We start from the raw sequence: 57,671 nt of genomic DNA on the forward strand, positions 1-57,671 counted from the left end.
AGGTCGTACCGGCCGTACGTGGCGCTGACCGTGCTGGTCGCGCCGCCCGAGGAGCGGTAGACGCTGCCCACTCGCACCGACATCGACCCACCGAGACAGTGCCGCGCGGTCAGCACCCACCGTGAGGCGATGATCGAGCCGGAACAGGCGAACGAGCCGTTCTGGAAGACGGCGGCCGCCCACGGTGCCGAGGAAACCGTGCCGCCGCCGATGATCTGTTGTGGTGCCGCAGCCGCGGCGGACGGGGCCACGAACGCGCCGACCAGTGCGGTCGCGGCGATGGCCAGGGTGAGTCGGATACGCAAGGCTGGCTCCTTAACCGAAGGGGTTGCCCCGGGGGATTCCGGGCCGGTGTCCCACGACGGGGTTCCGTCGGTGGACACCTGCTGTCCGGCGACGCCGGGCAGGCGCCGCACCGGCGACGCGAGTCGCGCATCGGTGATGCCAGAGATTAGGCTTCGACGGTTTCCACGACAAGACTCCGGACCGATTATTTCTGATAGCGTCCTACGGAGCGACCTGCCGTACGAAGATATGACGTACGCAATATGCATTGTCGTGTGTCATAGTCGGTACGGTGATCGGGTGGACGCTGGCCACCCGGGGTTGGCCTGGGTGGGCCGGCGGGCCTGGGTGGGCCGGCTCCCGCCGCAGGCGCCATCGGCGTCGGCCCTCCACGCGTGCGGTTGCCGACATCCGGGCCGACGAGTGCACTGTTCGCGCCGCTGTGACGCGCCACACCGTTCGCCGTAACGGGAATGGCAGGCGCGACGGCTAGCTTGTGAGATTGGCTGCGCGCCTGCACAGCGGCAGCACTGGCGTACCAGTCGGGTCGCGACGACCCGCGCCCTACCGCGCGCAGACGACGCGCCATCGCGGAAGAGGAACCATGACAGCGCTCGCCCAACGGCCCGGCGGGTCCGCAACAGTCCCCGTCGTGGAGCCGACTCCCGGTGAGTCGCTCAGCTCATGGCAGCGGATCCGGCTGATCCTGGTGCTCGGCACGCTCATCGCGGTCGGCCCGTTGACCATCGACATGTACCTGCCGGCACTACCGGCAATCAGCGACGACCTGCAGACCACCGCAGCCGGCGTCCAGTTGACGCTGACCGGCACACTCGCCGGGCTGGCCATCGGCCAGTTGATCATCGGGCCGCTGTCGGACGTGTGGGGTCGACGCCGACCGCTGCTGGTCGGCACCGGTCTGCACGTGCTCGCCTCGGTCCTGTGCGCCGTGGCACCGAATATCGCGGTGCTCGGCACGCTGCGGATCGTCCAGGGCTTCGGAGCCGCCGCGGCGGCGGTGATCGCGATGGCGGTCGTCCGGGACATGTTCAGCGGGATCGCCTTCGCCCGCGTACTGTCCCGGCTGCTGCTGGTCATGGGCGTCGCGCCGGTTCTCGCGCCGACCCTCGGTAGCGCGCTGCTCAACTGGACGCACTGGCGAGGGGTGTTCGCCGCGCTCGCGGTACTGGGGCTCGCCCTGATCGCGGTGACCGCCCTTGGGCTGCCCGAGACGCTGCCGCCGCACCGCCGCCGTCCGGCCCGGGTGCTGGACACCCTCCGGGTGTACGGAAGCCTGTTCCGGGACCGGATCTTCGTCGGCCTGGTGCTCGTCGCCGGGTTCTCGATGGCGTCGCTGTTCGCGTACGTCGCGGGCTCGTCGTTCGTCCTGCAGGACCAGTACGGGCTCGACGAGCAACAGTTCGGTATCGCGTTCGGGGCCGGGGCGGTCGGCATGATCACCGCCACCCAGCTCAACGTACGACTACTCCGCCGCTACTCACCGCAGCAGATCCTGCGGACCTCACTGATCGCCGGGCTGGTCTGCGGGCTGATCCTGCTCGGCTTCGCGGCAACGAACGTCGGCGGGCTACCCGGCGTCCTGATCCCGCTGTGGGCCGTTCTCGCCGCAGCCGGGTTCGCGCTACCGAACGCTCCGGCGCTGGCCCTGGCCGGCCACGGGGAAGCTGCCGGGACCGCGTCCGCGATGCTCGGGGCGGTGCAGTTCGGTGTCGGCGCACTCGCCGCGCCGGTCGTCGGGCTACTCGGCACCGGCAGCATCGCGATGGCGACGGTGATCACCGGAGGCGTACTGGCCGCGCTGATCGTGCTCCTGGTCGTCGTGCGTCCCGGCCGTCTGCCCGTTCCCGACCGGGCCGCGCCGACGCCGGTCGCGCCGCACTGACGTCGGCTGCGGCCCGGGGAGGTGCTTTGCCCCGGGCGCGGCGTGCCCTGTATCCTCGACCGGCGGTGGTCTGGAGCGGCCGCCGGGGAGACTTCGCCTAGTCTGGTCTATGGCGCCGCACTGCTAATGCGGTTGGGGTCTTAAAGCCCCTCCCGGGTTCGAATCCCGGAGTCTCCGCGCTTCGGCGAGGCGTGTATGCTTGCCAGGCACCTGCGCCCGTAGCTCAACGGATAGAGCATCTGACTACGGATCAGAAGGTTAGGGGTTCGAGTCCCTTCGGGCGCGCGAGATCAACAGGGGTCTGACCTGCCGAAACGGCAGTCAGGCCCTTTCGCTTTTCCGTCCCTTGTGGTCGGTTGGGTGCTCGGTGGGTGCTCGTGCGACGAGCATCCCTCACGTCCCGGCCAGTCCAGGGGTGACCCGTCCTGTCCCGATGGGTTTTGATCATGGTTACCCGCGTCGGATCGAAAGTCCAGACAGTGGGACGTGCTTCCGTGGTCGAGGTGCCGCTCTCCCCCGGCCGGGTTCGCGGTGCTGGAGGCGGGGCCGTGTCGCCCGGTTTGGTGTGCGGGGGCAGGCTGCCACTGTCGCCGGTATCCGTCAATGTCAACTTGCCGTTAGAGGAACGTAGCGAGCGGTGATCACTTTCCTCCGACGATCGCCCCAGCAGGTCCCTGCTGCCGCGAGTTTCTGCTCACCGGCCAGCGCCCCACCTGGTGCGGTGGCAGGACCGGCCCCGTGGTCATCGTTTGTGATCAGCCGTGCAGCAGTTCGGGTGGCACCTGCGCCGGCAGCGGCGGAAGCTGCCCCCGACCGGAGAGCAGCGCCCCGAGCTGGGGATAGAGGTGTAGAAGCTGGGTCAGGTCCCGTTCCTGTCCGAGGTTGCGTAGCGCGACGAGCGCGTCTGTCGCCAGCGCCAGCCCGCCGAGCGTCGCTGCGGTGCCTTCCGCCCCGGCCAGGACCGAGTTCATCGCCTCGGTCCACTCCGGTAACAGCAGCCACGAGGCGTGGAGCCGTTCGTCCAACGCCACGCCGGACGTGCCCGTAGCACCTCGTCAGGATCTGTCGGCAGCGCGACGGACACCGGGATGGAGTAGATGGGGTCTGTTGCCGCGAGCGCGAACAGCGTCGGATCCTGGACCAACGTCGGGTCGATGAGCTGGGCGAACGAGGCTGTCCAGACGACCATGTGGCCCGTCGTGGTGCCGTCCGGTCGAAGGACAGGTGGGCGTTTCCGCACGCCGACCTCGGACACTTCGGCGTCCGGGGCCGCGACACGCCGACGCCGGTACCACCAGCGCCGCCACCCACCCGCGACATCACCGGCTGGATCATGCGCCCGATCGACAAACTCACCGACGAACACCGGGCAGAACTCGAGCGGTTGTGTGGTCTGTGCCCGGACCTGGCGGCCATCCGAGACCTGGCCCGCGGGTTCACCGACCTGGTCCGGACCCGGGGCGGCGACCGCCTCACGACCTGGGTCGAACAGGCCGAGCACAGCACCATCGCGGAGATCCGATCGTTCGCCAAAGGCCTGCGCCCGGACTGGGACGCGGTCAGAGCCGGCCTGACCACGAGCTGGAACTCCGGTGCCGTCGAAGGCTCCGTAAACCGCATCAAAACACTCAAAAGACAGATGTACGCCGGGCCAACCCCGACCTGCTCCGCCGACCCGTCCTACTCGCCGATTAATCGACCGTCCGCGATCACCGAGACCGTGTCAGGGCCAGGTCAGGAAGACCGTTGACATTTCAGTTGCAATCCCTCGTAGGGCAGATGAGGACCCGCCGGCTCGCGGTCGCCCTGGCCGTCCAGCACCTGTTGCAATCCCTCGTGTCAACGCTCCGGCAATCTGAACCCTGCATGAGTCTGGGAATTTTGACCCATGGTTGGTTAGTCGCGGCTGGTGCGGTTTTCCTTGGCGAGGAGCTCACGGCGTTGGCGGGTGCGGTAGGAGTCGCCGGTGAGGGTGAGGACCTCGGCGTGGTGGACGAGGCGGTCGATCATCGCGGCGGCCACGACGTCGTCGGAGAACGTCTCGCCCCAGCGGCCGAAGGGCAGGTTCGAGGTGACCATGACCGAGCCGACCTCGTAGCGTGAGGCGATCAGCTGGAAGAACAGGTTCGCGGCGTCCTGGTCGAACGGGATGTACCCGACCTCGTCGATGATGATCAGCCGGTAGCGGCGGATCTTCTTCAGCTCGGCTTCCAGACGGTTCTGTTGGTGGGCGGCGCCGATGCGGGCGATCCAGTTGCTGGCGGTGTCGAACAGGACCGAGTAGCCGGCCTGGCAGGCTTTGACGCCGAGTCCGATCGCCAGGTGCGTCTTACCGAGTCCGGGTGGACCCAGCAGGATCACGTTCTCCGCCTTGGGAACGAACGTGCTGGTGGCCAGGTGGGCCAGGACGTCGCGGCGGAGCGACGGCAGGTGATCGAGGTTGAAGTCCTCCAGAGTTTTGACCTGCGGGAAATGGGCGGTGCGGACCCGCATCGTGGTCCCTTTGGACTCCCGGTCGGCGACCTGACGCTGCAGCAGGGCGGCCAGGTACTCCTCGTGGGACCAGTTCTGGTCACGGGCCTGTTCGGCCAGTTCTTCCCAGACAGCGCCGATGGTGGGCGTCTTCAACACCCTGGTCAGGTAGGAGATCATCGACGGCATCCCATCCCTGGGTGTGCTGGTCCGCGGTGGCGTGGTGGTGGTCACTGATCACTCGCTTTCGTCGTGAGGTTGGTGAAGTCGACGCCGAACAGGGCGTCGTAGTCCGGTAGCGCCCGCAGCGCGACGGTGTGACCGTCGCTGTGGTGGCGCACGGACACCTGGCGGCGGTGGCGTTCCTCGGTGAAGGCCTGACGCAGGCGTTGCGCGGTGTCCTTGTGGACCGGGTCGGTGACGAGGCCGTGTCTGGCCCAGGACCGGTCGTGGTGGGCGACGATCTGGCCGTCGCAGGACACCGTCACGGTGTCCAGCGAGGCGTTCACGTCGACGAGACGGCCGATCGAGCGCGGGTCGACGGAGTAGTCGACGGTGTCGACGCGGACGTAGTAGTCACGTCCGAGCCGGACGCGGTTGGTCAGCCCGGTCGGGGGTTGCACCGGCGGCAGCGGGATCATCGACAGGTAGTCGGTGGCCAGCAGGTCCACCGGGCGGCCCTGGACCGAGCGGACGGTGCGGGCGTTGGCCCCGGCCAGCCAGTCGTCGAGCTGGGTGTTGAAATCGGCGGGTGAGGTGAACAGCCGGCCGGGCATGAACGAGGTCTCCAGGAATCCGTTGGTGCGTTCGACCATGCCTTTGAACTCCGGATCGCGGCGGGGAGCCAGCCGGATGCGCGTGGCCAGGGTTCCGGCGAACGCCGCCGCCGGCACCGAGACCCGTCCGGTCCCGCCGATCGCGGATTCCCGGTCCCACACCAGGGTTTTCGGCACCCGCCGCAGCTGCGAGATCAGCCGCCACATCCCGGACAGGATGTCGCCGGCCTGCCGGGACGGGATCATCACGGCGGTCATGAACCGGGAGAACCCCAGGGTGATGACCAGCACCGGTAGCTTCGTGCGTGACTGGCCCGCCGCGACCGGGATCGCGGTGTCGGGAAACCACAGGTCGCACTGGGCGATCTCGCCCGGCTCGTAGACCGTCCGGTCGACCGGGTCCACACCGACGTACTCCGGCCGGATCACCGCCAGCCGTCTGCGTAACGGCGGCATCGAGTAGGGCCACTTGATCCGCTCGGCGATCACCGGCCCGGGCATCCGTGGCCACTCGGTCAGCAACGCCCTGATCCGTGGCTCGTAGGGGTCGACGACCGAGCCTCGTGGCTCACGTTCGTACTTCGGCGGCCGGTCGCTGGCCAACGCCGCCCGGACCGTGTTGCGGGCCACTCCCAGCCGGCGGGCGATCTCCCTGATGGGTACGCCCTCCGCACGATGCAACCGGCGTATTTCAGCCCAGTCCTCCACTTTCAGCACCCTCCTCACATACAGCAGGATGGGTCAGTTTTCGGAGACTCCTGGTGGGTCAGTTTTCAGGAAGCGGCGACACCTCGTAGGGCAGATGAGGACCGGACAACCACGGTGCCGACGCCGCGGCGATCGCAGGAGTTGCAATCCCTCGTAGGGCAGATGAGGACGTCGGCCCGGTGGGGTGAGACCGCCGGCCGGCTGTACGCGTTGCAATCCCTCGTAGGGCAGATGAGGACGCCTACGCCAACGCCGTCAGCAGCGACCTGCTCGTCATGTTGCAATCCCTCGTAGGGCAGATGAGGACATCCCCGAGGATCAGTGGCAGGCGATGGTCGACCGTTGCAATCCCTCGTAGGTGTCAGCTCCGCGTGAAAACTGACCACGTGGTTCCGGCTGAATCGGGACCACCTCCTGAAGCATCGGGAGGTGCTGAACGTGGAGGACTGGGCGGAGATCCGGCGGCTGCGGCGGTCGGAGGGTATGGCGATTCAGGCCATCGCACGGCGGTTGAGGATGTCTCGCAACACCGTGAAGAAGGCGTTGGCCAGTGATGAGCCGCCGCGGTACCGACGGGCGGCGAAGGGCTCGATCGTGGACGCGGTCGAGCCGCAGATCAGGGCGTTGTTGGCGGAGTTCCCGGACATGCCCTCGACGGTGATCATGGAACGGGTCGGGTGGACCCGTGGGAAGACGGTGTTCTGTGACCGGGTGCAGCGGCTGCGGCCGTTGTTCCGCCGGCCTGACCCGGCGCAGCGCACCGAGTACCTGCCGGGTGAGCTGGCGCAGTGTGATCTGTGGTTCCCGCCGGCGGACGTGCCCCTGGGGTTCGGTCAGGTCGGACGGCCGCCGGTGATGGTGATGGTGTCCGGGTACTCGCGGTGGCTGACGGCGGTGATGATCCCGTCCCGGCAGTCGGCGGATCTGCTGGTCGGACACTGGACGTTGATCTCCGGGTGGGGTCGGGTGCCCAGGACGTTGGTATGGGACAACGAGTCAGCGGTTGGCCAGTGGCGTGCCGGCAGGCCGCAGTTGACCGAGGCGATGAACGGCTTCCGTGGCACTCTCGGGATCCGCGTGCTCCAGTGCCGGCCGGCGGATCCGGAAGCCAAAGGCCTGGTGGAGCGGGCGAACGGCTATCTTGAGACGTCGTTCCTGCCCGGGCGCCGGTTCAGCTCGCCCCGGGACTTCAACGCCCAGCTTGCCGAATGGCTGGTACGGGCGAACCAGCGTCGGCACCGGGTGCTGGGCTGCCGGCCGGTGGACCGGTGGGAGGCCGACCGAGCGGCGATGTTGACGCTGCCGCCGGTCGCGCCGGTGGTCGGCTGGCGGCGGAGCACCCGTCTGCCCCGCGACCACTACGTCCGGCTGGACGGCAACGACTACTCGGTGCACCCGATGGTGGTGGGCCGCCGGGTCGACGTGGTCGCTGACGCCGACCGGGTGCAGGTGCTCTGCGAGGGCCGTCTCGTCGCCCGGCACGACCGGTGCTGGGCGCGGCATCAGAGCATCACCGACCCGGCTCACCGTCAGGCCGCCGCCGATCTGCGGACCGCCGCGCGGCAGGCGCCGGCACCGGCGGTCACGGCCGAGGTGGAGCACCGCAGGTTGGCCGACTACGACCGCATGTTCGGTGTCGATGCCGAGGCGGCCGCGTGATGGCCTCCAGAACGACCGGCAACCGCAACGTCTCCTCCGAGATCGCTTTCCTCACCCGTGCGTTGAAGGCGCCCTCGTTGGCGGCGTCGGTGGACCGGCTCGCGGAGCGGGCCCGGGCGGAGTCGTGGACGCACGAGGAGTTTCTCGCCGCCTGTCTGCAACGCGAAGTGGCGGCCCGGGAGGCCCACGGCGGTGAGGGGCGTATCCGGGCGGCGAGGTTCCCGGCACGCAAGAGCCTGGAGGAGTTCGACTTCGAACACCAGCGGTCGTTGAAGCGGGAGACGATCGCCCACCTGGGCACTCTGGACTTCGTGGCGTCGAAGGAGAACGTCGTGTTCCTGGGGCCGCCCGGCACCGGCAAGACCCACCTGTCCATCGGTCTCGGTATCCGGGCCTGCCAGGCCGGACACCGGGTCGCGTTCGCCACCGCCGCTCAGTGGGTGTCCCGTCTCGCTGACGCCCACCACGCCGGCCGGCTGCAGGACGAGCTCGTCAAACTCGGCCGGATCCCGCTGGTGATCGTTGACGAGGTCGGCTACATCCCCTTCGAAGCCGAAGCGGCGAACCTGTTCTTCCAGTTGGTTTCGAACCGCTACGAACGTGCCTCGCTGATCGTCACCAGTAACAAGCCCTTCGGCCGGTGGGGAGAGGTCTTCGGTGATGACGTCGTCGCCGCGGCCATGATCGACCGGCTTGTTCACCACGCCGAGGTCGTTTCGATGAAGGGCGACAGCTACCGGCTCAAGGACCGCGACCTCGGCCGCGTCCCGGCAGCGACCAAGACCAACGACTGAAGATCAACCAAACCGGGGTGGTCCAGTTTCAGCCGGACCACGGTGGTCACGATTGAGGCGGCGTTGACAGTAGGGCAGATGAGGACCGGGCTGGCTCCGTTTTCCCTGACCAGCCAGGGTGCCGAGTTGCAATCCCTCGTAGGGCAGATGAGGACGCGTACGCGCTGCCGGTCGCGCTCCGGGTCCTGGAGTTGCAATCCCTCGTAGGGCAGATGAGGACGTCCACGCCCAGGCGGGTCGCGGTCCGGTACACCTGTTGCAATCCCTCGTAGGGCAGATGAGGACCGGTACGGCGGACGCTCAGCCCGCACTGGCGGGACCTGATGTTGCAATCCCTCGTAGGGCAGATGAGGACATCAGGGCCGGCAGGAGCCGGAGCTGTTCACGCAGGCGTTGCAATCCCTCGTAGGGCAGATGAGGACCAACGTCGTAAGCCCGCGCAGCGTCCTCGATGTCATGTTGCAATCCCTCGTAGGGCAGATGAGGACCGGTGGGAAGAGATGGGCGGCCTCGACCGCGACCACGTGTTGCAATCCCTCGTAGGGCAGATGAGGACGCCCGGGCAGTGTCCACGGCGGCAGGGTCGCTGTCGTTGCAATCCCTCGTAGGGCAGATGAGGACATCGAGGACAGGGAACGCAGCCGGGTCACCTGGTTGCAATCCCTCGTAGGGCAGATGAGGACCCGGTACACCATCGTCGACCCCTACGCCGACGCCAAGTTGCAATCCCTCGTAGGGCAGATGAGGACCGGCAGGCCACCCCGTCGAGCTTGTTGTGCGGCCACGGCGTTGCAATCCCTCGTAGGGCAGATGAGGACTCCCGACGCACGCGATGATCTGGGAGCTGGTGGAGCGTTGCAATCCCTCGTAGGGCAGATGAGGACGTCGGCTACGCCGTCCGCGCCCACGGTCTCACCGTGGAGTTGCAATCCCTCGTAGGGCAGATGAGGACATCGCCTTCGAGGTCCGCCGGGTGTCGGACGAGATGTTGCAATCCCTCGTAGGGCAGATGAGGACCTGGTCCTCGGCACCGGCCCGGAGCTGGTGCTCGTGTTGCAATCCCTCGTAGGGCAGATGAGGACTCCGCCTGGTCGACGACACCACCGGCGCCACCATGTTGCAATCCCTCGTAGGGCAGATGAGGACCCGTACGCGCCCTGCTCTACGCCGGCCACGACGTCATCGCGTTGCAATCCCTCGTAGGGCAGATGAGGACGCGGCGATCGGGAACGTCCAGCCGTACAGGGTGCGTTGCAATCCCTCGTAGGGCAGATGAGGACCGTTACGGCGCGGGTCGTCGTAGCGGGCCAGTTCGGGTTGCAATCCCTCGTAGGGCAGATGAGGACCCGCGCCCGCCGGCAAACCGCAGCCGGCAACGAAACGTTGCAATCCCTCGTAGGGCAGATGAGGACGACCCCCGAAGACGTCGAGTTGGCCCGGTGGGTTGTGTTGCAATCCCTCGTAGGGCAGATGAGGACCCGAAGCTTAAGTCGCAGGTCAGAGGGCCTGTCGAGGTCGGTGTCGGGCTGAGTTTTGCAGTGAACCTCCGGTTGTGCAGCGGACCCCGGCGTGTCGCTGAAATCCGGGATGTTGATCTAGAGGATGTCGGACGGTGCGGGCTGGGCACGGCCCCACTCCTGTCGTTGGCCGCTGGTGCCGGGCGGGAAGGTGTAGACGAGGACGCTGTCGTAGCCGCCGTCGATCACCTCCTCGACAGCGGCCCGGAAGCGGCGCAGCTGCGCCTCGCTCAGGTCGCCTTCGAATACGCTGCGCTGCACGTGGTGCAGGTACTGCCGGCAGGTCCGCAGGATCAGCGGGTTGCGCTTCGCGGCGGTGTCGTAGACGACGATCACGTACACCGGGTCACCACCAGATCCGGAACGGCTTGTACGGCTCACCTTCCAGGCAGTGCCGGGCCAGTCGCAGCGCCTCCAGGTAGAGCAGTTCGTCGTAGGCGACCTTCCGGCCGAGGCTGCGGTGCTGCACAGTGGTGCCCAGCTCGTCACGGACGGTCTGCACGACGAAGCGCCGGCCGGTTTCGCTGAGCATCGCCTGGTTGACGTCGCTGTCGAAGTGTTCGGGTTTGAGCTGGTTGCGGCCGGCCAGGCGGAGCAGCAGCCGCTCGGCGAACAATGGCTTGAACACCTCGGCCAGGTCCAGCACGAGCGAATGCCGCTGCCGCTCCATTGTCGAATGCAGGAATGCCAGCCCGCTGTGCAGTGGCGTCAACCGGACGGCGGTCAGCACCCGGGCGTAGATGATGCCGTTGACGTAGCTGATGAAGGCGTTGCCGGCGTTGCTCGGCGGCCGTCGCGACCGGCCGCCGAGTTGCAGCCAGTCGGGCAGCCGGGTGTCGAGCATCTCCCACGCCGAGCGGCGGAAGGTGCCTTCGGCGCCCATTAGCTGGGCGGCGCTGGTCGCCTTCGCCGCCGATGCCTTCAGCGTCGCGTACGGTGCGGCCAGTAGATCGCGGTCGATCACGCGGCGGACGTTGAACGCGGTCGCCACCACCAGGTCCTGGGCGACTTTTAAGCTGGCCGCCGGGTCGGTGACCAGTCGGGCCTGCGCCAGCACCGTCTCGCCGGAGACGCTGGTCTCGCTGGTCAGCAGCGAGCCGACGTAGTCGCCGTAGTGGCCGAGCAGGTGCACGCTGACCCGGTGCCGGTTGAGTAGCGACGCGACCGCCGTGTTGATGTCCACCGGCTGCACGGCGACGATGTCCCGTACGTCCGTCACTGGCACGTGCACCTTGTCACCGGACTCACGTTCGATCACCAGCGACTGGTCCTGCCGGCGGATCCGGCACGGGGTGGTCAGCCAGTAGGTGCGGGTGGCGGCGGGCATCAGTCGCTCCAGCAGTAGTCGACGAAGCTGCAACCCCGGCAGCGGGTGCGGGCCAGGCGGGGCGGGGATTCGGGGGCGGCGGTCACCGCGAGCGCGTCGGCGATGTCGCGTTCGGCGCGGTCTGCTTCGGCGTCGTCGTACTCGATCTTCTTGGTCCTTCTGGTCTTCGGGTAGTGCAGCACCGCGCCGCGCGCGGGCACTCCGACCTGCCGCAGCCGGTAGCAGTAGTGCACTACCTGGGCCTCGTCGGCGGTCGTCGACCGCGACGACGACTTCACCTCGTGCACCCACTGCTCGCCGTCGACGAAGTCCAGCACGGCCGCGCCGAGATCCACTGGGGAGTTGCGTCGGTACGATACGTCGTGGACCGCCTCCCCTAGCTGCACCGCCGCGTTGAGCTGCTCCGGCCGCACCCCGCAGGCATACAGCCAGAGCTGCCGGCGGCAGTGGTGCAGGTACTTGATGTGTACGCCGCCGATGTCCTCGGGTCGCATCAGAACACCTCACCGAGCCGGTACCGTTCGCCTTCGACGGCGTTGACCTTCGTCAGGCCGTACTCGTCGTCGTAGACGCCGTCGACGACGCGGACCCCGAGCTTGCGGTCGAGCCGGGCCAGCCGCGCCGCGTACGCCGGCATCGGGATGAGGAAGTCGTCGGCGAGCAGCCGGCCCGCCGCTTTATGGTCGGCCAGCTGCAACGCGGACTCGTAGTCGCCGAGGTCCTCCTGCAGGATCGCCTCGGTGCCGTCGAACAGCTCGTCGAACCGGTCCGCCAGCGGCGACCGGTCCGCGTACGGCTCGGTGAACGACAGGAACTCGTCGTGGAAGCGTCGGCGTTCCCGTTCGACGTCGGCCCGCCACGCCTGGCCCCACGCGGTCGCGTACACCTCGTCCAGCCAGCCGCCGGCCTGGATCTCGTCGACCGGCTGCCCGTCGTGGTCGCACAGGATCCGCCAGCCCGCCTCGACCGGCTCGCGCGGGTAGACGCCGTCGGCGTAGTCGCGCCCGGACCGGTCCGCGCGACGCGGCCCGTACGCCGCCGGATGCACGATCGCATCGGCCGGCGGGCGGGCACCCAGCCGGTTGACCCGGCCGAAGCGTTGCAGCAGTGCTTCCAGCGGCGCGGCGGAGGTGAACAGCACATCGAAATCGACGTCGAGCGACACCTCGACGACCTGGGTAGCCACGACCAGCCCGCCCCGGCGTCGCCCGGCGGCCGTGGCGGCGCGGGTGCCGTACCGGTTGATGATCCGCCGTTCGATGCGGGATCGGTCGCCCCGTTTGAACCGTGAATGCAGCAGGATCGCCGCGTCGGCCACTCCGTCGCCCTCGTGACGGCGGTGGGCATCCGACGACAACTCGTCGTACAGCTGCTGGGCCTGGGCGACGTTGTTCGCCACCACCAGCACCGCCTCACCGGCGACGAGCCGGTCCCGCATCTCGTCGACCGCGTCCGGGCTGGTCAACGTGTGGTCCCGGACCCCGATTCGGTGCCGCTGCGGCACACAGCCCGGCTCGGCCGACACTTGGTGCACCGGTGCCCGCATCGCCGCGCCGAACAGCTCGGCCAACGCTGTCGGCAACGTCGCCGACAGTACGGCGACCCGCCCGCCGAGGCGCTCCCACAGTTGCGCCGTCGCGAGGATGTAGCCCAACCGGACCGGTTCGTAGGCGTGCAGCTCGTCCAGGATGAACACCGAGTTGGCCGAGTCGAGCACGATGCCGGCGTGGACCGGGCCGGCCAACGCGCCGCGCAGCAACTGGTAGGGCGTGGACACCCGCACCGTTTCCCGGAACAGCCGGGTCGCCGCCGCCCGTGACACCGCCTTACGGGCAGCGGCCACCCGCCGCTCGTCGTCGCGGATGCCGTCGGGGATGTCGTCGGTGGGCTCGTCCTCGGCGCAGATGGCCGCCGCCAGGTGGTAGGAGGCGGCCCGCGAATGCGACACCCCGATCAGGTCGTCGTCGCCGAGCAGCGCACCGAGCCGCCGGGCCATCGCGTTGATCGACGCCAGGTACGGCAGCGTGTAGAACACCCGCGGCACCCCGCCGAGCGTCGCCGCCAGGTCCGCGACCTGGGCGGCAGCCCACAACAGGCTGGCTTCCGTCTTGCCTGTCCCGGTCGGAGCCCGCAACAACAGATGCCCGGATACGTCCCCGGCCTGCCGCTGATGCCGGTGCAGCTGACGGCCGGCAGCGGTGAATTCGCCGACCAGCCGGGCCGCCAGCGCCGGCCCGATCGGCTGGTCGCCGTGCAGGGTGCCATGCGCCGACGACAGATGGTCGGCCAGCGTCACCGCGCCCTGCAGCAGGATCGCGGTGAGATCGTGGTCGACGCCGGTCCAGCCTTGCTCCTCCCAGTACCGCAGTGTCTCGTCGAGCAGGGTATGCGCCGCCGCGACCACGTCCAGGTCGGGCAGCTGTGGCCCGGCGGCTGCTGACGGGCCGGCGGCGGCCGGCAGGCCGGCGGTCGCCGCCGTTGCTGCCAGCCAGCGGTGCAGCTCGGCGACGATCGCCGGGTCGACCGCGCCGATCCGGGCACGGAAGTCCGCTAACGGCAGACCGCCGTGCCCGTACAACTGGCCGATCGACAGTTTGCCGGTGCCGTCCGCCGACGGCACCAACGCACGGTGGTGGGTGAGAACGCCGAACGCCACCCACCGGCGAAGCGCCTCGTCGTCGATCAGCAGCGGCAGAAAACCCAACGACAGGACCTCGTGCCGCTGCCCCCACGTCGGTGCCCGTCCCGTGATCATCTTCTGGAAGCCGTCGGCGACCTTCCCGGCGTCGTGACTCACCGCCGCCCAGCGCACCGCCGGCCAGAACGACCTGCCGACGGCCCCCTCCACCACTGTGATCCGGCCCACCCGCGCCGCCAGCTCCCCCGCCGCCGTCAACGTCGCCGCCAGATGATCGGTCAACGACTCGGCGGAACGGCCACGTTGGGCGCTCTTCGCCAACGCCCGGCTCAACGCGGCTTCCGCCCGAACCGCCCCGGTCACCGCGACGCCAGCGACGGATGCGGCGCGGGCAGCAACGCCACCGCCTGACCGTCCTCGTCGGACCAGTCCGCGTCGATCACGCCGGCCCGACCGGAAGCGTCGTAACGGTAGTCGTCCCACCTGGTGCGCGCCCGGTCCAGCGACACCGCCGTCGGCAGCCGAAGCCGCAGCCCGTACCCGGAAGTTGATCCGGGCACCACGGCCGCGCCCTGCCGGCCGCCGCTGGACCGCAGCGTGACCCGACGCATCCGCAGCCCCACCAGATCCTGACTGCGGCCCAGCCGCAGCGGCCACACCGGCCGCCGCAGCCGACCCCACCAGCCGTCGACATCGTCGACCAGCCACACCGTCAACGCCGCATCGGCCAGGAACGCCCGCAGCCGGGGCGTCGGCTCCGCCTTGCGGCCGGACGCGTCCAGCGGGTGGTACGTCTCCAGATCCTCGCCGGTGCCCCCGCAACGAAACGCCATGGCGAACCGCAGCCCCGGATCGACCCGGTTCCAGCCGCCAGCCGCCGCGGCGAGCATCCCGCCGACGGTGGCCGGCGGCGGACACGGCAGACCCACCTGAACCCCGGCGTACAGCGGATTACGGAACGACACCACCGGCGCGGTGACCGTCACCTCCAGTGCGCGCAGCTCACCCGGCATCAGCGCTTCGCGTCCTCGAACCACGCGTCATGGCTACCGCCCACGAACCCCTCGGCAAGCTTGTTCAGCAAGGTGCGGGGATGGTCGAGCAGGACCCGTTCCGCCTCGATCAGGTCGGCCAGCTCCCGACGGACCCGTTCCCGCTGCTCGCCGAGGAACCCCGGAGCCCAGCCGATCAGCACCGGCCCGTCCAGCTCGTCCGCCCATGCGTCCAACTCCTCGCGGAACACACCGACCTGGAACACCGTCTGCCGGTCCTGCGACGCCAACACCCGAGTGAACGGGTTGACCCCACCCTTCACCGGAGCCAGCAACACCAGCGCCGGAGCCCGGTCGCCGTAGTGCAACGACTGCTTGGCGCCGCCGCGCACCGCCGCGAGAGTACGCAGCACCAGCGCCACCCGCCGTCGCCGCTCGGCCAACGGCAACCGCAGCGCCTGCGCGTCCCGGAACTCGGTCCGCTCCGCACCGCCGGCCTCCGCCTCCTTGGCACCGGCCGCCGTCAACGCCACCTTCAACCCGGACCCGTCCGTCTCGAACACGCCGACCCGGGCGACATCGAGCAGCAGGTCACCGGCCAACTCGGCACTGTAGAACTCGTGCCCGTGCAGAACCGGGTTCTCACCGGCGGCGAACCCACGGCTCATCGTGCCGAAGTCGGACACCGGCTGCCGTGGCGCCACCGCGACCAGCGTGCCGGTGGCCAACACCGTGTCCCGCTGACAGGTGCCGGACGGCACACCGGCCTCCTTCTTCACCGCCACCATGTAGCCGAACAGGTCGTCGTCGAGGTAGCGGTCCGGCCGACCAGACGTGTACGCCTGCTGCTTCTTGCCGCTACCAGAACGGATCACCGGCGACCGGGGTTCGTCGGCCGGCAGCGACTCACGCAGCCACCGGCGGAACGCCTGAGCCGACACGTACGGAAAGACATCCCGACCGACCCGCATCGCCTTGGCCTTGGCGACATTGTCCTCGCCCTGGCCGTTGTTGGGCGCCCCAGCGACCACGCCGAGCGCCACCTTGCCCACCAGATACGTCACCTCTGACCCTCCTCGTCCTCGTCGTCACTGCCGTCCATGAAGCCGCGGTCAACCGGGTCCGGATCGTCATCGGCCTCGGCCAGCTCGGCTGCCACCTCCGCCGCATCCGACGGACGCCACCGCCGCCGGTGCAGCTCCTCCAGTACGGCGATCAGGAACACCTCACGGTGGAACCACGCCTTGCTGTCCAGGTCCGGATCGAACAACAGCTCGTAGCCACGGGTGGTGACCAGCGGAGTGCTTGAATCAGCGGTGTCCGGTGGCTGGAGCATCCACCACACTGCTTGTTTGCGCAGCCAACTCCGCAGCCTCGTCGGCTGCTTGAAATCCGCGTGGAAAGCCCTGACCTTGCCGGCGCTGTCCTGCGCGGCCAGGAGGGTGGCGACCCGCGCCGCCGTCCCCTGGATTTCCTTCAACGCACTATCATCCATATCGAGAACCTCAGCCGAATACGAGTAACAGAGAGTCGCGAGCCCGCCGGTATCCGGCCGGAGATTTCCGGTGACCGCCGCCGACGCCAGATAACGGCCACACGTGCTGACCACCCGCTGCGGATTGCGGAAAACGTTGCGGGCCAGGTTGACGATGCCCGCCTGGGAGCTTCTGCGATGCGCCTTCAACAGCGGCCAGAAACTGCCCTGACGCAGGCCACCGGTAAGCGTCGAGCGCAGCCACTCCGCCAACGGCTGGTCCAGGGCGTACGCCTCCAGCGTCTGACCCCGGTTGTTGTTGCTGAACACGATCAACTCAACGCCAGCGTCGAGCCGCTGCCCGTATCCACGCAGCCGCTGCAACGCCAGCACCTCACGCGACGGCGGTTGACGCGGCTCCCGCCCGAGGTCGATCAACGCCCGGTTGCCCCGCACCTGCCGCCGAACGCTGTACGCGAGGAACCGCTCGTCCCAACTGTGCACCGCGATAGACGGGCCGCCAGTGAGCTGACACCCGTACGGCAAAGCCCGGAAACTGGACACACACGGCCAGCACAACGCCATCCCGTCATGCCCACGGGGCGTGTTGTTCCGGTAGGCGTCGCTCTCGGCCAGCGGCACGTCCAGCTTGCCGAAGAAACGCACCGCGTCGCGCCCACACAGCACGCACGGCACCCCAGGCCAGCCCTGCTCCTCCGGTTTAGCCCGCCACCGCTCGACAGCATCCCTGATGGCCCCGACGGACTTCTTGCCGTTACTCGGATGATTCATCGGCGAGTTCGGGAACAAAGACAGGCTGCACTTCAGCCAGAAACCCGCCGGCACCTTCGTGTCCCCACCCAGCGCGGCCCGGACCGCATCGTCGGTCATCCTCCTCGATGCGTCATTGAAGCCGTGGTCGCTGAGCCGCTGCGGATCGGGCACGCCGGCAAGGACCGCAAGCGCGTACGCGCCCACCCGCTGCAACGGATGCGGAGTCAGCGCAATCTCGTTGGACACTGCCCGGTCACCCGGCCCGACTGTCCGCCGACACCCAGCCGAACCCGGCCGAGTTCGCCTGGCCGAGGCCCCAGCTCCAGATCGCCTGCAAAGCCTCCGGATCGCCGCGTAGCTCAGCCTCGACCGGCGCCCCCGGCTTAAGACCCTTGCCCACCGAGAACGAGCGCTTCGCCCCAACCCAGGTCAGCCCTTCGAGCACGACCTTGGCCTCCAAGCCCAACGTCTCCAGCTTCCGCCGCAAATTCTGATCAAAGTACGCCGGAAACTCGACGTCGGTCGGCAACAGCCACGCCTGCCGGGTGGTCCGCTCACCGCCCTCGTCGCGACCCGATCCCTTCATCACCACCGGCGTCGACGTCCGCATCCGGGCGACGCCCTCGCTGAAGTCCGGCGGATCGACAGGGACAACCCGGGCGATCCTAAACGCCACCCCGCCCCAGTCGATCAACTCGCGTCGCCGCAGGCCAGCCGCCCACGCCTCGACAATCTCCGGCACAGGGCTGCCGAACTCGACAAAGCCCCGCCCACCGGCCGCGTACTTACCCCGGGCACGGGGTGCGCCAGGGAAGAGCGGGGCACCGAAGCCGAACGGCGCCATCCGATGCTGACCCCAACCGTTCTCGTGAATCTGCTGACCCAGCCCGCGCTCCACACGGGACAACAGGTCGTACGCCAAACTCCGGCCGGGCGCCAACACGCTCGGCCAAGGCAACTCGGTGGCCGAGGTGACCACCTCGATCCTCAGAGGCCGGTTCGCTAGGTCTTGTCCATTGTGGGTTGATCTGATCGTGCGGATGTGAACGTTGGTCGTAACCAGTGAGGACGTGACCGCGTTGGGTCGATCATGGTTGAACGCGCGGCGTATCCGAGTGACCTGACCGACGAACAGTGGGCGGTGATCGGACCGTTCCTGCAGGCGTGGAAGACCCGCCACCCGTCGGTGTCCGGGCACCAGGGCCGCTACGAGCTGCGGGAGATCGTGAACGCGATCTTCTACCAGAACCGGACCGGCTGTCAGTGGGCGTACCTGCCACACGACCTGCCGCCGAAGTCGGCCACGTACTACTACTTCGCCCGGTGGCGTGACGACGGCACCGACCAGGTCATCCACGACCTGCTGCGCTGCCAGGCACGGGAGAAGGCCGGCCGTACCGAGGACCCGACCGCGGTCGTGCTGGACACCCAGTCGATCCGCGTGGCCAACAATGTGCCCGCCGCGACGACCGGCAAGGACGCGGCCAAGAAGGTACCGGGGCGGAAACGGGGCCTCGCCGTGGACGCGTTGGGGCTGGTCATCGCGGTCGTGGTCACCGCCGCGTCGGTCACCGACAACGCCATCGGCATCCGGCTGCTCGACCGGGTCGTCACGCACACCCCCACCGTGACCCGCGCGTGGGTCGACGCCGGGTTCAAACAGGACATGGCGCTGCACGGCGCCGTCCTGGGTGTCGACGTCGAGGTCGTCAAACGCGCCGACACCCGACCCGGGTTCGTACCGGTCCGCAGACGCTGGATCGTCGAACAGACCCTCGGCACCCTGATGCTGCACCGCCGTCTCGTCCGCGAGTACGAGAGCAGACCGGAGTCCAGCGTGTCACGCACCTGGTGGGCGTCCACCGCGAACCTGGTCCGCCGACTCACCGGCACCAGCACACCCACCTGGCGGCAGCGGTGAACCTCACCACGGTCCTCGACCTGATCACCCACCGGGAAACCACCGCCGGCCAGCAAGCCGACCGGCTCCGCGAGCAGATCGTCACACTCACCGCCGAACTCGGCCGCGTCGACAGCGAACTGGCCGCCCTGGCGACCACCCGCACCACCCTGCGCACGCTCGCCGCCGCCGAGTTCACCGCCGACGACCCGACGATCGCCAGCACCCCCTACCAGCAGATCCTGGAAGTCCTCGCCACCGCACCCGCCGGCATGCGGGCGAAGGGCATCTGCATCGCGCTCGGCGTCGAGCCCTCACCGAAACACGTCGAAGGCACCCGCGCGAAGCTCAAACGCATGGTCAACCGCCAGATCCTCACCGAAGACGAACCCGGAGTATTCACTCTCGCCCCGAAAAGGACGTAATCTTCCGAACTGCCCTCTCAGACGCATCAGCCCTCCTCGGCTCTCTCAACTTGAGACCGGCGGAACGCTACAACCTACGTCTGACAGAACTAGGAAACTGTCACCCACCCGACAACATGAAGGGTATTCTGTTTTGACCCCAACCTGGCGATACGGCTAAACCCGCATTACCGACAGAATATGTGAATCAGACGTCCTCTCATGGATCGATCCGGATCGGTAGTCAACTTGGTGGCGGTCGGCGCGGTCCGCCAGGGGTGACTTCCGTCGGTACCGCTACATCCACAATCTGGAGGCCTATTCAGCGGGCCTCCGAGCTCAGGACGAACCGCGTCGGTGGATCGAGGCTCAGTGATCAAGAAAGTCGTGACCAGGACGGACGGGGTTGTCGGCACCCGCACGGGCCAACCTCGACCTGCTCCGCCAACGCGTCCTGCTCACCGATTGGTCGACCGCCTCGTGATCACCGATACCGCGCCAAAGCCTGGATAAACTGACCGTTAACAGGCGAGAACCCGGTGTCGACGGCGCGTGAAAGATATCAAATGTCGATGACGCCCCTGCCGATCAGCTCAGCTCGCCAGGTGCTTCAGCAGCCAGTCGGCAATGGCCCGCGCGGCTCCAGCGACCAGGCCGCTGAGCACCGCGAGGATGATCCTGTTCTTCGATCTCCAGGTGACGGTTCGGGTCTTTGTCTGCTCATCGAGCTCAACACGCTTGGGCATGACACGAGGATCGCTCTTTCGGCACGGTGCCCGTAAGTCGTCCCGATAGGGCGGGCACCCGTCCAGGTAAACTGCGACGTCATCGGCGTCGCCCGCTGCCCGCCAGCGGGCGGCGGGCAGCGGGCGGGCAGGAACTCGGCACTCGATGAGGACGGTCAGGTGAACGATCAGGGGCACCTGGAACCCGACCTGTTCAGCGAGCTTGAGTCCTTGGAGGAGGCGGCCCGGCAAGCACGCCCGCAGTCGTACTCGCGCAGGCAGCTGGACCGAGCGCCCGGCCAGCGCTTCCGAAACCTCAGCAAGCGAGTCAGTGAGTGGCTCAAGCTCCGGCGCGCGCCCCGAAACGAGGAGCAACTCTGGACGGTTATCCGGCTTTGGTCCGATTGGGCCGGAATTCAACCGGATCAGGAGAAGTGGGTACGACTGCTCAACGGCGCACGCAACAGCACTAACGGCCTACTGACTCCGCCCCAGACACGGCCTCCCGGGTCACTTCCAGCCGTATGGAATGTGCCGGCGCGGAATCCCCGCTTCGTCGGACGTGACGACGTCCTGCAGGATCTACGTTCTAAATTGGAGGCCGGGGGACCGGTGCTCGTGCAGGCCGTAGCTGGCATGGGCGGAGTCGGCAAGACCCAGATCGCCAGGGAGTACGCTCATCGTTTCGCGGACTCCTACTCGGTGGTGTGGTGGATTCGAGCAGAGCAGGACAGTCTCATCGGAGACCAGTTCGCCGAGTTGACAGTCGATCTAGGTCTGGTGGAAGCCGGAAGCGATGTTGGTGCCGACATCGGCGCGGCTGTGCGGCTCGTCATGCGGCACCTGCGTGCCGCAAGCGGTTGGCTACTGATCTTCGACAATGTGGCGAGTGCCGACAAGATTGGCCCGTGGCTGCCCGGGGGCCGGGGGCACGTCCTCATCACCTCCCGCAACCCGGCGATCCAGGAAGTCGCCGACGTCGTTGACGTGAGTCTCATGGAGGGACGGCAGGCAGCCGAGGTTCTCGGCTCCTACCACCCGGCGCTCGATCAGGAAGACAGGCTGGCGCTGGCCGCCGCGCTCGGCAACCTGCCGCTCGCGCTAGCGCAGGCGGCCACGTTCCTCCGGCGGACCAGTATGTCGGCCGCCGACTATCTGGATGAGCTCTCTTCTCAGCCGGAACGCATCCTTGATCAGGGCCTGGCGCCTGGTTACGCCGACTCCTTCGCACGAGCGGTGCTACTCACGGCCAAGAGGCTCAGCAAGGAGAACCAGTCGGCCCTCGGGCTGCTCCGCATCGTCGCCTTTCTCAGCCCGGAACCGATACCCGTCGCTTTGCTGGAGCGGGCGGCCTCGGTGGTGCCGGTCCAAGGCGCACCACCGGACCTCGACGCGGTGCGGCGGGCGGCTGCCACTAAGCCGGACCTGCCTAGTGCTTTGGCTCAGCTGGTCGAGCATGGCCTCGTCGAGCGAGTCGACCATCGGCTCCAAGCGCACCGTCTGGTCCAGGATCTGCTCCGCAGCCTGCTGTCGGTCGCCGAGTTCGTCACCTACCAGCGGTACGCGGAGGCCCTTGTGGTCGCGGCGCATCCGGGGGATCCGGGTGAGCCGGTCACCTGGCGGGACTGGGCCACTTTGCTGCCACACGTCCTCGCCGTCCTCGATCATCGTGAACCAACGCCGCAGCTACTCGACCTGGCCTGTGACGCGGGCTGGTACCTGCTCATCCGGCGTGACATGCGAACGGCTCCCGCGCTGCTGGAGGGTTGGTTCCAGCGATGGGACAGGGAACTTGGCCGCGACGATCCGCACACCATCTCCGCGGCTCACCTGCTGGCGCTGGCGCACCGTGACTATGGACGACACGATCTCGCGCGGGCGCTCGACGAGGAGAACTACCGCTTGCAGCGGGAGCGGCGTGGAGCGGATGATCCCAATACGCTGCAGTCGGCAGCCAGCCTGGCCGCCGACCTGAGCGCGCTCCGCGACTTCTCGGCGGCCTTCGAGCTCAACCAGGACGTTCACCACCGCCGGCGACGAGTTCTCGGCGAGGACCATCCCGACACTTTGACATCAATGAGTAACCTCGCCGTGGTGCTCCATCGGATGGGCCGCCACACCGCTGCCCGAGACATGAACCAGGAAGTGCTCGATCGACGACGGGCGGTCCTTGGTGAACGCCATCCCGACACACTGACCTCCATGAGCAACCTCGCGGTCGACCTACGAGGCCTTGGTGAGACAGACAGCGCGCTGCAGTGGAACGAGCGGTTGGTGCAGCTGCGACGGGAGGTACTAGGACCAGACCATCCGGATACCCTGGTGTCCGAGTCCAACCGAGCCGACGTTCTGCGAGATCTAGGCCGTCGGACCGAGGCACTGTCGGTCTATCGATCGGTGCTGGAGAGGCGGATCAGAGTGCTGGGCGAGGACCATCAGGACACTGCGGAGACCGCCCGCAGGCTGCGAGGCCAACCGGTCTACCGCTCGGGCGAGACTCCTGTCGGGAGTATCCCTGTCGTCGCGGCCGACGAAACCGAGGAAGTGCCGCCCGGGATCGACACCGGAGTCCTGGATGTGGCCTCGCTGTCGCTGAGCGATCTGCGTCGCCTGGATCCGGCGACGGTGGAGTCGTCTATTGTGCAGATCCTCAAGCGACTGCAGGGTCCCAGTGTCTCGGGCTACCATGCGGGTGGAGGAGGTCTTAGCGACGGGTCCGGTCCGATTACCTGGCGTGTTAATCGCAGCATCAGGCATGCGGCTGAACGGAGTAGACCACTTGTCAGCCACTCCCTGAGCCGTGATGCACGCGATCAACTCGTGCGTGGGCGTGGCCAGCGGTGGGCAATTGTCGAGACTGCTTTGAAGCAGAAAAGCCAGCGATTACTGCTTTTGGTAGCCGTAATCGACATCGTCGAGGGCAGGGCTTCATCCACAGAGACGGACGGGGCCGTAGCACTCATGGACGAAGCACGTCAGTCGACGCCCCTCTCCGCAGATCGCGTGATCATGAGTCCTCAGGTCGGAGCCTGGCTGAGGTACACGCTCCAGCAGGCTGACGACGGGCGGGAAGCTGGCCTCCCGGACTGGGTCGTCCTAGGGCACCTGCAGGCTGTCGCGGCCGCCGTTGGCATCAACTCGTACATCGACTTCGATCTTCATATCCCGGTCTGGGATGGGATAGCCGCGCTGCCTACTTTAGGCGCAGCCATGTTCGGTAGCGGCGCGACCGGACTGGCGCGGATACGACGGTCCGGGTTGAACACCACCGTAACGTTCGAAGGACGCGTCGTAACGCTCCCCCTGTATCTGAGGGGGGACGGGCCAGGCTGGGTCGCGATCCGCAACATCAGTCCTACTGTGGTGTTGGACCCCATCGACCGGTACCTGCAACGTCAGCAGGGCCGATCGGTCTCCAACGTTCCGACGGACGCCAACAAGTGGGCTCTCTTGCTCTACGAATCCACACAGGTGATCCGGGAGTACGACACCGATGAACATGATGCGCTCCTGGAGTACCTAAGCTGCCTGGTCCCACTGCCCGCGGCACCTCTGCTCCGGCCAGCGAGCGCAAGCTCCTCAGCCGCCTTCGGATACATCGCCACCTCGCCGCCCGACGACCCAGTCTCGTTCGCCGGCACGCTCATCCACGAACTACAGCATTTCAAGTTCGGCGCGTTGCACAATCTGGTCTCCTTGTTCGAGCACCACGACGACCCCCGCTACTACGCGCCTTGGCGCGACGATCCGCGACCGCTCGGTGGCATGCTAAATGGCGCGTATGCGTTCACGGCAGTGGCCCGGTTCTGGCATCACCACCACCAACACCAGTCCCGGCCATACCGGGACCGGGCCATCTTCGAGTGCGGCCTCTGGCAGCAACAGGTCGCACGAGCACTGCACCAGATCCGCGACGACGTGCACCTCACCGCTCACGGGCGGAAGATGGTGAGCGCCCTGAGCGAGGTCTTGGACGAAATCGGGCATGTGGTGCCAACCAGCGTCGCAGAAACAGTCCGTCTGACGGCGGCAGACCACTGGGCCGGCTGGCGTGCACATCATCTCCGTGCCCCTAACGATCTTGTGCATGACCTCGCTGAACGCTGGGTCGCGACGCGGAGCGAGTCGGAACCCGTACCCTACGAACCACAGTTACGCCCACGGGCCGCGGTTCCAGCGCTTGACGCCCGAGCCACCCTGACGCGCTGGCGACTCGCCCGACCCGAGCGGTTCCACAAGCAACGCAACGATCCGGTCAGCGTGCCCGACGTGGTGCCGGACGCGACAGCCGGTGACGTCTACCTGGTAGCAGGAGACCTGCAGCAGGCACAGCACGCATACCTGGAGGCTATCGCTCAGGTCGATGGCCGACACCGTACCGCGCTGGTCGGGCTCGGACTGACCCTACGAAGACTGGGTGGCAGCCCGGCGGCCGACGCGCTCCTCACGTTCCCTGAACTCGTCGAGCAGGTCGCCGAGACGGTACGGAAGACAGCCGAGGATGCACCGCCCATCCTGGACCTCGCCGAATGGCTTGCCCAGGTGGTTGACGCCGGCTCTACTGCACCGCTGGAGTGGGGTTAACCCTGTGCCTGCCGAAATGTCATCCGTGCAGGTCAGGCGGCATGTTCGTACTCGTGGAGGATGCTGCCGAGGCGGTCATGCCGGTGGATGTTCAGGCGGGCGATCCGGTCCGGATCGGTGATCGGTTCGGGTAGCGGGGCGAGTGGTCGGGCGTTGGTGATGCCCTGATGAGGGCGATGTTCGTTGTAGAAGTTCTCGTACTCGCGGAGCGCGTGTTGTAGGCGTCGCTGGTTGAGGATCAGGGTCCGGTCGAGGAGTTCGCGCCGGCAGGTCCGTATCCAGCGCTCCATGATCGCGTTCATTCGGGGTATCCGGACGCCGGTGCGTACCACCGCAATGCCGGCGTCGGTGAGGATCGTGTCGAACAGGTGTCGGCGGCCAGTGAATACTCCCCGTAGGCGGTCATTTATCGCCCCGTTGGTGGCCAGGGATCTCCCCGTGGATGGCCAGATACCTCCCCGCTGACCAGGTCAGAGTGCCGGTCGGCGAGGGTCGACGGCGTGAAGAGCGGCAGGGAGATCGTGGAAATCTTGGAGGCATACGACCTCACGGGCAGTTACCGTGCGGCGGCTGAGTTGGCGGGGTGTGACCATCACACCGTTGCCCGTTACGTGCAGTTGCGGGAGTCCGGGCAGAGTCCCGAGGCGCGGGCGCACCGGGCCCGGCCGATCGATGAGTACATGGGCAAGATCGAGGAACTGGTAGCGCGTTCGGGTGGGCGGGTCCGCGCGGACGTGGTGCACAGGCGGATCACCGGGATGGGCTTCGGCGGTGGTGAGCGCACCACGCGGCGGGCGGTCGCGCAGGTCAAGGCCCGTTTCGCCGCCGGGCAGCGGCGGGTGTTCCGGCCGTGGATCCCGGAGCCGGGGCTGTGGCTGCAGTTCGACTGGGGTGAGGGGCCGCGTGTCGGTGGACGACGTACGTCGTTGTGGTGCGCGTGGCTGGCCTGGTCGAGGTTCCGGGTGGTGATTCCGACGGTCGACAAGACCCTGCCGACGATCGTGTCCTGTCTGGACAGCACGTTACGCCGGTTGGGTGGGGTGCCGGCGTACGCGTTGACCGACAACGAGAAGACGATCACCGTCGAGCATGTCGCGGACATCGCGGTGCGCAACCCGGAGATCGTGGCGGTGGCCCGCCACTACGGGATGACGATCCGCACCTGTATGCCGGCCGACCCGCAGTCCAAGGGCGGTTCGGAGAACACCGTGAAGATCGCCAAGGCGGACCTGGTGCCCACGGATGCGAACCTGCTGCCCGAGTACCGCAAGTTCTCCGAGCTTGAGGCGGCCTGCCGCCTGTTCACCGAGGAGGTGAACGCCCGGGTGCACCGCGAGACCCGCCGCCGCCCGGTCGAGGCCCTCGCCGAGGAACAGACCCGGCTGCACCCGTTGCCGGGCAAGCCGTTCACCGTCGCGTTCGGCACCACCCGCCGGGTCAACTGGGACTGCACCATCTCCGTCGAGGGCGTGCGTTACTCGGTGCCCCACACCCTTGTCGACACCCGGGTCTGGGCCCGCTTCCACGGTGACGAGCTGATCGTCACCGCGGTCGACGACGACGGTCCGACCGAGGTCGCCCGACATCCACGCTCCACCCCCGGCAGCCCGTCGATCATCGACGCCCACTACCCGACCAGGGCCAGCCGTGACGGCGACCGAACACCGAAGGCCCACACGGCCGAGGAAGCCGCGTTCCTGGCCCTCGGCCCGGGAGCCGCCGCGTGGCTCGTCGAGGCCGCCGCAGCCGGAACCCGAAGAGTGCGCCGCAAGATGGCCGACGCCTGCGCCCTGGCCAAGCTGCACGGCGCCGACCGCGTGGACCAGGCGTTGGGCACCGCCGCGATCGCCGGCCGGTTCGCCGACAACGACCTCATCCGCATCCTCGCCCACCAGGCCGCCGGCACCGCCGGCGAGGCCACCCGCGCCAGCGAGGCCCACAGCCTGCAACCGGGCACCTCCGCGTGGGCCCGCTTCGGCACCACCGACGACAGGAGCAACCCCTGATGGCCGCCCCGATCCGCACCATCACCGGCCCCGCCGGTGACCCCCTCACCGAGGCGATCGAGCTGACCCGCCGACTGAAACTGCCCCACATCCGCAAAGCGATGGCCGACCTGGTCCCGACCGCCAAAGCCCAACGCTGGGACCCCGCCGAAGTCATCCGGGTCCTCCTCGCCGAGGAAGCCGCCGGCCGCGACGCCGCGAACCTGCGCACCCGCCGCAAACGCGCCGCTTTCCCCGCCGGCAAGACCTTCGGCGACTGGGACGACACCGCCTCGTCAATCCCACGCCCCACACAGGACGCGCTCAAGACCCTGGAATGGGTACAACGCAAAGAGAACCTGTCCATCTGCGGACCATCCGGCACCGGCAAGAGCCACTTCTGCGAAGCCCTCGGCCAAGCCGCCGTCGAAGCCGGAATGACCGTGGCCTGGTTCACCATCGAAGACCTCGGCGCCCTCGTGCGCCGCCACCGCGTCGACGACACCGTCAACCGGGCGATGACCCGGCTCATCCGCTGCGACCTGATCATCGTCGACGACATCGGCCTGCTACCGGTCTCACCGGACGCCGCCGAAGGGTTCTACCGCCTCGTCGACGCCGCCTACGAACGCCGCAGCCTCGCCGTCAGCTCCAACCTGCACCCCTCCGGCTTCGAGGAGATCATGCCCAAGACCCTCGCCACCGCCACGGTCGACCGGCTCCTGCACCACGCCCACATCATCGTCACGCAGGGTGACAGCTTCCGACTCAACCAGGCAACCACCGGACAGGGAGTGAAGCCCTTGAACTGACACCCGAACAACCAACGGCGGGGAACTATCTGGCCACCGTTGGGGAGAAACCCCTGGCCGCCAGCGGGGACAAATGCCGGCCGCCTACGGGGAGGTCAGGAAGACCGTTGACAAACAGGGCCGGGTACTTACCGTCCCGGTAGCGGATCATGTATTTGACCTGGCAGCCCGCGTCTTCGAGGTCCATGACCAGATTGCGGGCGGTCTGTGCCACCCAGGCTGCGGTCGGATGGGCGGTGACGCCGAGGATGCGGATGCGGATGCGGCGGGTGGCGTGGTCGATGACGGCCAGGACGTAGAGCTTGGCGCCGGTCAGTGTAGTCGTTTCGAAGAAGTCCGCAGCGGTGATGGGGCGTGGGCCTGGGACCGTAGGAACGCCACCCACGTGCTGCTGGCGCGCTCGGGCGCCGGCTCGACACCGGCGTCCTTGAGGATCTCCCAGACCGTGGAGGCGGCGACCTTGAGGCCCAGGACGAGGAGTTCGCCGTGGATCCTGCGGTAGCCCCATGCCGGGTTCTCGCGGGCCAGGCGCAGGACCAGCCGGCGGATCGACCGGACGGTTCGGGGACGCCCGGCCCGGTGGGGCCGGGAACGGCGGGCGTGCCGACGGACGATCAGATCCCGGTGCCAGCGCAGCACCGTGTCCGGGCGGACCAGCAACCGCAGACGGTTCAGTGCGGTGCGCGGTAACGGGTGCAGCAGGGCGGCCATCCATGCCCGGTCGGGTCGCGTGAACCGGACTCGGTCGCCGTGCAGGTGCCGCTCGAGCACCATGATCTGGTGCCGCAAGGCGAGGATTTCGGCGTCCTTGTCGCGGTCGCTCATCGGCAGCAGCCGTAGCAGGGCCAGGGTGTTGGCCACGCCGAGGTACGCCAGTCGAAACAGCACACCCTATCGTCGCGCAGCACGCGACGTTGACCACTGTCGTGACCCTGTCTGCCGGATCCGCGCCGGGAACCGGCCGCTCCAAGGCCCGGTGATCAGATGGCTGTGACCAGGGTGGATGGGGTTTTCGGCATCCACAGCGCCAACTGGTGCTGCGGCTGGCCCGGGACAACCCCACCTGGGGATGCCGACGCATCCAGGGCGAGATGACCGGCCTGGGCTACCGGCTCGCGGCCAGCACGATCTGGGCGATCCTGACCAAAGCCGGTGCCGGTCCGGCTCCACGACGGGCGGGACCGACCTGGACCGAGTTCCTCACCACCCAGGCCAAAGGCATCCTGTCCTGCGACTTTCTACACGTCGACACCATCGGACTGACCCGCGTCTACGTCCTGTTCCTCATGGAGATCGCGACCCGGCGAGTACACCTGCTGGGCGCCACGACGAACCCGACCGGTGAGTGGGTGGCGCAGCAGGCCCGCAACCTCATGATGGACCTGGACGATCGTGCGAACCAGTTCCGGTTCCTGATCCGGGACCGGGACGCCAAGTACACCGCAGCGTTCGACACCGTGTTCCACGCCGCCGGTGTCGAGGTGCTCCGAACGCCACCCCAAGCACCCCGAGCGAACGCGTTCGCGGAACGCCGGGTACGCACCGTTCGGCGAGAGTGCCTCGACGGGACCTTGACCTACAACATCCGACATCTGCTCGCCGTGCTCGGCGAATACCTCACGCACTACAACGGGCATCGGCCACATCAGGGCCGCCGGCAACGCCCACCTGACCAGGACACGGTCCCAGCCCCAGTGACCGATTTGGGTACCGTCCGAGTGCGGCGCAGGAAGGTCGTCCACGGGCTGATCAACGAGTACGAGCAGGCCGCGTAGCCGAAACCGAGCCACCCAACGGGCGTCAACTCCGACCCAGGTCGGCCAGGCTCCACACCACAAAACCGCACTTCACGTGCCACGATCGAGTTTCCGAACGGTACAGGGCCGCAAACGGGTGGAGCCGTGGCCCGTTTGAGGATGTCGACGTCCTCGCGGAGCCTGCGGTTCTCCTGCCGCAGCCGCGCCAACTCGTCACGCTCGTCGCTGGTCAACCCGCCCGCCCGGGTGCCGGCGTCGACGTCGGCCTGCCTACCCACTCACGGACCGCGGTCTCGGTCAGGTCGAAGTCCCTCGCGACCTGCACGATTGTCCGGTCACCCCGCCGGCACACCTCGACGATCTCCGCCTTGAACTCCGGCGTGAACGCTCTGCTCGGCCGGCGTGGTTTCTTGCCCATGCCTTCCATGATGAACATCCTTCCGAGGAGCACACAGCCTCTCTGAGCTGGGATGTCCGTCAAACCGGGTCAGGCCCACGACCACGATCATCGGTACTGAGCCGGCTATGCTCCCTTGCCCTCATGAGGGCTCGGCAGACCTGGCCGAACTGGCGCTCGTCGTCGGTGGTGAAGGTCAAGACAAGAAGTCCTTGATGGTGGCACCACAGCTCGTACAGCCTGGGCCTCCGCTGCCTCAGCGCAGCTGCCAGCACGGCCACCATGACTGCAGACGCAACCAGGACGCCGCCGACACCGGCGCTCAGACTGGACCATGTCCACACGCTCGCCGCCCCGAGCGCAACAGCAAGCGCGGCGACGCTGATCCACAATCGGTCATACCGGCCGCGAGCCGTCCGTATGCTGTCGATCTCGTCAATCCTGAACCGTCTGCCCGCCAATACGAGGTACTCGCTCGTGACCGCAATTCCGGATCCCTGGTAGAAGATTCGCGGCTGTCGCGGTGAGGTGCTGGGGTCGCTCGCGGCGGCCCCAGTGGTCGACCGGCCGTCGGTGGGTGCCGCGTCAGGCGACATCTGAATTCCCCGCATTGATCTCAGAGCCGCTGGATGAGAGTGTCACGGCTTCCTCCGTAGCGTCCGTCAGCGGAACCTCATGCGTGCCGCCGACCTGCTGGACGGCGTTGCGGATGATCAGTGGCGCGCTTACGCCGATCAGGAATGCCCCGGCCGCCCCTGTCACCTGCTGGTCCGCCCCCAGAGCACCGGCTACGATCGCGCCCACCAGGAGACGCAGGAAGACGCAGCAGAGGTACAGCCCAAGGCCGAGCTCACCAGGGGCGTGCCACGGCCACACCTGATGCTTGCGGATCGAGGCCACCAGATTGAGCGCTTCCACGACGAAGCCGCCCGCAAGCCCCCACAGGGCAAGTTCCGGCACGCTCATCTGTCCACCGTAGGCGACCGTCGATGAGTCGGGTAGTGGCGGTCACAGCGGCGGTGTCGGGTTGGCCGGCAGGCCAGGTTGCCATGAACCGCTCGGGCCGCGTCGGAGCCTTCTGCGTGTCGGCCTGGTCGATGGCTCGCCGAGGCGGCTGAGGCGGAAGATCCGGCATGGCGCTCGACGAATGGGCCGTGTGGCATCCTCCAATGAGGTGGCTGACCGTCCGGGGCATCGTGGGTGACAATTGCGGCGACGGGTTCCTGAATGAACGGAGGTTTGGTGACGGACGACGACAGGGACGTTTGGCGCGAGCAGTTCAAAGGCCTCCTCGACCCACACGCCACCGACCATGACGACGTCCTGGATGTGGCAGCCGACGAGAACCGGTCCGGACTACGCCGGCGGCTACGCCAAAGGTATGCGCAGCGGCCAGGTGTCGACGGCATTCTGGTCAGGATCGACGGCCACGATGTCGGTATCGCGACCAGACGTACCGCGGACCGGGAGGCGGGTACCGCTGGCGACCAGGTATCGGGTGTCGACCCGGGTTCCGGCGACAGCGCCACGCTACCGGGTCTGCCAGCCGAGTTCCGCGCGATCACCTTCAGCTGTACGGATACCGACTGCACGGCCACGTCCCTGGCGAGCTTCTATGATGAGCGCAGGACGCCGTCCTGCCCGACTCACGGTCAGATGGCGGTGCGGCTGTGACGTTGCCTGCCGCGCCAGCGCCACCTTCTGCCATGGCCTCGCGGTTCTTCCTGGTCAGCTATCTCACCACGTACGCGGCGTCGCTGTTCCTGCTTCTGCTGATGTGGGCTGACCACGGCCGGGGCGTCTCATTCACGCGGGCCTGGCGGACGGCGTCGCAACTCACCGGGGTGCAGGTCGCCCTCGTCGTGCTGCTCGTACTGGTGATCGCTGTGCTGGTCACGCCGTTTCAACTCGGTCTGATCCGGATGCTGGAGGGTGTGTGGCCGCGCCGGCTCGGCGGAGCCTGGGGGCTGAATCGGCAACTGGCCCGCAAACGAAAGCTGGAGGTTGCCGCGATACCGACGTCCACCGGCCCCGCCGAGTTGTGGCGGGCCGGCACGACAGGACTGCGCCTCCGGATGCGGTACCCCTTGCCTGACCATCTGGTACGGGCGACCCGGCTGGGCAACATCCTGGCGGCGATGGAGGACCGGGCAGGGCGTGACTACGGGCTGGACGCGGTTGTGGCGTGGCCCCGGCTCTACCCGTTGCTGGACACCACGACGAAGGCCGTGGTCGATGACCGCCGGACAACGCTGGACACCATGGTCCGCCTTGCCGTGACGGTGTTCCTGACGGCGCTGGCGTCGGTGGTGGTGCTCGCTGACGACGGGCGGTGGCTTTGCTTGGCGGCTGCGCCACTGGCGGTGTCGCACATTGCCTACCTCGGCGCGATCCAGGCCGCCCTGGCCTACAGCGAGAGCGTCCAGGCCGCGTTCGACCTGCACCACCTCGCTCCCGCAGCAGCGTTCGGGCTATCCCGGCCGGAGACCTCGGCGGCCGAACGGACGACCAACCAGCAGCTGTGTGACCTGTGGCGGCAGAGCATCCCACACCCGTTCAACTACGCCACCGTCGAGCTGCCCGGAGATATGAGCGCAGGAGGCAACACATGACCCAAGACGTCCACCGGATCACCGTCCTGCCGTACTCCGCGGTCGTCGGTCAGGCGGAGTTGCGTCACGCGCTCGAAATAGGTCACATCGCCGGGCTGGGCGTCCTGGCGACCGGCCAACGCGGCACCGCCAAGTCCACCACCATCAGAGCGTTCGCGATGATGCTGCACCAGGATCTGCCGGTGACCCTTCCGCTGGGCGCCACGGACGACCGGGTCCTGGGCGGTTGGGATGTCGGCGCGCTTCTGGGCGATCAGAAAGACGCTGACCCGTGGCGTGAAGGACTACTGGAGCAGGCCGACCGGCTCGGGCTTCTCTACGTCGACGAGGTGAATCTCCTTGAGGACCACATCGTCAACATCATCCTCGACACCGCTGCCACCGGTATCCTCACCGTCCAACGTGATCATGCCCAGCAGGCGCCCAAGAGCGTCGACTTCGCGCTGGTCGGTTCGATGAACCCGGACGAGGGCCCGCTGCGGCCCCAACTACTGGACCGCTTCGGCCTCGTCGTCGCGGTACGTGACGACAACGACCGCGAAACCCGCAAGAAGATCCTGCAGGCCGTGCTCGCCTTCGACGTACACCGTCACGACCCGGAGTCGACGTTCATGCGGGACATGCGCCGGCAGGACGACACGCTACGGGAACGGTTGCGGCAGGCACGGTCACGGTACCCGGATGTCAGCAACGACGACCAGCTCATCGAGGCGTGCGCGGCCGTCGCGGAGGAGTTCCACCTCGTCGGCCACCGCGGCGAGCAGGTGATGCTGCAAGCGGCCCGGGCACAGGCTGCGCTGAACGGTGACGACCGGGCCGGCGTCGCGCACCTACGCCCAGCGGCGAAGGCCGCGATCATGCACCGTCGACCTGGCACCGAAGCCGGAACCCTGCGTGACTGGGCAGAGGCCGAGGACGACCGGCTGGAACGGGTACTGACGTCGGTGAGCGGAGACTGACCGCTATGACCCCAACTGACCTGGTCGACCTGCTCGGTTGCGCTGCGCTCGAGCCCGACCTCGGGGGCATCCTGTTCGTCGATCTCGACCCACGGCTGTTGCCGCCGTGCGCCGAGTTACTGGCCCGCGCCGTCGACGCCATCGACGGCAGTTCACCCGCATCGGTGATGGTCGGCGCCGACACCACCGACGAACAGCTGTGGCCCGGCTGGGGTCTGACGATGACCGCCGAACGCACAGTCACCATCGGCGCCAGGCCGGGACTGCTAAGTCCACTGACCGACGGAGCCGGCCCACTGCTGGTCGTCGCCGACCTGGCCCGTTGCGGCACCTCGGTAACCCGGGCCATCGTAGCGACGACGGGTACCGACGTGGTCCACATCGAACGTCCCGGCGTGAGCGCCCGGCGGCCCGCCCGCGCCAGATGGCTCGCCGCGTGCGCCGGCCGTGACCTCGCCACGCTGTCACCACACCTGCTCGACCGATTCCCGGTCCGCGTCAACGGCACCACCGTGCCGCGTTCACTGGTCTCCGACGAAGTCACCGTCTCCGAGCTACTCGGACGAGCCAGTCGCACTTCCCGACACCGACCGCCAACGCCCCCATCCGCGCTTGACCTCCTGCTGCGCCTTGACACCACCGGACAACCCAGCATCCGCCGCAGCCTCGCGCTGGCCCGCACCGCGCGGGCGGTAGCGGAACGCCGCAACAACAGGACGGTCGAACCAGCCGATGTCACACGCGCGGCCACGCTGATCGGCATCGCACCCGCCACCGCTGACCCCGCACCCGCACCCGCCGCCCCAACACCGCTGCACGATCCACCGCCGCTCGCCGACCTGACGCCACCCAAACCGACCAACCCAGTCGTTGACCACACCACCCCGGATATCGAGGACGCCGTCCGCGCCGAGACAGCCACCCCCGAAACCAGGCCGCCCCTCACCGTCACCGACCTTCACGCGCTGCGCCCCGAAGACGGCCCGGACGCGCTGCCCGAGCCGAGGTCCCTGCGGTGGGCAGTCACCGGCCACACCGCGTCCCGGCGGGCTTCCGGCCCGATCATCGGCCACGAACGCAGCGCCGACCTACGTGACCTCGCCGTCGTGCCGACACTCCTGCACTCCCTGCTGCGGACCTGGTCCACGACGCGACACTCCGGCGCACCTTCCGGCCGCCCGACTGTGGCGGCTTCAGACCTTCGACGGTACCGACGCAAGCACAGCCCACAACACGCACTCGTCCTTGTCCTCGACCACAGCATCCGCCGCGACTGGGACAGCTCACCCGGCCTGGCACCACACCTGCGGTGGGCCTACGACCACGGCGCCACCGTGTCCATCATCGAGTTCGGCCACACCGGCAGCGGGGACGAGCTACGTCCGGAACGGTACCGAACCCGCTCGATCGCCGACCCGCGGATCATCACGTCGCTGCGGCGTCCTCCTGGTAGCGCGTCGCCGCTCGCCGCCGCGATCGAACTGGCCATTGAGGAACTGCGCAGGCATATGCGTCGCGGCTGGGCGCCGGTCCGCTCGGCCCGTCTCGTGCTCGTCACCGACGGCCGCGGAAACGTGCCCCTCGAAGCCACCGCGAAACGCCGCGTAACAACCCGCGTCGCCCGGCAGGGCGTCGAGGACGCTCTGACAGCGGCGCGCACGATCTCCGGTCTGCACCGAGTGGCGACCACTGTCATCGCGCCCGTCGACGAGCAGTACCCCGCCCTGACCCCGGACCTCGCCTTCGCGCTCGGTGGCACCGTGACCCATGTACACGACGTACCCCTGACAGCCGGATGAGCGCCGACACAGCTACCAACCCCGGGATGCCGGGATGGATGACCGCCGACACCATCAAAGGCGCCGACACCACGACGACGCGACCAGACGCATACTCCCAGCCCGTCGCCCCTCCAGGGGTGATCGTCGCGCCGGAAGGCGACGAGTCGATAGCGGCCGAGCCGATGCCGCTCACTGGCGCGCTGCCACCCAACACCGCGCTGCTACGGGTCGACGGCGGACCGATCGGCGAGGGCCGACCGTGCTTCCGGCTCACGTTCCAGTTCCGTGGCACCTCCCGGGAATCCCGCGACGTCGACGTCGCCCAGCAGGTCATACCGACCCTCAGCCTCACCGACATCACGCAAAGGGAGACCTGGCTCGACGACTACCGCCAGGTACGTGGCTGGTGGCGTGAAATGACCCGGTTACGGCAGTGGATGCAAGAACTGCTCACACCTAATCCGATCCGACTCATCGTATGGGACAACACGCCGTACCAGATCCCCTGGGAGCTGTACTACCTGCACGAGCCGCAAGACGAGGACCGGTCAACCTGGCTCGGCGCGAAGATCGAGATCACGAGATGGACCTCTCTGCTACAGGGACCGGACGCCTCCTATGACGCCGAGCGACGGACAGCGCGGGGCAGCATGCTGCTGCTCGAGATGCTCGAACCACACGCGAACCCTGACGGCGTCGCCGACCTCGCTGACCGCTTCGGCTACCGGACACTGCGCGACAGCGACACATGGCTACGCGAACTTGCCCGTGACGACCTGCGCTTCGCCCTCATGATGGTGCACTGCCACGGCGAAAACGCCACCGACGCCAACCAATTCACCATCGCCGGGCTGCCCCTGAACGAACTGCACCACCGCCCGATGCCAGCGCTGGCCGCCTCCCGTGCCGTCGTCGTCCTCAACGCCTGCAACACGGCCAAGGTCGTACCGGTCGGAGCCGATGTCCCACGGGCCACCCGCAGCTTCGCCGAAATGTTCCTGGACAAAGGCGCATCAGCGATCATCGCCACCGTAGGCGAGGTCGACCTGGACCAGACCCACGATTTCACGCGGCGCCTCGTCAACGGCGGAGGCCACGATCACCGCCTGTCAAGCATCCTACTGTCATGGCGGAAGTACCACGTCGACCGCGTCACGAGCCGCGCCCCCGACGACCCGGACCTGACCGGAAGGTTGAAAGACTTCTTCCACGCCTTCCTGTACGTCTATTTCGGACACCCGGACAGTATCCTGCAGATCATCCAGGATGAGGCCCAGTGAGCAGCACACCGGCCGTCGCCGTCCAGCCCGTCGTGAATTGGCCGCGTACCGCACAGGCAGGCAAACGTTACCTCGTGACCATCGACGCGGAAACCTCCGAGCCGATCGAATGGCCGTACGACCGCGAAGAGTTCATCATCGGCTGCGTCCTGGAGGGTGGTGACGCCTTCACCATCGAGGCTCTCGGCAGCACCAGCTTGGTACTGCACCGATTCGGCGGCACGTACGGCCCTGTCCGGTTCGTTGCACAGGCGGAGCGCAACCCCAACGCCGACGGCTCGGACATGCTGCGCTTGACACTGCTCACAGAGGGCGGGCTACCGCTTCCTCTGATTCCACTGCCGGTGCTGCCCGAGGGCACCAATGGTATCGATACGTCAACGGCATCTCTTCGGTGGTCAGCGCCGGCACAATCGACGCCGACGCCGACGATCCGAACCCGAGAAATGGACGCAACGGTACGGCAGGTAGCCAAGCGGACGGCATTGCTCATCGGCGTCAACAGCCACGGGTTGCATGGACCGGAAAATGATCTACCGACTATGGCACCGGCGTTGGCCGATTATGGTTTCGAGACAACAATGCTGTCCGGCGCCGACGCGACCCGCGCGCGCATCCTCACCGCCTACGAAAGGCTCATCGAGGAGGCCGGACCGGATGACGCCGTGTTCATCTTCTACAGCGGGCAAGGCGGCGCAACGACCATTCGCCGGCCCCCGGGGTCGGGCCGAACAGACGGCCTTTCACACCTCCACGTTCCCTTTATCACACCGGCCAACTACGACAATGTTGGAAGCTTCGAGGGTATCACGACGATCGAGATCGCCAGGCTGCTTACCCGACTAGCAGCGAAGACGCCGAACGTCGTCGCCGCGTACGACTGCAGCAACGGGGCCCATGCCCCGCATTTGGTGCCCGCCACATACCGCGCGGATCTTCAGGGACTTACACCCGTGCCCGATGCAGTCGAAAGACATGTTATCGCGCTCGGTGCAGCGGTACTTGAGCCTGTTGACCCCAACGTTGTACAACTACACGGATGCAGTCCGGGTGAGCACGGTTACGAAGCGCCAGACGGCAACGGCTCGATGACAGGCGTTTTTAGCCTAGCTCTGGCGCGTGCACTGAAAGAAGCCGTAGGCTTGCAGCTAAGCTGGAGCGCACTTGTTGATCATGTCCGCCGACTTATCAGAGCCAGGGGCACTGATCAGTGGCCGACTATTACCGGACCGGCCCAACGCCTGCTCTTCAGTGCGGCGGAGGCAGAGCAGGAAACTAGCCTGCCCGTGATCGTCGAGGACTCCAGCCAGCTACGGATCCTCGGCGCCCCACTACTCGGCGTCCGAACTGGCGACGAATTTGCCCTCATGCCACCCGGAGCGACCGGTCCAGATGCCGTGAACATGATCGGCGAGGCGATCGTCGAGCATGTGGCGGCCACCGATGCATGGGCCCGGTTGCGACTGCGAGAGTCAGTTACGGCCATTCCGATTGACGCGCGGGCCCATCGGGTCAAGGCAGCCGCACCGCTGTTACCCGTGCAGTTACCGCCATCAGGTAGCGACCACGACGAACTCATCGCGGCAGTAACAGCCAGTCCGCTACTGCGGCCAGCCTACATGGAGGCTTTTGAGTATGAAGTATGCGTCGACGAAGGCGGCACCGCAACTATCAATGACCGACTTGGACCACTTACCGACCCAATTCCGGCCACAGCATGGCGGACTGTTTTAACGCAACTAGAGCGACTTGCCCGAGCGGCAGCACTCCGATCATTCGCGGAAGACTCTCGTTCGACACTGGAGGACCTGCTCTACTTGAAGTGGGGCACAGTGGAAGACGGTCGCCTAATATCGCACCAACTCTCAGGAACATATCTTCATGTCGGACAATCTATATACCTTCAACTTTTCAACATGAGCGCGAAGACGCTCTTCGTTTCTGTAGTTGACATCGGCGTCGCGGCCACCATCACCCTTATAAATAAGCGAGCCCCCGCAGGTATCCGACTCGCCCCTGGCCAAGAGTACGTACTCGGGCAGAGCGAGAATGGCGATCTCGAGGGTTTGCGGCTAATCTGGCCAGATCATCTGAGTCCCTCACATGCCCGAACCGAGACGATCCTGATCCTCACCACATCCCGGCCCCAGGATGTTGCAGTGCTCGAACAGCAAGGCGTCCGATCGGTGTCAGGTGATGCCCGTTCAACTCTTTCGCAACGACTGACGCAACTGGTGCTTGGAGGATCCCGCGACGCAGCGCGCACCCGTGAGAGTGCGTCTCTATACTCTGTCCGCTCCATCGATTTCCTATTAGACCCACGTCCAGCAGCAAAGACTCACCGGCGGTCGAAGAACTCACTCCACTCTGCTCGTCATGTCGACAGTCAAGGCACAGTGAGGCAGCGGATCGGCCACGGGCGGCCATACACCGAGGGGCGCGCTGCGGCCTCAACAGCGTTCACCGAGTCCGTCGAGTACTACCGCCAACTCGCGGCTAAGAATCCAGGCATCTATCTATCTGACCTCGCGATGTCGTTGAACAACTGGTCGAACAGGTTGGCCGGGGTGGGTCGGTGGGAGGAGGGCCTGGCCGCGATCGAGGAGGCCATCACCATCTACCGCCGGCTGGCCGACGCCAACCCCACCGCCTACCTGCCCGACCTCGCCGGATCGTTGAACAACTGGTCGGTTGATCTGGGTGAGGTGGGTCGGCGGGAGGAGGGCCTGGCCGCGATCGAGGAAGCCATCACCATCTACCGCCGGCTGGCCGACGCCAACCCCACCGCCTACCTGCCCGACCTCGCCGGATCGTTGAACAACTGGTCGGTTGATCTGGGTGAGGTGGGTCGGCGGGAGGAGGGCCTGGCCGCGATCGAGGAAGCCATCACCATCTACCGCCGGCTGGCCGACGCCAACCCCACCGCCTACCTGCCCGACCTCGCGATGTCATTGAACAACTGGTCGAACAGGTTGGCCGGGGTGGGTCGGCGGGAGGAGGGCCTGGCCGCGATCGAGGAAGCCATCACCATCCGCCGCCGGCTGGCCGACGCCAACCCCACCGCCTACCTGCCCGACCTCGCGATGTCATTGAACAACTGGTCGGTGCGGTTGGCCGGGGTGGGTCGGCGGGAGGAGGGCCTGGCCGCGATCGAGGAAGCCATCACCATCCGCCGCCGGCTGGCCGACGCCAACCCCACCGCCTACCTGCCCGACCTCGCCGGATCGTTGAACAACTGGTCGGTTGATCTGGGTGAGGTGGGTCGGCGGGAGGAGGGCCTGGCCGCGATCGAGGAAGCCATCACCATCTACCGCCGGCTGGCCGACGCCAACCCCACCGCCTACCTGCCCGACCTCGCGATGTCATTGAACAACTGGTCGAACAGGTTGGCCGGGGTGGGTCGGCGGGAGGAGGGCCTGGCCGCGATCGAGGAGGCCATCACCATCTACCGCCGGCTGGCCGACGCCAACCCCACCGCCTACCTGCCCGACCTCGCCGGATCGTTGAACAACTGGTCGGTTGATCTGGGTGAGGTGGGTCGGCGGGAGGAGGGCCTGGCCGCGATCGAGGAAGCCATCACCATCCGCCGCCGGCTGGCCGACGCCAACCCCACCGCCTACCTGCCCGACCTCGCCGGATCGTTGAACAACTGGTCGGTTGATCTGGGTGAGGTGGGTCGGCGGGAGGAGGGCCTGGCCGCGATCGAGGAAGCCATCACCATCTACCGCCGGCTGGCCGACGCCAACCCCACCGCCTACCTGCCCGACCTCGCGATGTCATTGAACAATCGATCGCACGTACTCAGCGCACTTGGCAGGGATAGTGAGGCAGTAGCTGATTCTGAAATGGCGGAACGCCTAATACGGCAGCCGCCATTAGGGCTGTGACCAGGTAGGACGGGTCGGCAGGGGTGGTGCAACGCAGACGCAGCCGCCTGCTGATCATGTGTTTGTGACCCGAGTCTTATCAAATTAGTGCGCACCTGGGTGGGCGTGGATGGTCTTGAGGGCGTGGCGGAGGTCGTCGGGTAGGGGGTCGGCTGCGGTGAGGGTGTGGTCGCCGGCCTGGATGCGGATGGTGCGGTAGCGGCGGGCGGTCCGGACGAACTTCCTGATCGACCAGCCGGTGCGGTCCTCGATCCATCTGGCGACGGCCAGGGCGGCGAACACGATCGTCAGGTGCGCCTCGATGGACTCGCGTTTGTGGTGGTAGATCGGCCGGGCAGCGAGGTCGTGCTTGGACATCCGGAACGACTTCTCGATCTGGAACAGCCGGTGGTAGGCGTCGATCACGAACCCAGCGGTGACCGGTGCCCCGTCAGGGCTGGTCGTGAGGTTGGTGGCATAGCCTTTCAGCCCGGCCAGGGCGCGGGCCTTCGCCTCCAGGGTCCGGTTGACGGTCCTGGTCTCCCCGGCCAGGTGGATGAACCGGTTGCGTTTCACCGGGGCCTTGCCCGCCACCGCCTTGACGGCCTTCGCGACCTGCTCGTCGATGCCGCGCAGGGTGCGTCGGGCCCGGTCCGCCTTGTACTGGTAGTAGATGACCTGGTCGCGGCGTCGGTCGCCGGGGCCGGCGGGCCACGGCTGGCAGAACACGTGCCCGTCACCGATCTCCTGGCCGGGGTGCTCACGCCGCCACTCGGACACCACGTAGGGAACCTCGGCGATACGGGCGCCGAGGATGAACGACAACCCGGCGTCCTCGATCGCGCGCTGGTTCGCCGCCGAGATCATCCCCGCGTCGGCCACGACCGTGACATCGGGCAGCCGGTGCGCGTCCATGAACGACCGGATGGTCGGCACCATCGTCAACGTCTCGGCCTTGTTGCCCTCGAACGCCTCGACCATCAGCGGGAACCCGCCCGCGTCGGTCAGCAGCCCGATCGTGATCTGCGGTTCGAGGCGGCGTTCCTTGGAGAACCCGGACTCGCGGAACCCGTCACCGGTGTCGGTCTCGAAGTACAGGGTCGACACGTCGTACAGCACCAACGACGCCGGTCCCAGCCGGGCGTGCGCCGCGCACGCCGCCGACAGGCGTTGACGCCAGCCGGCCTTGGCGTACTGCGGCAGGCGGCGGTTCACCGTCGGATACGACACCGCGTCGACGCCGACCTCGTCCAGGACCCGCAGGCTGTCCTGCTTACTGGTCGGCTCGATGATCCGGGCCAGGACCAGCTGCCGGAACACCTCGTCACCGCCGGTCGCCTCGGCGAACCCGAGCTGGTCGTAGCCGCGGCACAACGCGTCCCACAGGTGCCCATCCGCGAACTCGTGATCTCCAACGGACCGCCCGCGTCCGAACTGTCGTCCAGCCCCAGGTCGAGCTCGCCCTGACCCGCCGCCAACCGCTGCCGCGCGACCGACTTCAACACCGCGAGCTGCGTCTCGTCGTGCGCCGACCCGATGTGCTCGATATCGCGTGACCCCCGCCGCGAGGAGTGCACGATCTGCACGGCCCTCGCACCCGAAGCCGTCTTCACAGTCCGGACGTACGGCGACACACCCGACAGCCTAGACGCCACGGTTTAGTGCACATCCACCACACCAAAACCCCAGGTCAGCGAACTACGGTCCGCCAAAACCCAGCCCCGTGATAAGAGTCAGGTCTGAAATGGCGGAACGCCTAATACGGCAGCCGCCATTAGGGCTGTGACCAGGTAGGACGGGTCGGCAGGGGTGGTGCAACGCAGACGCAGCCGCCTGCTGATCATGTGTTTGTGAGAACTACAAGATCGAAGGCTGCTGCTGCCAGGGTTGTACCTGCCGAAAATGTCATCCGGGCAGGTCAGACGGCATGTTCGTATTCGTGGAGGATGCCGCCGAGGCGGTCGCGTCGGTGGATGCTCAGGCGGGCGAGACGGTCCGGGTCGGTGATCGCTTCGGGTAGCGGTGCGAGTGGTCGGGCGTTGGCGATGCCCTGATGAGGGCGATGCTCGTTGTAGAAGACCTCGTACTCGCGGAGCGCGTGTAGCAGGTGCCGCTGGTTGAGGATCAGGGTCTGGTCGAGGAGTTCACGCCGGCAGGTCCGGACCCAGCGTTCCATCACCGCGTTCATCCTGGGTACCCGGACTCCGCTGATGACCATGTCGATACCGGCGTCGGCGAGGACGGTGTCGAACAGGACCAGGTACTTGCCGTCCCTGTCCCGGATCATGTAACTCACCTGGCAGCCGGCGTCTTCCAGGTCCATCACCAGGTTGCATGCAGTCTGGGTCACCCAACCTGCGGTCGGGTGCGCTGTCACGCCGAGGACTCGGATGCGGCGGGTGGCGTGCTCGATGATGGCCAAGACGTAGAGGCGGGTGCCGGTCAGGGTGGTCGTCTCGAAGAAGTCGGCGACGATGATGGCGTGGGCCTGGGAGCGTAGGAACGCCGCCCATATGCTGCTGGTGCGCTGAGGTGCCGGATCGACGCCCGCCTCTTTCAGGATCTCCCAGACGGTGGACGCGGCGACCTTGACGCCGAAGACGAGCAGTTCGCCGTGGATACGGCGGTATCCCCAAGTGCTGTTCTCCGAGGCCAGGCGCAGGACCAGCCGGCGGATCGACCGGACGGTTCGTGGCCGCCCGGCCTGGTGAGGCCGGGAACGGCGGGCGTACCGCCGGGCGATCAGGTACCGGTGCCAGCGCAACACGGTCTCCGGGCGCACCAGCAACCGCAGATGGTTGCGCAGGGTTCGCGGCAGCGGATGCAGCAGAGCCGCCAGCCACGCCCGATCCGCAGGGGTGAACCGGACCCGGTCGCCGTGCAGTTGCCGTTCGAGCACCATGATCTGGTGCCGCAGGGCGAGGATTTCGGCGTCCTTGTCGCGGTCGCTCATCGGCAGCAGCCGCAGCAGGGCCAGAGTGCTGGTCACGCCGAGGTAGGCCAGTCGAAACAGCACACCCCATCGTCGCGCAGCTCTCGACGTCGACCGCTGTCGCGATTCAGCCGCCTGAGTCCGCGCCGGAACCGACCACTCCAAGGCTTGCTGATCAACAAGCTGCGACCAGGAGGGATGAGGTTTTCGGCATCTACAGCGTCGATCGTCTTTGTCTGCCCGTTTCCCGCCGATGCGGTCAGGCCGCGTCGGCACGGCCCTCGCCGGTGTGCGCGGTGACAATGCGGCGGAGCACATCGAGGGCCTGCTCGGCCTCGTGCTGGCCGACCGGCGCGGTGCGGGTCGCCACGTACCCGGTCAGGGCGTCGCGGATGACGTCGGACCGGCGGGTAGCCGACTCTCCGGCGATGCGGTCGAGCTGCTCGACGAGCGCGACGGGCAGCCGGATGCTCACCAGCATCATCGGCGCCTCCGGTACGCCACCGGTCGCCGGCACCGCGGTCATCGACCTGATCACCGGCGCCAGGCTGTCGGTGTTCTGAAACCAGGTGATGACCTCGTCCTTGCTCATCCGGTCGAAATCCGGCTCACTCACAGGACCCGCCTCCTCCACTCGTCCAGGTCCGCGCCGCCCAAGGCACGAACCCCCATGATCTTGTACGTCCCCGTGCCACCGATCCGGTCACACAACACGGCGATCACCCGGCCACTGTCGGCCAACCCCATGACGATAAGCAGCAGGTCCCCGACCACCCGCTCATGACGCAGACCCGACGGGGCATACAACGCCTCGGTCGCCTCACCGACACCGACGTCGTTCCGACGAGCATTGGCCAGGCCCTCGTCGGTCCACACATACTCGCGTTCCCCCACCCACCGACCGTAACACATCGTAATACGCGCTGTCGGCCGGACAGGCGACGACGCCCCACTCGTGCGTGCGAGGAACACCCCCATACGACTACCACCCCTACCGATTCCCCCACCCGCATACCACCGGACCCGGCGAGACACGGTCAACCGCCCCGCGACACCCCGCCGAGAGGACCGTCGCCGCGCACCTGCCCAACAGTCACAAGGAAGACCGGGAAGGACGACCCCGATGAGGCGGCAAGGGTGGGCGCAGTCCCGGCGGTCGAACCAGACATCGGCCACCAGCGGCGAACGCGGTGCTCCATGGGTGCTCGAACGTCGGGGAACCGGCACGGACGCACAGGGATCCAGCCGGAGCTCGCGGCTTCCCCGATCCGCCGAGTTCGTTCACGCATGTCGATGGCGAGGCCCCGCATGGCCGGGACCTGGGCGGACACACCAAGATCGGGCCGGACTGAACTGGTTGCCGTCGGACCATTTCAGGGCTAGAGTCGAAATAGGATAGCCTTGATTGTCTGCTTTGGACCAAGGATCAGAAGGTTAGGGGTTCGAGTCCCTTCGGGCGCGCGAGATCAACAGGGGTCTGACCTGCCGAAACGGCAGTCAGGCCCTTCTTGCTGTCCGGCCGGTGTGGGTGCCACCCGGGGGTCATCACACTCCGTGACATCGCGTTCCGCTGTGGGGTGTTGACCTGCGGCTTCTCCTGCTTCGCGGGTGCCTGTTGGACCGGAGTACCTGTTGCGGGTCGGGGTTGACGGCGGTTACGCCGGCCCTTGTCGCGCATCTTGGCGCGGGTGCGGCGTGCGGCCGAGAGGACGAGGCGGGCGGTGGCGTCGGCACTTCGTCTCTGGGCGTAGGGCAGGACGCTGGTGTAGGTGTCGGCGGTGACCAGGATACTGGAGTGGCCTGTTTTCCCGCCGTGACCTGGCGTTTTGAAGATCGTGTCAGGCTGCTCGGCGGCGCTCGTTGTTGATCACCATGTGGTCGGTGCCATCGTCGCGGAGGCTGCGTCCCCAGCGCTCGATGGAGCAGTTGGCCTGCGGGGTCGGGGGCGGGGACCGACGACTACGGGAAGAGGTGGCGGTGGATGGGGTGGAGGCGGAACGTCCCACCGCGGTACGGGGAACGGTGACTGGCCGAGCGAGTACCGGCCGCCGCGGTGCGCAGCACTGCGGCGAGGTGGTAGTCCGGGTGTACCCCGTCCTCGCTCAGGGTCGACGTGACAGTCAGGTCGAGCACGTCGCCCGCTTCGACAACATGCTCCGAGTCGAACAGCGGAAAGTAGATGCACGCCCAGTTGCTCGCTACCCGCAGCGCGTCCAGTGGCTCCCCGTCGGGCAGGCCCCAGAGCCGCAGCCAGGTCAGCACCCCGTCCACCATGCCCGGTCGTTCGATGGTGAGGCGGACCGACCGCCGCTGCTCCAGCGGCAGGTGGCCGTTGAGGTCGAGCACTTCCACGACCTGACCGTCGGCGAGCAACGCGTCGCGGGCCGGGTGCTTGATGCGCAGGCGTACATCGAACGGGGCTCCGTGCCACTCGAAGATGGTCCTCAGGTAGCCGAGCGATTCCGCCGCGAAAGCCACGCGCCCGCCAGCGAAGAGCCGCCGGAAGGCAACCGGCGCGGCGAGTGTGACGCACCGGGCCGGCACGACCACAGCCTCCGCGGTGAGGTGCCGGCGCCGGGCATCGGTGAGCACCGCGGCGACACCCTCGGCCCCGGCCAGCGATCCGATGATCTCGGCGACGCAGACTTCCGCCTTCGGGGAGATGTCGAGCTCGGTGGAGACCCCACGCAGCAGAGTGATCCGCTCGCTGAGGCCCGGCTCCGCCAGCCACGCCCCAGCCCGCTGGAACGACTCCTCCATCGCTTCCATCGCGAAGACCTGGCGCGCGCCGTAGCGCACGCTCTCCCGCGCCCAGAGCAGGTCCGCGCCGGTGCCGATGTCGAGCACCACCCGGCCGGCGGCCAACCGGGCCAGCGCGGCACGGAACCGCTGGTTGCGCTCCTCGTCCTCGGTCATCCGCGCATACGACACCGCGTCGTAGCACGGGTACTCGCCGATACTGGGGCCGAGGGTGGGGACGCCGGGTGCCGTGGGATGTGCCGGGTCCACCAGGACCCGCACGGTCGACCCGGCCACCACCATTTCGACGGAGGTGGTCATCGTGCTCCTCGATCAGGCCGGACGCGGCCGCTCAGTCCAGGTAGTTCTCCGGCCCGCCGGCGCGGACGGTGTCCAGCGTGACGCAGTGGAAGCCGCCGCCGAGCGCCCGGGCGTGGCGCAGCCGGTGCGGCAGCACGGTGATGCCGCGATCCTCCAACGCGCGGATCAGATCCGGCTGGTCGGCGTCGACGATCGCGTGCTCCTCGTCCACCATCAGCAGGTTCATGCTGATCCACTGTTCGCTCAACGTGGGTTGCCAGATCGCGGGCTGGCGCAGCGGCGGACACCACAGCACGTCCCAGCCGCGCAGCGGTTCCGGAACCGCGTCCGGCTTGATCCGGCCCGGGTTGAGCAGCACCAAACCGGGACGCAGGAAGGATATGGTGCTGTCGATGTGGGTGTAGCCGTAGATTCCGCGCAGCGGATGGATCCGGATGTCCCCGAGCAGCCGAACGGTGGATTCCAGCCAGCGCAGCCCGAGCTCGTTGCCGCTGCGGGACACCTGGTAGAACAGGTCCCGCCCGACACGGAGCACGTTGGCGGCGTCGAAAACCGGCTCGGCCTCCCCCAGGTCGGGCAGGCCGTCCGCGTCGACCAGGTACAACTCGTCGGGCAGCTGCGGCCGGGGCGCGGCCAGCCAGGTGGCGCCGCGCAGCAGGTAGTCCTGGAAGAGCGGACGCAGCCCGAACAGCTCGAAGTAGCGGGACCGCGTCGGGCTGGGGGTCTCGATGATGGTGGAACCGACGACCAGGGTGAGGTCTCGGGGGCAGTACGACTTGAATCCGGCGCTGCGCCAACGGGGGGTGGCGAACTCCACGCTGTGGTCAACGACTGCGGGCTGGTGCACGGTCACACCCAGCCCACGCAAGGTGGCAACGAACAGGGCCAGGTCCTCGTTCGTCTCCTCGACGATATGCGCCGGCACCTCACCCACCTCGAGTTTGCCCAGCTCCGCCCGGGTCAGTTTCGGGTAGCAGGTGAGCCACGCGGACGGGTCGTCCTGCTCGGGGATACGGATGTGCGTGGCGTGCCCGACGACGATCTCGCGGAGGGTGGTGAACTCGTCCCAGGAGCTGACCGCCGGTGGACCGGAACGGTCGGGGTTGGTGGACGGGGCTGGCCTGGTGACCATCTGGTCAGCGGTCACTGTCAGTATCCTGTTCTGTCGTCGATGCTGGATCCCTGAGTTGGCACCAGGAAACTGCGGTCGAAGGTGAGCACCACCTCGCCGGTGGCCTTGATCCCGGTGGTGCGGCAACTCACGATGCCCTCGCCTGGACGGCTGGTGGAGAGCCGCTTGCTGGTCACCTCGCTCTCGGCGTAGAGGGTGTCGCCGACGTAGACCGGGTGGGACAGGCGAATCCGGTCCCAGCCGAGGTTCGCGATCGCCCGGCCGCTCGTGCTGCGGGCGGTCATCCCGCCGATGATGCTCAGCGTCACCAGGCTGGAGACGAGGGGTTTGCCCCACCGGCCCTGGGCTGCGTACGCGCCGTCGATGTGCAGCGGTGACGCATTCATGCTCAACATGCTCATCAGCACGTTGTCCATCTCGGTCACGGTACGGCCGGGGCGATGCTCGAACACCGTGCCGACGACGATCTCGTCGTAGTAGAAGCCGACCTGTTCGCGGTACCGGTTCTCCCCCACCTTGCGATACCCGGTCGGATGGGGATGGTCAGCGATCGGCCTCCGTTCCTGTTCAAAGGGCATCGGTGAGCTCCCGCACATGGTCGACGAAGGTGGCCAGAACCTCCTGGTCGATGTCCGCACGGATCATGATCCGCAGCCCGGCCTGCCCCTGCGGCACGATCGGGAAGAACACGGCGGAGCTGTAGAAGCCCCGCCGGTACAACTCCGCGGAGAGCCGGACGGCCCGGTCGGCGTCGCCCACGGTGATCCGGCGTACCGGCAGACCGTTGCCCGCGTACGACGTCGGCAGAAGCTCGTCGAAGTACGCCACGTTCTCGTGCAGCCGGCGCTGCAACTCGCGCAGCTCGGATGAGCGGTGGATAGCGGCGCTCGCCAACGAGGCGCCCACCAGAGGCACGGCCATGTTCTGCGACCAGCCCACCGGCCCGGCGTGCCGGGTCAGAAAGCCGTACGTCTCGGGGTCGCCGAGCATGGCCACACCGCCGCCGGTGCCGAAGCCCTTGCCAAGGCTGGTGACGATGATGGTGAGCGGGTTCATCGTCAGCCGGGAGCGGACAAAACCCTCGCCCCGCTCGCCGACGATCGACAGCGAATGCGAATCGTCGATGAACAGGAACAGCCCGTACCGGTCCTGGAGGTCCAGGAGGCCGTCCAGGGCCGCGGTACCTCCCATCGAGTACGCGCCGTCGGCGACGTACGCCACGCTCGGATACCGCCGGCAGACGTCCTCCAGGTAGTCCAGGTCGTTGTGGCTGCAGGTGAGGACCATGCTCTCCTCGGCACAGATGGGCTTCACGTACGACATGCAGAAGTGGCAGAACCGGTCGAAGACCATCACCCGGGGGCCGCCCGGGGCAAGGTGCCCGGAGGCGACCAGGGGGAGAATGCCGGCGGTGAGGGCGCTGCACGAGCTGCCTGGAAGCACCTGGGCGCCAAACAGGTCGGTCAGTTCCTCCTCAAGACGGGCCAGCAACTGGTGCCGGATACGGGTAGTGGAGGTGACCAGCGAGGTTGCGCCGGCCTCGCGCAACGCCGCCACGGCGCCCTCGATCACCGCCGGGTGGTGATTGAGGCCCAGGTACCCGCAGGAACACATGTTGACGAACTCGTGGCCGATCTCCCGGTCGACGAGCCGGTTGTTCGCGTCGCCCGAGGGTACGTCGACTCTGATTCCGGTCAGGCCATGGTCGGCCGCTGCCTGCCACACCGGGTCGGCGGTCCGGATCATCTTCGCCGCGTTGCGGTACCGGTGCGGTCCGATGATGTCTTGTTCCTTGTCTGTGCTCGTCATCTCCCTCTCCCCTGCCGATGGGCCGGACGGATGGTGTTCCGACGGTCAGCCAGGCGGATCGAACTCGTCGAGCAGCCGCTGGGACGCCTCGAAGAAGGGCCGACCCACCATCACCCCCTCGACGGTGGTGATGCCCTGGCTGCTGTGCTGCGCGGCAGCCACCACACGGCGGGCCGCCTCCAGCGATTGCGCATCCGGCGAGAAGGCCTTGTTGATGGTGGCCACTTGGCGGGGATGCAGGGCGATCTTGCCACTGAATCCAAGGTTCTGTGCCAGGATCGCCTCCCGCCGCAGCGTGGTCAGGTCCTGTAGGTGGAAGGTCGGTGAGTCGATCGCCTCGACCTCGGCCGCCCGGGCGGCGTTCACCACGCGGGTGCGGGCATGCACCAGCGGGTCCCAGCGCAGCTCGATGCCGAGGGCGGACGCGTAGTCCGCGGACCCGAAGATCAGCGCACGTGGTCGGGGCGAGGTCGCCGCGATCGCGGCAACGTTCTCCACCCCGCGTGGCGTCTCGATCACCGCGAACAGTTCCAGGTCCGGACGGACCGGCCGGAGCAGCCGCGCCACGATCTCGATGTCCCGGGGCGACTCCACCTTGGGCACCAGCACGATGGCCGGCTTGACCGGATACTCCCGTAGGGCGAGCAGGTCCCGCACGCCGTCCGGCTCGGTGATCGCGTTGACCCGTACGGCGCACCGGCGACCAGCTGAGCTCTCACCGGTGAAGAAGGCTGTCGCCCGGACCCGGGCATCGGCCTTGGCCGGGGCCGGCACCGAGTCCTCCAGGTCGACCAGGCAGATGTCGGCCCCGGAACGGTGACAGTTGGCGTACCGGTCGGACGCAGTCGCCGGGGTGCAGAGCACGGATCGGCAGTACCGGGTGAACATCACACCTCCCGGCGTACGTCAATGAGAACTTTGCCCGTGGTGGCTCGGGCGGCGACCGCCGCGTGCGCCGCGCCGGCCTCGGGCAGCGCCACCGTCCGGTTGACATGCACCGCGAGCCGGCCCTGTGCCGCCAGGTCGAACAGCCGGTCTGCGATGTCGCACAACAGCTCGCGGTGGTCGACCACGTGCCGCATCCAGAACCCGGCGCAGCCGATTGAATCCCGCGTCAGTTGGGCGGTGGTCAGCGCGACGACGCCGGCGTCAGCATCAGCGCCGTTGGCGACGGCACTGGTGTCAGCGGCGGATCCGGTGCGCCAGCCAAGGCAGACCAGCCGCCCGAACGGCGCCAGGCCGGCCAGCCCTGCCTGGGCCGTTGCGCCGCCCACCGAGTCGACGAACAGGTCCAACCCGGCGCCGCCGGCCGCCTCCCGCAGCCGGCCGGCCAGTTCCGGGTCCGCCGGGTCCAACGCCACGTCCGCACCGAGCCGTTTGACGAACTGTCGCTTGGCGGCGGTGGAGGCAAGCCCGATCACCGGGGAGGCGCCGAGCGCCACGGCGAGCTGCACCGCGAGGTGGCCCACCCCGCCGGCCGCCGCAGAGACCGCCACGCTCTCCCCTGCCCGCAGCCGTCCGGCCAGCAGCAGTGCACCGTAGGCGGTGCCGCCCTGTTCAAACAGGCCGACCGCCTGCGCATCGTCGATGCCCGCCGGAACTTCCACTGTGTACGCGTCTCGCGCCGCCGCCACCTCGGCGTACCCGCCGCCCTGACGCAGCAGCGCGACCACCCGCCGGCCGTCGGTCCGCCGGCGGCCGGCCGCCTCCACTCCGAGCACCGCGGGTAGCCGCAGGTGGGCGTGGGCACCAGCCCGCTGCTCCAGGTCGTCGAAGTTGACCCCGGTCAGGGTCACATCGATCAGGCTCTCCCCTGGGCCGGGCAGCGGTTCGGGTATCCGTTCGACGCGTAGCACTTCCGGGCCTCCGACGCGGCGCAGGACCGCCGCCCGCATCTGCCTGCTCACCGCAGCCGCCGGGAACCGATGCCGTCCGACCCGGCCCGGTCGGGTCCGCCTCCGTGGCGGCGGGCACGCCCCGGCGGCACGGTGCCGGTCACGGCGTGCCGTCCACGAAGAGGCGGCCCAGCCCGCGGTGCATCTCCTCTGCGGCGGCCAGGTCCTCGGCGATCGCGCAGCAGGCGACAGTGCCGCCCACGTCGACCTCGTTCGAGGTGATCACGACCCCGGTACGGCTGGTCGGGTCGTAGCTTAGATTCGCCACGGCGAGCCGGTCGACGGCCGCCCCGAACGACGGCACGACCCAGCCACCGCGTTCCAGGAAGACACGTTTCTCCTGGTAGCCGGCGTCCACCACGCGGCCGTCAAGCACCAGGTGCACGTGGGTGGAGCCGGTGAGGCGGCAGTTGGTCTCGGTGAAGAGCACCTGCCCGTCCTGGGTGTGGATGGCGTCGGCGCTGACCACCCCCCGGTAACCGAGTACCCGCAGGGACTCGACCAGCCGCTGGGCGCCGTCAAGCAACTCCGCTCTGGTCTCCGGCTCGATCGTCTGCGCCGGCAGCACCGAACCGACCGCTACCGGCTCCATCAGCAGCTCACCCACGCCGATCAGCCGGGCACCTTCGTCTCCGACAAGGAACTCCGCGTAGACGGTGGTGGAGCCGGGAAAGAAACGCTCCACCACCAGCCGGTGCGCACGCCCTGCGGTGAGCCACTCCCAGCGCCGCTCCAGATAGGAGAGCACGGCGGAACGGTCCGGCAGCACCACCACGCGGGGTGCACCCACCGGCACCACACCATCGGTACGGCTGAGGATCTCGTTGCCGAAACCACCGCCGCTGAACTCCAACTTCACCATCACGCTGTGGCCCCGGTCGAACAGACCGGTGATCGCCTCGATCGCCTGTTCTAGGCCGCTGACGACGGTGCCCGGGGCGATCGGTACGCCGGCTCCGGCGGCCAGCGCCCGAAACCCGGCCTTACTGTTCACCAGCGCGTCGCCGGCCTGGGCACTGAACGGGTACCCGGGCAGGGCCGCCTCGGCGGCCAACGCCCGGGCGAGCCCGGTGACGGAGAGATCCTTGTAGACGGCGAGGATCTCACCCGGCGGCCCGTCTCCGAGGGCGCGGCGGAGCGCCGCCAGGAAGCCGGGATCGGTGAGCCGGTCCGGGGTGAGGAGATCCGAGCCGAGGCCGCCAGGCGGGGGGACCATCAGGGTGAGCGAGGCGGCGTCGGTACCGGTCAGGCCGGTGACGTAACTCACGTACTCCGGCGGCGGGGCGAACGGCAGGACCAGCACGTCGCCGTCCCGGGCAAACCAGAGCATCCGCTGGGCGACACAGCCACCGGCCCGGAGCTGGGCCGGGGTCAGCGCCGCGAGATCACCGATCATCTCCGAAGTCCGGCTGTTGCCGATGATCAGCGTGGTCATGACCGCCCCATCGCCGTCGGCGGCGTGTCCGGCCACGGCTCCGCCGCTGACCGGAATCGACCGACGACCGAGCATGCGACAGGAGACAAGGCAGGTCACCGCCATAACCCAGAAGATCGATATATGGCAATTTTTCAAAGTTCCGGATGCCAGACTATCAATCATCGCCGCCAACAGCAATGAGTGACGCGACTTGCGCCACGAGTAGTTGAGCTGTCTGATCGTGAGCCGTGCCAAAATTCGTTTACCGGCGGTGACCTGGTGTTTTGAAGATCAGTTCAGGCTGCTCGGTGGTACTCGTTGATCACTCCACCGAGGCGTCTTCGGCGGCGTGTGGGCTTGTCGATGGGGATGGCGACGGACGGATCATGGTTGGGTGGCCGCTGCTGGCGTCTTGGTGTGGTCGGTGGTTGTTGAAGTGGTCGACGTACTCAGCCGACTACGGCGTGCGCGTGGCGCTCGTTGTAGATCAGCATGTGGTCGGTGCACTCGTCGCGGAGGCTGCGTCCCCAGCGTTCGATGAAGCAGTTGGCCTGTGGGGTCCGGGGTGGGGTCTTGACCACGGTGATGCCCTCGGTTGTCAAGAAATCATCGAAGGCGGTGGTGTACTTGGCGTCGCGGTCGCGGATGAGGAATCGGAGCCGGTTGGCGCGCTCGCCCAGGTCGAAGGCGAGGTTGCGCTGCGGATCAACAATCCCAGACCGTTGAACAGGCGGATCATCCCCAGGTACAGCAACCGCACGACCATACCGACGATCATCGACCCAAGCCGAGAACTCCCAGCTCACAACATGTGCGACGAGTTTTGGCACGGTACACGGATTTCGCGGCTTCCACGAGCCGCCGAGTTCGTTCACAAGACCTGCGCCACTGTGACCCCAGCCGAACACCGTGTCCGAGCGGAAGTGTCGCCGTTATCGTTGACCGGTGATCGGCAACCTTGAGAAATTCCAGGGCGAGCTGGCCGCCAGCGGGTTTCCGCCGCTGGTCAACAAGCTGGCCGGGGCCGACTTCCGGGGCCGGATCGCCACCCGAGACCTCGGGCCGCTGCGACTGGTCTCCCTCGACACGCCCGAGAGCGCCTGCATCGGGCGGAAGCGCGACGCCTCCGACGGCGAGAACCTGGCGATCAAGGTGATGACCCGGGGCCAGACGCGGATCGAGCAGGGGCGCGGCGACGCCGAACTCGGGCCGGCCGACCTGGTGCTGCTCGATCCCACGCGTACGCTGCGGTTTGAGAGCACCGCCTCGGCGCACGTCACCATACTGGTTCCGCGCCGGGAGCTTCGGATTCGGCCCGCGCAGATCGACCGGCTCATTGGCGTACGCATCGACGGCAGTCGCGGTCCGGGTGCTCTCGTCTCCGTGTTGGCCCGCGAATCCGTACGGTCGGCGACCGAGTTCCGCGAGGCGGAGGCGCTGCGGTCGGCGGCGGCCGTCATCGAGCTGATCGCGGTCGCACTGGAGGCCCGGCTGGGCGACGAACAACCGGCCCCGGACGAGCGGCTGCGTGACCGGATCGCCGGCTACATCGAGGCCCGGCTGGCCGATCCCGATCTGTCCCCGCCCGGCATCGCCGCCGCCCACCACATCTCCGTACGCCGGCTGCACAAGCTGTTCGAGGACCAGCCGCTCACCGTCGCGGCCCTGATCCGTCGCCGCCGCCTGGAGCGCTGCCGCGCCGAGCTGGCCGGGAGCGGACGTACGGTCACCGCCGTGGCCGCCCGGTGGGGATTCTCCGATCCCACCCATTTCAGCAAGCTCTTCAAGACGACGTACGGCTACAACGCCCGCGCACTCGTAACCAACAACCGTGCACGCACGACCAGGACGGGCACGGCCGGTCCGGAACAGGATGGTGGTCACCAAGGCAGTCGATAGCAATGGAGAAAGTCGTGGCGAAGGTAAACATCGTCCGCCCCGGCGAGGGCGAGATCCTCGGCAGCGGGGCGCAGCAGATCCGCATCCTGGAGAACGGCGAGCACACCGACCACCGGCTGGGGTTCGCCGAGGTCACCATTGCGCCGGGCACCCCGAGCCCGTTGCAGCACCGCCACGCCCAGCACGACGAGGGCTTCTACGTGCTGGCGGGAACGTTCCGGTTCACCGTCGGCGAGGAGCAGTACGACGCCGGGCCGGGCACCTGGGTCATCGTGCCGACCGGGGCGCCGCACACGTTCGCCAACGTCGGCGACGAAAACGCGGTCATGCTGAACACGTTCACGCCAGACCTGTACGTGCAGTACTTCCGCGACTTCAAGGCCATGATCGACTCCGGGCAGCCGGTCAACGCCGAGACCATGAAACCGCTGTGGGAGAACTACGCCACCGAGATCTCGGACGAGTACGCCTCGTGAAGCGCCTTCAGTACGACCGCTACGGCGGCCCGGAGGTGATGCGGCTCGCGGAGTTCGAGCCAGCGCGCCCGGGTCCGAATGAGATTCTCGTCCGCGTCCGGGCAGCGGCTTCCAACGCGCTGGACTGGAAGATGCGCAACGGCGAGATGAAGCTGATGACCGGTCGCTCGTTCCCCCGGGCGATGGGGCACGACTTCGCCGGAGTCGTCGAGGCGGTCGGCACCGACGTCACCCGCCTGAAGGTCGGCGACGCGGTACTCGGCGCGGCTCGGTTCCGGCAGGCGGGGGCGTTCGCCGAGATGGTGACGGTCCCGGAGAGCGCGGTCGTGCTCAAGCCGGTGGACCTTTCGTACGAGCAGGCCGCCGTGCTGCCGACCGTGGGCGTGACCGCCTACCAGGCCACGGCGGAGGTCCGTCCCGGGCAGGCGGTCTTCGTCAACGGCTGCCTGGGCGGGGTGGGTCGGGCCGCCGTCCAGTTCGTTCGGGCGCGGGGAGCCTCAGTCTCCGGCAGCTGCCGCGACGCCGCGGCCGACGAGGCCCGCGAGCTGGGCGTCGACCCGGTCGTGGGTTTCGGCTTCGACCCGGCCGCCCTGGCCAATCGGTTCGATCTCGTCTTCGACACGCCCGGCCTGCTTCCCTTCGCCACGGCCCGAACGCTGCTGAAGCCCGGCGGAACCATCGTCGACATCGTCCCGACCTCGGCGAAAATGATCAGGAGCGTCCTGCCCGGCCCGTTCCGGGTCATGACAGGCCGGCTGGTGACCGCCCATTTGGAGGAGGTGGCCCGGACCCTGCGCCTGCCCATCGCCCGTACGGTCCCGTTGGTCGAGGCGATTCCCGCCCTGACCGAGCTGGAGCGCGACCAGCGCCCGAAGGGCGGCAAACTGGTCATCACCATGGCCGGAAGCTGAACCGGGCCGAGCTACTTGCAGTCCGGGCCTGAGGTGGCGAGGCGCTACCGGAAGGCGGTCGTTGCAGGCACCAGCCTTGATACGTGGCCGGCCGGCCGAGGTCGAGAGGCTTGGGGCGAGTACCGACAATGTTCGCTGGCTGCTGTCGGCGTGGGTGGTCAGCCCTGGTGGCGGGGCCTGCCCTTGAGTCGACGGCTGAACTCCCGGGCGATCTCCCGGTCCGCCTCCCGTTCGGCGATGGCCTGCCGTTTGTCGAAACTGCGCCGGCCCTTCGCGAGGCCGAGTTCGACCTTCGCCCAACCGTTCTCGAAGTACAGCGACAGCGGTACGAGCGTCAGGCCGCCCTCTCGGAGGCGTTCCAGGATCCGATCGATCTCCACCCGACGCAGGAGCAGCTTCCGGGTACGCCGGGGCTGGTGGTTCGTCCAACTCCCGAAGCCGTACTCGGCGATGTGCAACCCGTGCAGCATGATTTCGCGGTCCCTTTGCTGCGCGAAGGCGTCCACCAGCGACACCCGACCGGCCCGCAACGACTTCACCTCGGTGCCCACCAGAACTATCCCCGCCTCGTAGGTGCGCAGGATCTGGTAATCGTGCCGCGCCCTCTTGTTGGTGGCCACCAGCAGGTGACCGCCCTCGCCGGACCTACCCATGGAAACCATCACCTCGCTGCGGCGCCTCCCCACAAGGGTATCGGGGCGCGGTATGAAGCAGGCTCGACGCAAGAATCCGGACCCAGGTACGCATCGAATGTCGTACCCGGCGGGCACCATGACCCTATGGCTGCCCCCGCCCTGGATCCGGAGCACGTCCGGCAACAGACCCTGTCGTTGCGTGAGGCCCGCACCCGGCTGGCCCAACTCGTCGCGCTCGCCGAGTTGACCGACACCGTCACGGTGATCGAGCACGACCGCGACGCCCGCCCCGTCGCCGCCATCGTGCCGGCGGCCGCCGCGCGCAGCGTCGCGCAGGCACGCGCCGATGCGGGGCGGATCGCCGAGGTCACCGCTGGCTGGGCGCACCGGTTGGAGCAGACGCGACAGCGCAGCGCCCGCCAGCACGCCAACAACCTGCGGGTGCTGACCGACGCCCTCGCGGAGGTCTGGGCCGAGCTTGACCGGCGGATCCCGTCGGCCAGCGACCCGGCGCTGGCGCGGCTGCGGGCCGCGCACATGGACCTGCTGCGGCGATGAAACGCGTTGGCGGGGTCGCTGGGCGGGCCAGTCCCTGCTACGGGAGAAGAAATGCGGCCACCCCCATTATCCGGACACGAGCCGCAGGGTCGTGGCGTTGAGTCTCGGGTCCAGCGGCGCAACACCAAGGCCTTCGCGCACGATTAGCTGATCCGGGCGCTGCGACACGCGGGGAACTTGAAGTCGCAGTGGGCTTGTGACCTGGTCGGTGGGCAGGTCGCTGACGAGGTAATCGCACTTTCCCACGACCGCCAGCAACCCCCCTTCCCGACCTCCGCTCCCGTCACCCTGGCCGCAGACCCACCCCGAGAGGCGTCGACCGTGTTGCCTGCCTGTTGGCCTATGCCTCAAGCAGCAACTTGATCCGGAAAGAGCCGACACGGCGCACCGTGCGCGGTGCCCTGCCTGGCAGCGCCGGACGACGAGGGATGGCTGCGTCTACTGGGCCTGCGCGGCGACGTTGGCGGGCGCTCACGTCGGGTCACGGTGAGGTGAATCCTCCTGACCAGTGGCCGATCCAGCGGAACTACCTGGCCGGCGGGGTACGACCAAGGCGATGATCTGCT

Annotated in this window: 48 protein-coding genes, 2 tRNA genes, 3 pseudogenes and 2 CRISPR repeat arrays (2 of these 55 running past the window's edge); of the genes and pseudogenes, 22 read left to right on the forward strand and 31 right to left on the reverse strand. The window is 67.7% G+C overall.

Annotation, left to right across the window (positions count from 1 at the left end):
- A protein-coding gene (locus O7629_RS24960; RefSeq protein WP_278172193.1) for a trypsin-like serine protease crosses the window boundary here: on the reverse strand, nucleotides 1–305 show its beginning. It extends 367 nt beyond the left edge of the window; the window shows 305 of its 672 coding nt (coding positions 1–305); the start codon lies at nucleotides 303–305; its stop codon lies off the left edge, out of view.
- Nucleotides 306–937: 632 nt separating this feature from the next.
- Here O7629_RS24960 and O7629_RS24965 point away from each other — a divergent pair.
- The 3 genes from O7629_RS24965 (at nucleotide 938) to O7629_RS24975 (ending at nucleotide 2,473) form a co-directional block, all read left to right on the forward strand.
- A complete protein-coding gene (locus O7629_RS24965) occupies nucleotides 938–2,188 on the forward strand; it encodes a multidrug effflux MFS transporter (protein ID WP_278172195.1) in 1,251 nt (416 codons plus the stop codon).
- 86 nt (nucleotides 2,189–2,274) lie between these two features.
- A tRNA-Ser gene (locus O7629_RS24970) sits at nucleotides 2,275–2,365 on the forward strand.
- Nucleotides 2,366–2,400: 35 nt separating this feature from the next.
- Nucleotides 2,401–2,473, forward strand: a tRNA-Arg gene (locus O7629_RS24975).
- Nucleotides 2,474–2,943: 470 nt separating this feature from the next.
- On the opposite strand, the gene O7629_RS24980 is transcribed toward O7629_RS24975, so the two are convergent.
- Nucleotides 2,944–3,213, reverse strand: coding sequence for a hypothetical protein (locus O7629_RS24980; protein ID WP_278172196.1), 270 nt, complete (start codon nucleotides 3,211–3,213; stop codon nucleotides 2,944–2,946).
- A 308-nt stretch (nucleotides 3,214–3,521) separates the two neighbouring features.
- Between O7629_RS24980 and O7629_RS24985 the strand changes: the two are divergent.
- Nucleotides 3,522–3,883: pseudogene (locus O7629_RS24985) on the forward strand (transposase).
- 201 nt (nucleotides 3,884–4,084) lie between these two features.
- Here O7629_RS24985 and istB (O7629_RS24990) read toward each other — a convergent pair.
- Both istB (O7629_RS24990) and istA (O7629_RS24995) read right to left on the reverse strand, forming a co-directional pair.
- On the reverse strand, nucleotides 4,085–4,849 hold the full coding sequence (gene istB, locus O7629_RS24990; protein ID WP_278174674.1) for an IS21-like element helper ATPase IstB: 765 nt from the start codon (nucleotides 4,847–4,849) through the stop codon (nucleotides 4,085–4,087).
- 41 nt (nucleotides 4,850–4,890) lie between these two features.
- A complete protein-coding gene (gene istA / locus O7629_RS24995; RefSeq protein ID WP_278174675.1) occupies nucleotides 4,891–6,153 on the reverse strand; it encodes an IS21 family transposase in 1,263 nt (420 codons plus the stop codon).
- A gap of 63 nt (nucleotides 6,154–6,216) precedes the next feature.
- Nucleotides 6,217–6,515: a CRISPR direct-repeat array (repeat unit 30 nt; unit sequence GTTGCAATCCCTCGTAGGGCAGATGAGGAC).
- Nucleotides 6,516–6,573: 58 nt separating this feature from the next.
- Here istA (O7629_RS24995) and istA (O7629_RS25000) point away from each other — a divergent pair.
- Nucleotides 6,574–7,803, forward strand: coding sequence for an IS21 family transposase (istA, locus tag O7629_RS25000; RefSeq protein ID WP_278169419.1), 1,230 nt, complete (start codon nucleotides 6,574–6,576; stop codon nucleotides 7,801–7,803).
- The gene (gene istB / locus O7629_RS25005) at nucleotides 7,803–8,597 is read left to right on the forward strand and encodes an IS21-like element helper ATPase IstB (RefSeq protein WP_278148120.1); all 795 of its coding nucleotides are present in this window, start codon (nucleotides 7,803–7,805) and stop codon (nucleotides 8,595–8,597) included. The genes istA (O7629_RS25000) and istB (O7629_RS25005) overlap by 1 nt, the downstream gene beginning before the upstream one ends.
- 56 nt (nucleotides 8,598–8,653) lie before the next feature.
- Nucleotides 8,654–10,075: a CRISPR direct-repeat array (repeat unit 30 nt; unit sequence GTTGCAATCCCTCGTAGGGCAGATGAGGAC).
- Nucleotides 10,076–10,192: 117 nt separating this feature from the next.
- Here the strand turns inward: istB (O7629_RS25005) and cas2 are convergent.
- Genes cas2 through O7629_RS25045 form a run of 8 tightly spaced genes read right to left on the reverse strand, consistent with a single transcriptional unit; the run spans nucleotide 10,193 to nucleotide 18,163 of the window.
- On the reverse strand, nucleotides 10,193–10,456 hold the full coding sequence (gene cas2 / locus O7629_RS25010) for a CRISPR-associated endonuclease Cas2 (RefSeq protein WP_278172197.1): 264 nt from the start codon (nucleotides 10,454–10,456) through the stop codon (nucleotides 10,193–10,195).
- A gap of 4 nt (nucleotides 10,457–10,460) precedes the next feature.
- On the reverse strand, nucleotides 10,461–11,441 hold the full coding sequence (gene cas1b / locus O7629_RS25015; RefSeq protein ID WP_278172198.1) for a type I-B CRISPR-associated endonuclease Cas1b: 981 nt from the start codon (nucleotides 11,439–11,441) through the stop codon (nucleotides 10,461–10,463).
- Nucleotides 11,441–11,935, reverse strand: a complete 495-nt coding sequence (locus O7629_RS25020) for a CRISPR-associated protein Cas4 (RefSeq protein ID WP_278172199.1) — start codon at nucleotides 11,933–11,935, stop codon at nucleotides 11,441–11,443. Before O7629_RS25020 ends, cas1b begins: the two co-directional genes overlap by 1 nt.
- The gene (cas3, locus tag O7629_RS25025) at nucleotides 11,935–14,442 is read right to left on the reverse strand and encodes a CRISPR-associated helicase Cas3' (RefSeq protein ID WP_278172200.1); all 2,508 of its coding nucleotides are present in this window, start codon (nucleotides 14,440–14,442) and stop codon (nucleotides 11,935–11,937) included. Before cas3 ends, O7629_RS25020 begins: the two co-directional genes overlap by 1 nt.
- On the reverse strand, nucleotides 14,439–15,116 hold the full coding sequence (cas5, locus tag O7629_RS25030; RefSeq protein ID WP_278172201.1) for a CRISPR-associated protein Cas5: 678 nt from the start codon (nucleotides 15,114–15,116) through the stop codon (nucleotides 14,439–14,441). Before cas5 ends, cas3 begins: the two co-directional genes overlap by 4 nt.
- Nucleotides 15,092–16,135, reverse strand: coding sequence for a type I-B CRISPR-associated protein Cas7/Cst2/DevR (gene cas7i, locus O7629_RS25035; protein WP_278172202.1), 1,044 nt, complete (start codon nucleotides 16,133–16,135; stop codon nucleotides 15,092–15,094). Before cas7i ends, cas5 begins: the two co-directional genes overlap by 25 nt.
- Nucleotides 16,132–17,523 (reverse strand): hypothetical protein, encoded by a 1,392-nt coding sequence (locus O7629_RS25040; RefSeq protein WP_278172203.1) that lies wholly within the window; start codon nucleotides 17,521–17,523, stop codon nucleotides 16,132–16,134. Before O7629_RS25040 ends, cas7i begins: the two co-directional genes overlap by 4 nt.
- Nucleotides 17,524–17,572: 49 nt before the next feature.
- Complete coding sequence (locus O7629_RS25045; protein WP_278172204.1) at nucleotides 17,573–18,163, reverse strand: CRISPR-associated endoribonuclease Cas6; 591 nt, start codon at nucleotides 18,161–18,163, stop codon at nucleotides 17,573–17,575.
- Between the two features lie 246 nt (nucleotides 18,164–18,409).
- On the opposite strand from O7629_RS25045, the gene O7629_RS25050 reads away from it, so the two are divergent.
- On the forward strand, nucleotides 18,410–19,240 hold the full coding sequence (locus tag O7629_RS25050) for an IS5 family transposase (RefSeq protein WP_278167530.1): 831 nt from the start codon (nucleotides 18,410–18,412) through the stop codon (nucleotides 19,238–19,240).
- Nucleotides 19,237–19,644, forward strand: coding sequence for a hypothetical protein (locus O7629_RS25055; RefSeq protein WP_278167531.1), 408 nt, complete (start codon nucleotides 19,237–19,239; stop codon nucleotides 19,642–19,644). The genes O7629_RS25050 and O7629_RS25055 overlap by 4 nt, the downstream gene beginning before the upstream one ends.
- Nucleotides 19,645–20,216: 572 nt before the next feature.
- On the opposite strand, the gene O7629_RS25060 is transcribed toward O7629_RS25055, so the two are convergent.
- Nucleotides 20,217–20,369 carry a hypothetical protein gene (locus tag O7629_RS25060; protein WP_278172205.1) on the reverse strand — a complete coding sequence of 51 codons (153 nt, stop codon included), beginning with the start codon at nucleotides 20,367–20,369 and terminating at the stop codon, nucleotides 20,217–20,219.
- 159 nt (nucleotides 20,370–20,528) lie between these two features.
- On the opposite strand from O7629_RS25060, the gene fxsT reads away from it, so the two are divergent.
- On the forward strand, nucleotides 20,529–24,932 hold the full coding sequence (fxsT, locus tag O7629_RS25065; protein WP_278172206.1) for an FxSxx-COOH system tetratricopeptide repeat protein: 4,404 nt from the start codon (nucleotides 20,529–20,531) through the stop codon (nucleotides 24,930–24,932).
- 32 nt (nucleotides 24,933–24,964) lie between these two features.
- Here the strand turns inward: fxsT and O7629_RS25070 are convergent, their stop codons facing one another.
- Entirely contained in the window at nucleotides 24,965–25,234 is a 270-nt protein-coding gene (locus tag O7629_RS25070) for an integrase core domain-containing protein (RefSeq protein ID WP_278172207.1), read from the reverse strand.
- A gap of 198 nt (nucleotides 25,235–25,432) precedes the next feature.
- On the opposite strand from O7629_RS25070, the gene istA (O7629_RS25075) reads away from it, so the two are divergent.
- Entirely contained in the window at nucleotides 25,433–26,938 is a 1,506-nt protein-coding gene (gene istA, locus O7629_RS25075) for an IS21 family transposase (RefSeq protein WP_278172208.1), read from the forward strand.
- On the forward strand, nucleotides 26,938–27,729 hold the full coding sequence (istB, locus tag O7629_RS25080) for an IS21-like element helper ATPase IstB (RefSeq protein ID WP_278172209.1): 792 nt from the start codon (nucleotides 26,938–26,940) through the stop codon (nucleotides 27,727–27,729). Before istA (O7629_RS25075) ends, istB (O7629_RS25080) begins: the two co-directional genes overlap by 1 nt.
- Nucleotides 27,730–28,041: 312 nt before the next feature.
- Here istB (O7629_RS25080) and O7629_RS25085 read toward each other — a convergent pair whose 3' ends face one another.
- Nucleotides 28,042–28,617, reverse strand: a complete 576-nt coding sequence (locus tag O7629_RS25085; RefSeq protein WP_278172210.1) for a hypothetical protein — start codon at nucleotides 28,615–28,617, stop codon at nucleotides 28,042–28,044.
- Nucleotides 28,618–28,763: 146 nt separating this feature from the next.
- Here O7629_RS25085 and O7629_RS25090 point away from each other — a divergent pair, with 146 nt between their 5' ends.
- Entirely contained in the window at nucleotides 28,764–29,504 is a 741-nt protein-coding gene (locus tag O7629_RS25090) for an integrase core domain-containing protein (RefSeq protein WP_278172211.1), read from the forward strand.
- Nucleotides 29,505–29,626: 122 nt separating this feature from the next.
- Here the strand turns inward: O7629_RS25090 and O7629_RS25095 are convergent.
- Together O7629_RS25095 and O7629_RS25100 are read right to left on the reverse strand one after the other, a co-directional pair.
- Nucleotides 29,627–29,775 (reverse strand): annotated as a pseudogene (locus O7629_RS25095) (IS3 family transposase); the annotation flags it as partial.
- Between the two features lie 693 nt (nucleotides 29,776–30,468).
- Nucleotides 30,469–30,849 carry a hypothetical protein gene (locus O7629_RS25100; protein ID WP_278172213.1) on the reverse strand — a complete coding sequence of 127 codons (381 nt, stop codon included), beginning with the start codon at nucleotides 30,847–30,849 and terminating at the stop codon, nucleotides 30,469–30,471.
- 276 nt (nucleotides 30,850–31,125) lie between these two features.
- Here O7629_RS25100 and O7629_RS25105 point away from each other — a divergent pair, with 276 nt between their 5' ends.
- The 6 genes from O7629_RS25105 to O7629_RS25130 are packed head-to-tail and all read left to right on the forward strand — an operon-like array spanning nucleotide 31,126 to nucleotide 40,402.
- On the forward strand, nucleotides 31,126–31,557 hold the full coding sequence (locus O7629_RS25105) for a hypothetical protein (protein ID WP_278172214.1): 432 nt from the start codon (nucleotides 31,126–31,128) through the stop codon (nucleotides 31,555–31,557).
- A 32-nt stretch (nucleotides 31,558–31,589) separates the two neighbouring features.
- Nucleotides 31,590–32,495, forward strand: coding sequence for a hypothetical protein (locus tag O7629_RS25110; RefSeq protein WP_278172216.1), 906 nt, complete (start codon nucleotides 31,590–31,592; stop codon nucleotides 32,493–32,495).
- Complete coding sequence (locus tag O7629_RS25115; protein ID WP_278172217.1) at nucleotides 32,492–33,454, forward strand: AAA family ATPase; 963 nt, start codon at nucleotides 32,492–32,494, stop codon at nucleotides 33,452–33,454. Before O7629_RS25110 ends, O7629_RS25115 begins: the two co-directional genes overlap by 4 nt.
- A 5-nt stretch (nucleotides 33,455–33,459) precedes the next feature.
- Nucleotides 33,460–35,253, forward strand: a complete 1,794-nt coding sequence (locus O7629_RS25120) for a hypothetical protein (protein WP_278172218.1) — start codon at nucleotides 33,460–33,462, stop codon at nucleotides 35,251–35,253.
- A gap of 38 nt (nucleotides 35,254–35,291) precedes the next feature.
- Nucleotides 35,292–36,515, forward strand: coding sequence for a CHAT domain-containing protein (locus O7629_RS25125; RefSeq protein WP_278172219.1), 1,224 nt, complete (start codon nucleotides 35,292–35,294; stop codon nucleotides 36,513–36,515).
- On the forward strand, nucleotides 36,512–40,402 hold the full coding sequence (locus O7629_RS25130) for a tetratricopeptide repeat protein (protein ID WP_278172220.1): 3,891 nt from the start codon (nucleotides 36,512–36,514) through the stop codon (nucleotides 40,400–40,402). The genes O7629_RS25125 and O7629_RS25130 overlap by 4 nt, the downstream gene beginning before the upstream one ends.
- 84 nt (nucleotides 40,403–40,486) lie before the next feature.
- Here O7629_RS25130 and O7629_RS25135 read toward each other — a convergent pair.
- The 12 genes and pseudogenes from O7629_RS25135 to O7629_RS25190 form a co-directional block, all read right to left on the reverse strand.
- Nucleotides 40,487–41,967 (reverse strand): annotated as a pseudogene (locus O7629_RS25135) (IS1634 family transposase).
- A gap of 332 nt (nucleotides 41,968–42,299) precedes the next feature.
- Nucleotides 42,300–43,397, reverse strand: coding sequence for an integrase core domain-containing protein (locus O7629_RS25140; RefSeq protein ID WP_278172221.1), 1,098 nt, complete (start codon nucleotides 43,395–43,397; stop codon nucleotides 42,300–42,302).
- 175 nt (nucleotides 43,398–43,572) lie between these two features.
- Nucleotides 43,573–43,929 (reverse strand): ribbon-helix-helix domain-containing protein, encoded by a 357-nt coding sequence (locus O7629_RS25145; RefSeq protein ID WP_278172222.1) that lies wholly within the window; start codon nucleotides 43,927–43,929, stop codon nucleotides 43,573–43,575.
- A complete protein-coding gene (locus O7629_RS25150; RefSeq protein WP_278172223.1) occupies nucleotides 43,926–44,207 on the reverse strand; it encodes a hypothetical protein in 282 nt (93 codons plus the stop codon). The genes O7629_RS25145 and O7629_RS25150 overlap by 4 nt, the downstream gene beginning before the upstream one ends.
- Before the next feature lie 1,065 nt (nucleotides 44,208–45,272).
- Nucleotides 45,273–46,373, reverse strand: a complete 1,101-nt coding sequence (locus tag O7629_RS25155) for a hypothetical protein (protein ID WP_278172225.1) — start codon at nucleotides 46,371–46,373, stop codon at nucleotides 45,273–45,275.
- A 31-nt stretch (nucleotides 46,374–46,404) separates the two neighbouring features.
- Nucleotides 46,405–47,520 (reverse strand): scyllo-inosamine-4-phosphate amidinotransferase, encoded by a 1,116-nt coding sequence (locus tag O7629_RS25160; protein ID WP_278172227.1) that lies wholly within the window; start codon nucleotides 47,518–47,520, stop codon nucleotides 46,405–46,407.
- A gap of 2 nt (nucleotides 47,521–47,522) precedes the next feature.
- Nucleotides 47,523–48,083, reverse strand: a complete 561-nt coding sequence (locus O7629_RS25165; RefSeq protein ID WP_278172228.1) for a MaoC family dehydratase — start codon at nucleotides 48,081–48,083, stop codon at nucleotides 47,523–47,525.
- Entirely contained in the window at nucleotides 48,073–49,314 is a 1,242-nt protein-coding gene (locus O7629_RS25170; RefSeq protein WP_278172229.1) for an aminotransferase class I/II-fold pyridoxal phosphate-dependent enzyme, read from the reverse strand. Before O7629_RS25170 ends, O7629_RS25165 begins: the two co-directional genes overlap by 11 nt.
- Before the next feature lie 45 nt (nucleotides 49,315–49,359).
- Nucleotides 49,360–50,202, reverse strand: coding sequence for a CoA ester lyase (locus O7629_RS25175; protein WP_278172231.1), 843 nt, complete (start codon nucleotides 50,200–50,202; stop codon nucleotides 49,360–49,362).
- Nucleotides 50,202–51,209 (reverse strand): zinc-binding dehydrogenase, encoded by a 1,008-nt coding sequence (locus O7629_RS25180; RefSeq protein WP_278174676.1) that lies wholly within the window; start codon nucleotides 51,207–51,209, stop codon nucleotides 50,202–50,204. The genes O7629_RS25175 and O7629_RS25180 overlap by 1 nt, the downstream gene beginning before the upstream one ends.
- Before the next feature lie 100 nt (nucleotides 51,210–51,309).
- Entirely contained in the window at nucleotides 51,310–52,644 is a 1,335-nt protein-coding gene (locus O7629_RS25185) for a peptide ligase PGM1-related protein (protein ID WP_278172232.1), read from the reverse strand.
- Between the two features lie 431 nt (nucleotides 52,645–53,075).
- Nucleotides 53,076–53,501: a hypothetical protein gene (locus O7629_RS25190; RefSeq protein ID WP_278172233.1), complete on the reverse strand. Its 426-nt coding sequence runs from the start codon at nucleotides 53,499–53,501 to the stop codon at nucleotides 53,076–53,078.
- Between the two features lie 70 nt (nucleotides 53,502–53,571).
- Between O7629_RS25190 and O7629_RS25195 the strand changes: the two genes are divergently transcribed.
- The 3 genes from O7629_RS25195 to O7629_RS25205 are packed head-to-tail and all read left to right on the forward strand — an operon-like array spanning nucleotide 53,572 to nucleotide 55,912.
- The gene (locus O7629_RS25195; protein WP_278172234.1) at nucleotides 53,572–54,525 is read left to right on the forward strand and encodes a helix-turn-helix domain-containing protein; all 954 of its coding nucleotides are present in this window, start codon (nucleotides 53,572–53,574) and stop codon (nucleotides 54,523–54,525) included.
- A 14-nt stretch (nucleotides 54,526–54,539) separates the two neighbouring features.
- On the forward strand, nucleotides 54,540–55,001 hold the full coding sequence (locus O7629_RS25200) for a cupin domain-containing protein (protein WP_278172236.1): 462 nt from the start codon (nucleotides 54,540–54,542) through the stop codon (nucleotides 54,999–55,001).
- The gene (locus O7629_RS25205; protein ID WP_278172238.1) at nucleotides 54,998–55,912 is read left to right on the forward strand and encodes an NAD(P)-dependent alcohol dehydrogenase; all 915 of its coding nucleotides are present in this window, start codon (nucleotides 54,998–55,000) and stop codon (nucleotides 55,910–55,912) included. Before O7629_RS25200 ends, O7629_RS25205 begins: the two co-directional genes overlap by 4 nt.
- Before the next feature lie 158 nt (nucleotides 55,913–56,070).
- On the opposite strand, the gene smpB is transcribed toward O7629_RS25205, so the two are convergent.
- Nucleotides 56,071–56,565, reverse strand: a complete 495-nt coding sequence (gene smpB / locus O7629_RS25210; RefSeq protein WP_278172240.1) for an SsrA-binding protein SmpB — start codon at nucleotides 56,563–56,565, stop codon at nucleotides 56,071–56,073.
- A gap of 126 nt (nucleotides 56,566–56,691) precedes the next feature.
- On the opposite strand from smpB, the gene O7629_RS25215 reads away from it, so the two are divergent.
- Complete coding sequence (locus O7629_RS25215) at nucleotides 56,692–57,105, forward strand: type II toxin-antitoxin system Phd/YefM family antitoxin (protein WP_278172242.1); 414 nt, start codon at nucleotides 56,692–56,694, stop codon at nucleotides 57,103–57,105.
- A 471-nt stretch (nucleotides 57,106–57,576) separates the two neighbouring features.
- Here the strand turns inward: O7629_RS25215 and O7629_RS25220 are convergent, their stop codons facing one another.
- A protein-coding gene (locus O7629_RS25220) for a TetR/AcrR family transcriptional regulator (protein ID WP_278172244.1) crosses the window boundary here: on the reverse strand, nucleotides 57,577–57,671 show its final stretch. Its footprint extends 535 nt past the window's final position; 95 of the gene's 630 nt are visible here — the last part of the coding sequence; its start codon lies beyond the right edge, outside the window; the stop codon is at nucleotides 57,577–57,579.

It is taken from the genome of Solwaraspora sp. WMMD792 (genome assembly GCF_029626105.1).
In the GTDB taxonomy this organism is placed as follows: Bacteria; Actinomycetota; Actinomycetes; order Mycobacteriales; family Micromonosporaceae; genus Micromonospora_E.

Bases quoted from the DNA above. Each gene is read 5' to 3' on its own strand.
- istB (WP_278174674.1), bottom strand. From the start codon at position 4,849: ATGCCGTCGATGATCTCCTACCTGACCAGGGTGTTGAAGACGCCCACC.
- istB (WP_278148120.1), top strand. From the start codon at position 7,803: ATGGCCTCCAGAACGACCGGCAACCGCAACGTCTCCTCCGAGATCGCT.
- cas1b (WP_278172198.1), bottom strand. From the start codon at position 11,441: ATGCCCGCCGCCACCCGCACCTACTGGCTGACCACCCCGTGCCGGATC.
- O7629_RS25020 (WP_278172199.1), bottom strand. From the start codon at position 11,935: ATGCGACCCGAGGACATCGGCGGCGTACACATCAAGTACCTGCACCAC.
- O7629_RS25045 (WP_278172204.1), bottom strand. From the start codon at position 18,163: ATGGCGCCGTTCGGCTTCGGTGCCCCGCTCTTCCCTGGCGCACCCCGT.
- O7629_RS25050 (WP_278167530.1), top strand. From the start codon at position 18,410: ATGGTTGAACGCGCGGCGTATCCGAGTGACCTGACCGACGAACAGTGG.
- O7629_RS25060 (WP_278172205.1), bottom strand. From the start codon at position 20,369: ATGCCCAAGCGTGTTGAGCTCGATGAGCAGACAAAGACCCGAACCGTC.
- O7629_RS25070 (WP_278172207.1), bottom strand. From the start codon at position 25,234: ATGAACGCGATCATGGAGCGCTGGATACGGACCTGCCGGCGCGAACTC.
- istB (WP_278172209.1), top strand. From the start codon at position 26,938: ATGGCCGCCCCGATCCGCACCATCACCGGCCCCGCCGGTGACCCCCTC.
- O7629_RS25100 (WP_278172213.1), bottom strand. From the start codon at position 30,849: ATGAGCGTGCCGGAACTTGCCCTGTGGGGGCTTGCGGGCGGCTTCGTC.
- O7629_RS25110 (WP_278172216.1), top strand. From the start codon at position 31,590: ATGGCCTCGCGGTTCTTCCTGGTCAGCTATCTCACCACGTACGCGGCG.
- O7629_RS25115 (WP_278172217.1), top strand. From the start codon at position 32,492: ATGACCCAAGACGTCCACCGGATCACCGTCCTGCCGTACTCCGCGGTC.
- O7629_RS25120 (WP_278172218.1), top strand. From the start codon at position 33,460: ATGACCCCAACTGACCTGGTCGACCTGCTCGGTTGCGCTGCGCTCGAG.
- O7629_RS25125 (WP_278172219.1), top strand. From the start codon at position 35,292: ATGACCGCCGACACCATCAAAGGCGCCGACACCACGACGACGCGACCA.
- O7629_RS25155 (WP_278172225.1), bottom strand. From the start codon at position 46,373: ATGACCACCTCCGTCGAAATGGTGGTGGCCGGGTCGACCGTGCGGGTC.
- O7629_RS25165 (WP_278172228.1), bottom strand. From the start codon at position 48,083: ATGCCCTTTGAACAGGAACGGAGGCCGATCGCTGACCATCCCCATCCG.
- O7629_RS25170 (WP_278172229.1), bottom strand. From the start codon at position 49,314: ATGACGAGCACAGACAAGGAACAAGACATCATCGGACCGCACCGGTAC.
- O7629_RS25175 (WP_278172231.1), bottom strand. From the start codon at position 50,202: ATGTTCACCCGGTACTGCCGATCCGTGCTCTGCACCCCGGCGACTGCG.
- O7629_RS25180 (WP_278174676.1), bottom strand. From the start codon at position 51,209: ATGCGGGCGGCGGTCCTGCGCCGCGTCGGAGGCCCGGAAGTGCTACGC.
- O7629_RS25185 (WP_278172232.1), bottom strand. From the start codon at position 52,644: ATGACCACGCTGATCATCGGCAACAGCCGGACTTCGGAGATGATCGGT.
- smpB (WP_278172240.1), bottom strand. From the start codon at position 56,565: ATGGGTAGGTCCGGCGAGGGCGGTCACCTGCTGGTGGCCACCAACAAG.
- O7629_RS25215 (WP_278172242.1), top strand. From the start codon at position 56,692: ATGGCTGCCCCCGCCCTGGATCCGGAGCACGTCCGGCAACAGACCCTG.